The sequence below is a fragment of the Aquimarina rhabdastrellae genome, from assembly GCA_947387485.1.
Classification (GTDB): Bacteria; Bacteroidota; Bacteroidia; order Flavobacteriales; family Flavobacteriaceae; genus Aquimarina.
Map to the genome: position 1 here is coordinate 1,038,087 of CANDNT010000001.1, position 57,671 is coordinate 1,095,757.

The window sequence follows — 57,671 nt, forward strand, 5'->3', positions numbered from 1 at the left end:
GTAATCCTAATGCGCTTACTATAGTTTTTCCTGCTCCAGATCCCGAAATAATTAAGAAATGGCAATTGGCCACAGAAAAAGGACATTCTCATATTATCTGTATGCCTAATGTTACTTTTGAACAAATAGATAGTTTTATAGCTGATATCGAATATACTTTATGCGAAAGCGTATAACCATAAAAAAAGAGCTTCAAATAAATTTTGAAGCTCTTTTTCTTTTAGTTCGTGATCAATTTATCTCACTAACTTTTTATATTTAATACGTTTAGGCATAATATCTCCTCCTAATCGTTTCTTTTTACTTTCTTCATACTCAGAGAAACTTCCTTCAAAGAAATATACTTGAGAATCTCCTTCAAAAGCTAAGATATGTGTACAGATACGATCTAAGAACCAACGGTCATGCGAGATTACTACCGCACATCCTGCAAAATTCTCTAATCCTTCTTCTAGTGCTCTCAATGTATTTACATCAAGATCATTGGTAGGCTCATCCAGTAGTAATACGTTACCTTCTTCTTTAAGCGTCATAGCCAAGTGTAAGCGGTTACGTTCTCCTCCTGATAAAGTTGCTACTTTTTTGTTTTGCTCGCTTCCGCTAAAGTTAAATCGGCTTAAATACGCTCTAGAGTTTACTTGGCGTCCACCCATCATAATTAACTCTTGCTCATCAGAGAAGTTTTGCCAAATTGTTTTCTCTGGATCTATATTAGAATGAGTTTGATCAACATAAGCTATTTTTGCAGTTTCTCCTACATTAAAAGCGCCTTTGTCTGGAGTCTCTTCTCCCATTATCATTCTAAAGATAGTAGTTTTTCCTGCTCCGTTAGGTCCAATTACTCCTACTATCCCTGCTTGTGGAAGATTGAAGTTTAAATCTTCATATAATAACTTATCTCCATAAGCTTTACTCACTCCTGTAGCTTCAATCACGTTAGTTCCTAATCTAGGTCCATTAGGAATATAGATTTCAAGTTTTTCATCAAGTTGTTTTTGATCTTGATTCAATAACTTATCATAATTCTTTAAACGTGCTTTTTGTTTCGCCTGACGTCCTTTTGCACCTTGTTTTACCCACTCTAACTCTCGTTCAAGTGTTTTTTGACGTTTTGAAGCTGATTTACTTTCTTGTTCAAGACGTTTTGCTTTTTGATCTAGCCAAGAAGAATAATTTCCTTTCCACGGGATTCCTTCTCCTCTATCTAGTTCTAATATCCATCCAGCAATATTATCAAGGAAATAACGGTCGTGCGTTACTGCAATAACAGTTCCTTTATATTGTGCTAAGTGATGTTCTAACCAGTGTACAGATTCTGCATCAAGGTGGTTAGTAGGCTCATCAAGTAGTAATACGTCTGGTTCTTGTAATAACAATCTACACAATGCAACACGACGTTTCTCTCCTCCAGATAATACTCCAATTTTCTTATCGGCTTCTGGAGTACGTAATGCATCCATTGCTATTTCAAGCTTAGTATCAAGATCCCATGCTCCTAAAGCATCTATCTTATCTTGTAATACAGCTTGACGATCCATCAATTTTTGCATCTTATCTGCATCTTCATAATATTCTGGAAGACCAAATAAGTCATTGATTTTATTGTATTCGTCAAGAACAGCTACTGTTTCTGCTGCGCCTTCTTTTACTACTTCTAGTACTGTTTTTTCTGGATCTAATTGCGGTTCTTGTTCTAGATATCCTACTGTATATCCTTGTGAGAATACTACATCTCCTTGGTAATTTGTATCCACTCCTGCTATAATTTTAAGCAAGGTAGATTTACCAGATCCGTTAAGACCTAGAATTCCGATTTTGGCTCCATAAAAGAAGCTTAAATAAATATTTTTAAGTACTGGAGTATTGGCACTTTTAAAGGTTTTAGTCACCCCAGACATTGAAAATATAATCTTCTTATCGTCTGACATATTTGTATAGCTATATTGTTTAAATCTTATTTTTAAATTCTACCTTTCAAAGCATTAAATGCCCATGAAATTGTACAGAATCCTAATCCTGCTACCGTAAATCCAATGGTATAGTTAGGATATTTAAAAACTCCTAAAAGGATCAGCCCTGCTCCTAATATAAACATTAAAAAAGAAGCCCAAGCAAAAATTGCATTTTTATTCATTCCCATAAGTCGTTGTTTAGTATCTACATACTTTTTTAGCGACTACAAATATCGGCATTTTATCGACATTTAATAACTCTTATCGAATTTCTAATGTCATTATTATATTTTTTATTACAATTTTAACTTGTATTTACTTATAATTCTGTTAATAAATTTCTTTTTTATTAAAGCAAAAAAAGACTGCTTATTCAGCAGTCTCTTATTTATTATTGAGTTTGTAAAGTTTAGTTTACAGGTCCATTATCTACTCTTGATTCTAAGATTGATTCAACGCTATTAGGTATATTTTCTAGTAAATCATATCCTGTTAATCTTTCAATCTGATTAACACTAGTTCTATAACTACTCCATGAAGTACTAATTCCTTGATCATTAGGAATATTTACCGCTATAATTCTAGTCGAAGTATTTACTCTATTGATATCATTTGATCCATTAGGTAAAATAATAGCAACTTTCCAGAAAGAATCCGGTACAGTAATATTTCCTCCATCGATAGTATTTGCAAATCCATTACGTCCGCTTCCTCCTTGACCAGCTACTCCAGCAACAACATATACTTCATTTCCATCTTGAGCTAATGATCTTAAATAATCCTCTAGATTTTTCCAGCTTCTTTGATTATTATCTGGTGCTTGCGGAGCGATATTAGTCATATAATACGTATTTGCATTTGAACTACTACTACCATTACGATCTGCAGATGGACATAAATGACCTCTATCAAAACCTGATCTTGTATAATCACTTGTAGATGCTAAGAAAAAACTACTAGGTAATGCGGTATCTCTTTTAAAACAGTTACATCTTCTTGCCGATCCCATCCAAGCTGAACTTAAATGCCAGCTCACCCAATTTGCTGTACCTCTACTATTATTATAAGATAACGCGTAATCTGCTCTTGATAAATAATAATTATTTACAGAAGATCCTGCATTAGATGGATTTCCAAAAGCAATATTACTATCTCTTGATGCTACTCCTGTATTATCGTTATCTCCTCCAGAGTTTCCACCGCTTACTTCTATTTCTATGTTATCAAAATTAACTCTATTTGATCCCCCAGATAGTTTCTGAATTCCGAAACGAACACGACCTGTAGCATTTACATTAATTTTTACTGTATTTAATGCGGTTGAACTTGTTGTAATTGTATTTCCTACATATACCCAATCACCTCCATTAAAAGAAGCTATAAGTCTCCATGTAGAAGTACCATCACTACCATACTTAGCATGTCTCACTGTTACAGAAGATGCTCCGTTATCTAGATCAAAATCCATAATAGCATATCCCGAATTACGCATTCTTATTGCTTTTGATCCGTATCTGCGATCTCTGCTTGAAGTTCCTAATAAGGCGTCACTTAAATACCAATCTCCTGAATTCACCTGTATATAGCCTGCACTATAACTAGTTTTTGAATCTGTTTCAAAAGTTTCTGTAAATCCAGTTGCAATTTTTCCATCATGACTATGCTCATGTGGTCCTTCGTTATCATAATAAAATGTTGCAGCTTTTACCTCTCCTTCTATAGCTAGAGGTGTGCTTTCGATAAGTTGATAATCTGCATTATCATCGTTGTTACAGCTTACCATAAACATGGTAGCTCCTAGCAATAATGCTCCTAATTTAGTTTGTACTAATTTCATGTTGAGTTTAATTAAGTTTATTGTTCTGCCTCTATTAAAAACCTTGTTTTATGGTTTATTAATAATGACCGCGCAAATGTATTCTTTGCGTATATCCTCAACACTAGGTCAATGTTAGCTTAACGTTAAGAAAACGTTATCTAGTTTTCCTAATCATGTCCTCATTTTTAAATAAAAAAAGTGAGGTGTCCAATATTGAACACCTCACTTTTATCATTTTTTTTAGTTTATTTTCGATACTTATCATTCAATCCTATTCCGCTTTGAATCATAGGTATGATCTTCTTTAATCTATTTTGTTTAGTTGCTTCTCTTTTAGCCTCGCTTATATGCTCTGCATATTCTCTTTGTTTGTATGCTGTTAATTCCTTAAATTTTTCTTTTAAAACAACATCTTCATTTAATACTGTTTCTAATTCTGATGGAATTTCGAAAGCAACCTTTTTAACTGGTTTAATTTCTTTACCTGCTAATTGATTTTGTATTGCTTCGTCAACATATGCTTTTAATAGCTCTTGAGGTATTGCTTCTAAACTTTCAAACCTCCATTGTCTTAATGCTTTAGTTTTACCTTCTTGTGCATTAAGTAACATATTGGCTTCATCCTTTAATAATGCTCCATTATAAAACCATACCCCTACATATGATTTAAACGCACCTAATCCTATTACATTTTTACCATTTTTGGTAGTATATACAGGTACTCCCCATTTAACCGTTTCGGTCAAACCTGATGCCAAAGCGATAGATCTCAATACTTTTAAAGCTGTTGTCCATTGTGGTTTTGCTTCGATATAAGCGTCTACAGAGGTATGTTTTTCCATAATGAATATGCGTTTTATAGCGTTATATTAACATTCAAAGATGTGTTTGCTTTCCAATTTAAAGAAATTATTACAGTTTGTAATGTTTCATTATAAGTAAACTTTGCTTCAGTCCCGTCTACAGTTATTGTTTTAGGTGCAGTGGTTATATTATGCACAGTAAAAGCTATAGTTCTATCTTTTGTAGTATAAGTTTTACCTACTGTAGTATTAAATGTAAACTCTAATGCATTCGTTTTCGCTTTAGCTTTAAACTTTAATAATTCGTATGCTCTTTTTTCAAATGCTTGAGGAGTTGTTCCATTATCATCATAAACTTCACCCTCGCTTATAGCTACTGTATTATCATAATAATAATCGACATTCATCTCTTGTGTTTGATATACTGCTGTAGTTTGAATTGGTTTGATTGTAGGAATAAAAGCTCCTCCTTTTACAAATACTGGTATATGATCTTCTACAACAGCTACCGTTGCCTTTTTACCTCCAGAATATAACTTTCCTGTAAAGAAATCAAACCAATTATGTCCAGTAGGGAAATATACTTCTTGCGTTTTTACTCCAGGTGCTACTACAGGAGATACTAACAAATCTTCTCCCCATAAATATGTTTTTTTAACCTCATTAATACTAGCATTATCTTCTTCTTCAAAAAATACTGGTCGCATCAATGGCAATCCTGTTTGATTATTGTCAAATGCTAATGTATAGTTATACGGCAATAAGCTATATCGTAATTCAATTGCTTTTTTTGCCAATGCTTTAGTTTTATCGTCATGAAAAACTGGCTCTGGAGCAATTTCTTCTTGTGCATGTGGTCTAAAGATAGGTTGAAAAACACCATACTGTAACCATCTAGTATATAATTCTGGATCAAATTTTTCTCCTCCAGCAAATCCTCCTAGATCAGAATGCATATATCCCAATCCTTGCATTCCCATTTGTAATGCAATTTCGGTTTGTGCTTGCAATCCTTCCCAACTACGACTCACATCTCCTGACCAAGGTATCATACCAAAACGTTGCGATCCAGAATATCCTGCTCTCATTAAAATAAATGGTCGCTGTGTAGGGTACTCTTTTTGGTATCCTTCATGTAATAATCTTGCCCAATCATGTCCATAGATATTGTGTACTTCGTCTGCACTACCCTTTGCATGTTGTAACTTTGATGGGTGAACTTCTGGTTCTCCTAGATCTCCCCACCATCCAGATACTCCCATATCTGCATATTTTTTATATACATTCCAGAACCATTCTTTTCCTTCTGGATTATAAATATCTATAATACCTGTATTACCAAAATAGAAATCGTATGTATATGGATTTCCTACAGAGTCTTTTCCTAAAATTTGTTTAGCAGCAGCTTCTTTCCATTTTTTTGATGTAGTAAGTACAAATGGTTCAGTAATTAATACCGTCTTTACTCCTTCTGTTTTAAAATCATTAATCATTTTCTTAGGTGTAGGGAAAGAATCTTTTAAAAACTCTAAATTTCCCATTGTACCTTTGATATCTTTACCAAACCAGTAAATATCTAGAATAACGGCATCTAATGGTATTTCGTCTTTTTTAAATCGAGCGACTACATCTCGTGTTTCTTTTTCTGAATGATATCCAAAACGACTAGCAAAATTTCCTAAAGCCCAACGAGGTGGCAACGGTTGTTTTCCTGTTAGCGTTGTATATTGTCCTACTAGATCTTCCCAATCTTCTCCTGCTATTACTTGATATGTTTTTCTACCACTTATCGTTTCATAGCTTAGTGTATTATCTTTTTTACTATCTATATCTAGAAATCCTATAGGCGCATTATCAAAATGTACCGCATATTTCTTTGACGAATAAATTAATGGCATGGTATAGTTAAGCAATTCTGAGTGTGAACCATAACCGTAATGTGCTCTATTGTATAATTGTAATCGATATCCTCTACGGTTCATTCCTACAACTCGAGCTCCAGCTCCATATATTTTCTCAGTACCATCGAGATTAAAGTTTAATACTTCTGTACTATCTGTTTTTATATAACCTTCTTTTTCTGAGATTAATTCTTTTCCTTTATAAAAGTATTTAATGTTAAAAGGTGACTTTTTAATTTGTACGCTAATTCCTGTAGTTCCGTATACAATCACACTATCGTTTTCTTGTAAGGAAACTTCTTGCTGAGTTGGTTTTAATACAACAGCATGTGATTCTGAACTAAATTCTTCGCCTTTAGGCACAAAAGAAGTCTCTATTATTTTGTCAGAATACGGTTTAATAATATACATCCCGTCATCTTTGTATACTTCTAGATGTGTTTGTTTATCCGCAATTCCCTGAAATGGTCCTTCTGGTTGTTGCTTACACGAAAAAATGGTGGTGGTTATCGCTATTAACGATACGGTTTTTAGGAGGTTAATTTTTATCATAGTATCTCAATTATAATGTTGAGTTGACCTTAATGCTATTCTTGCATTTAGACCTACACAAATCTCAAATATAAATGAATCTGTTTAAGTGACTTTGCTTTAATACAGCTTTATGATGAGTTTTATTATTTTTTTAGTATTTCAAAGATTTAGTTACGGATTTATTAATTGTCTTTAGATTTAACATTAAAACACCCTCTTTTTAAACTGATATTTCTCATATTTAAATACTAAAATCTAAAGTATATTTATATCACACAGTTTTTTTATGTTATATCAAGAATCACAGCGTTTTACACAATGGTGGTTATGGTTAGTCTTAATTGCTATTGGTAGCTTACCTTTTATTGGTTTTTATCACGATTGGAACCAAGGTCAAAATCCTTTTCTCAATATAGAGTTACTTCTTTTTGCACTATGTACTTGGGGACTTGTTTGTTTATTCTTTATACTTAAATTAAAAACAACTATAAGTCACACGCATATCCATATACGTTTTGTTCCTTTTCTAACCAAAAACATTCCTCTTCATCACATTAAAAGTGCTCGAATTTTAAATTATGGCTTTGTTGGTGGTTGGGGAATTCGATACAGTACAACTCATGGTACGGTTTATAATACTTCTGGAAAAATTGGTTTAGCGCTTGTTCTACGTGATAACTCCAAACTTGTCATTGGTACGCAATGTCCAAAAGAACTTCAGCAAATTATCATGGCTATAGGATTACCTCAATAAGCAGATTGCTAATCTTTATAAAACTGCATTTTTAATTCTCTTCTCGACATTTTTTTGACTTACTTTTATTAATTTAAACCTCTCTCTTAATTCTTATTTCAATGGAAAAATTATCTCCTGAGGCGTTGTTAGAAATAGAACGTCAACTTAGTGCTCCAGATGGTGAAAACGGCATTAAAATAGCCGAAGAAATGCATCGAAGTAACATAGGCATGACTCGCGCTGCCTATCAAGCATTAAACATACAAAACGATATGCATATTCTTGAAATTGGTCATGGTAATTGTGCCCATTTAAAAGAAATCTTTGATAGTGCTTCTTCCTTAATCTATCATGGACTTGAAATTTCTAAAACGATGCATCTTCAAGCAAAACAGATCAATGCTGAATTTCATCAAAAAAACCAAGCTATTTTTTCGCTTTATGATGGATTAACTATCAAATTACCAGATGATTCTTTTCATGTTGCTTTTAGTGTAAACTCTATTTATTTCTGGAAAAAACCTATAGTTTTACTCAACGATATTTATCGTGTACTTAAACCTGGTGGACATCTAGCTATTGTATTTGCTTTAAAAGATTTTATGAAGCAACTCCCTTTTGTCAATGATCGTTTTTCATTATTTGATCATCAGGATATAACACAGCTAATTAAACAAACTCCTTTTGAAATAGCTACGCTAACGAATCATCAAGAACGTATACAAAGTAAACATGATGAATGGGTTAATCGTGAGTTTTGTGTAGCACTGCTAAAAAAATAACACCTTATGTTCACCATCAAACGTACTGATGCAACTCATCAAGACTTTATCGCCTTGGTTCATCTTCTAGATCAAGATTTGGCTATTAGAGATGGAGATGATCACGCTTTTTATGCTCAATACAATACTCTTGATACTATAAAGCACGTTGTTATTGCATATCAAGATACAATTCCTGTAGGTTGTGGTGCCATCAAACATTATGATAATACTATTATGGAAGTTAAACGTATGTTTACTGCTACTGCTTATCGCGGAAAAGGTATTGCTTCAAAAATATTAAACGAGCTAGAAATCTGGACTAAAGAACTATCTTATACTTCTTGTATATTAGAAACAGGTATCAAACAACCTGAAGCTATTGCTCTGTATAAAAAACAAGGATATGAAGTTATTCCTAATTATGGACAATATACAGGATTAGATACCAGTATTTGTTTTAAAAAAACACTCTAAAAATAAAGTAAAGAGCGAGATTTAAATTAAATCTCGCTCTTCTTATATCTAAATGTTTTCTTTACTAGAAATCTCTGTTTACATCCCAAGCTTCTAGATATTGTTGTACTCTTTGTACAAACTGTCCCCCTAAAGCTCCATTTACTACTCTATGGTCATAAGAGTGAGATAAGAACATTTTGTAACGTATACCTATAAAATCTCCTTCTGGTGTTTCTATCACAGCAGGCACTTTACGTATAGCTCCTAGCGCTAAAATCCCTACTTGGGGTTGATTGATAATCGGTGTTCCCATAATACTTCCAAATGTACCTACATTAGTTACCGTATATGTTCCACCTTGAATATCATCTGGTTTTAAAGCGTTATTACGCGCTCTAGTAGCAAGGTCATTAACAGCTTTTGTCATTCCCACTAGATTTAATTGATCTGCATTTTTGATTACAGGTACAATTAAGTTTCCGTCAGGTAATGCTGCTGCCATTCCTAAATTAATATTCTTTTTCTTGATGATTTTTCCTCCATCTTCTGATACAGAAATATTCATCATTGGGAAATCTTTAAGTGCCTTAGCTATAGCTTCCATAAAAATAGGAGTAAACGTAATATTCTCTCCTTCTCTCTTCATGAAATCTGCCTTAACTTTCTTACGCCAGTTCCAAATGTTTGTTACATCAGCTTCTATAAACGATTGTACATGAGCAGATGTTTGTACAGATGCTACCATATGGTGAGAAATAAGTTTCCCCATACGAGACATCTCTATAATTTCATCTTCACCAGAAGCTATTACAGGAGTTGCTTTTGCTACTTCTTTCTTAACTGGTGCTGGTTGTACTACTGGAGTAGCTACTGGTTTTGTTTCTTTTGCAACTGGTTGTGCCACTTTTCCAGCTTTCTTATCTTCTACGTATGTAAGAATATCATTCTTAGTTACACGTCCATCTTTACCGGTTCCTGCTAATCCTTCTAATTCTGCTAAAGATATTCCTTCTGTAGCTGCTATATTCTTAACTAATGGTGAATAGAATTTATTACTTTCAGAAAAATCTACTGCCGCTACAGTTTCTTTAACTTCTTCTATTTGAGATTCAATTGCTGCTACTTCTTGTGGTGCAGCTGCTTCTTCTACAACAGGTTCTTCTTGAGTAGCTACCTCTCCTTCTCCTTCAGTTTCTATGATAGCAATTGTTTGCCCTACTTGTACTACATCATCTACTTCAAAAAGTCTCTCTACCAATACACCTTCAACTTCACTTGGCACTTCACTATCCACTTTATCGGTGGCGATTTCTAATACTGCATCATCCATTTCGATAGTATCTCCTACTTCTTTTAACCAAGTAGTAATCGTTGCTTCTGCAACACTTTCGCCCATTTTAGGAAGCTTTAGTTCAAACTTTGCCATATCTTTAATTAAAAGTGTTATTAAGTTATATTTTTTGCGAATTTAATTAAAATTCGCCTTTCTTACTGTTTTTTTGTTATTAAAATTGTATTAAAGTGTAATTACCTCACCTTTTTCGTCGCTGTAATTACTCCCGATAACAAAGTTACAATGTTTCGGTTTAATTTTAAAAGTTGTTTGTTTACTAGCCAATTGCTGCATGATTCCTATAATCTCTCCATAACTTAAATAGTTATTATCCAGCACAATCTGTTTTGCTTCTTTTGACTTGTATACTAGATCTGATACATCTTTTAATTGCTGTATAGGATGCTGTAACACCTTTTCTAATCGAGTTGCTAACGATGCTTCATCTGTAATCACATAATAATGTGCTATTTTCTTTATTTTTTTCTTTACTGGCATTTTTGATTTTACAAAAGATACCATACGTATTCCTAAGTATATGAAAGAATCAAAGAGTTTGTTGCTTTTAAAATGTTTTTTATAAAACAATTGCATTGCTCCATAAAATCGTTCTAAGTATTCTTTATTTTTAGAAGTACTCTCTCCTTTATAATGAATTGCAGCCATATCACCTATATAATAATTATGATATCCTGCTTTAAGCATTTTATAGGATAAATCTATATCTTCTCCATACATAAAATAGGCTTCGTCAAAACCTTCCACTTCTTCATATTGAATTCTTTTACCAAACATAAAAGCGCCTACCAATACTTGAACATCTCCATTACCGTACATATGAATATGATCTGCATAATAACTTTTTACATTTCCTAAACGTACTCCAAACAAACGTCTAAAAGCCGTTAATGGTGATGGAATATTACGCTTACTTTCCGGTAAAAATTTTCCTGTACCATCTATTAATCGTATTCCTAATAATCCTGCATATGGTAAGTGTTCTATCTTTCGTATTAATTTTTCGAAAGTATCTTCGGCTACTACAGTATCTGGATTAAGTATACAAATATACTCTCCTTTTGCTTCTGCTACTGCTTGATTATTAGCTTTGGCAAAACCTACATTATCTGTATTAGCGATTAATTTGATCTCTGGAAAAATACTACGTACCATTTCACAACTGCCATCACTCGATGCATTATCCGCTACAATGATTTCGGCATCTAGATGTTGTATAGCAGCCTTAACACTCCATATACATTGTTCAAGAAAATATCGTACGTTGTAATTAAGGATTATAATGGATAGTTTCAGAATATTTTGGGTTTAAGAGGTATTGATAAATTAGTTTAGCTTTTTATTGCATTTTCAAACGGAATTCTATGTAAGATACTACGTCCTAAGGTTACTTCGTCTGCATATTCTAATTCGTCATTAACTCCTATACCTCTAGCAATCGTAGTAGTTTTTACATCAAATCCGTTTAATTGCTTGTAAATATAAAAATTTGTAGTATCACCTTCCATAGTTGCACTTAATGCAAAGATTAATTCTTTTACAGTACCTTCTTTTACCTTTTTTATCAATGCTTCTATGGTTAAATCATGAGGTCCTATACCGTCAAGCGGACTTATTTTACCACCTAAAACATGGTATAATCCTTTATAATGCCCCGTATTCTCTATCGCCATTACATCTCGTACGTCTTCTACAATACATACAATTTCTTTATTTCGAAGCGGATTACTACAGATTTCACATATTTCTACATCACTTATATTGTGACAACTTTTACAAAACTTAATTTCTGCTCTTAAATTGCCTAAAGCTGTTATTAATTGCAATGTTTGTGATTCTGGTTGTCTTAATAAATGTAAAACCAAACGCAAAGCTGTACGCTTACCGATCCCTGGGAGTTGAGACACTTCGTATACTGCGTTTTCTAGTAGTTTTGAAGAAAATTCCATAGCGCAAATTTAACATTTTCTAAACTATCTCTCTATAAAATCACATTTTATATCATGTACAATTTTTCAAAGTTTTTTAGGTATTTCTTGACTTTCTATACATTTCACTATTTTTACTTCAAAAGTTAGTATCATGTTAGCATCAATTTCTGAAGAGAATCAACTTATATTACTCATTATAGCTATTGCTATCCTCTTTGCACTTGTGCGATGGAATTCAAAACGCAATAAAAATAGGTTGTATAATCGTGACGAACGTAACTTTAGAAAAAACTATTATAATAAGTCAAAAAATAAAGATCGTAAACTGTAAGTTTTCTATTATATCGATCTACTACTATTAAAGATGAAAGTATATACCAAAACAGGAGATAAAGGAACCACTGCATTATTTGGTGGAACTCGAGTGCCTAAGCATCATATTCGTATAGATAGTTATGGAACTATTGACGAATTAAACTCATATATAGGACTGATACGTGATCAAGAGATCAATCCACATTATAAAGAAGTATTGATAGATATCCAACATAAACTCTTTACTATTGGAGCTATTCTAGCTACAGATCCAGAAAAAATGGTTTTAAAAAGTGGTAAAGAACGTCTTGATATCAAAAAAATAAAAGACTCGGATATTGAGTATTTAGAGCAAGAAATGGATACTATGGACACGAGTTTACCACCTATGACGCATTTTGTGCTACCAGGTGGGCATCAAACTGTGTCATTCTGTCATATAGCCCGCTGTGTATGCCGTAGAGCCGAACGTTTATCAACTGCCTTGTATGAAATTGAACCATTTGAAGATACCGCTTTGCAATATTTAAACCGACTATCTGACTACCTTTTTGTACTGGCACGGAAGTTGACATTTGATCTACAAGCTGATGAAGTAAAATGGGTTCCAGAAAGAAATTAACCTTAATTTTCTTAAGGATTTCTTAACATAAACCCTCACAAAATCACGTTCTTATAATTAATGATTAAATAATTGATTTTTTACTTGACTTTTTCAACTAAAAAATTATTTTTGCAAAAAATAAAACCAGTAAAGAAATGTATTGGACTTTAGAATTAGCATCTTATTTAAGTGATGCACCTTGGCCAGCAACTAAAGATGAGTTAATCGACTATGCAATTCGTACCGGAGCTCCGCTGGAGGTTGTAGAAAACCTACAGTCTATCGAGGATGAGGGAGATTCTTATGATTCCATAGAAGAGATTTGGCCTGATTATCCTACCGACGAAGATTATCTTTGGAACGAGGATGAATATTAATAATTTTTTTAAAATAATTGAAAGTCTCGAAAGAGGCTTTTTTTTTGCGTAATTTACCACGCATAAACACATATCCAGACTATGGGAATTTTAGATTCTGTATTAAAAATATTTGTTGGAGATAAATCCAAAAAAGATATTAAAGAAATTCAACCTAAAGTTGAATTAATTAAAAAAGCAGAGAAAGTACTTGAAGGGCTATCTCTAGATGAATTGCGTGCTAAAACTACTGAGTTTAAGCAAAAGATAAACGATGCTAGGCAAGATACGCAATCAAAAATTGAAGCATTAGTTCAAGAAGCTGAAACTACAGAGGATATTGATCGTAAAGAAGATATTTATAATCAGATCGATAAACTTAAAGATGAAGCTTATGAGATTACCGAAAAAGTACTTCATGAAATTCTTCCAGAGGCTTTTGCTGTTGTAAAAGAAACTGCTAAGCGTTTTGCAAAAAACGATCAAGTTACTGTTACAGCATCTGCATATGATCGTGAGTTATCAGGAGAGAAAGAATACGTTACTCTTGATGGTGAAAATGCTATCTGGGCAACTAGTTGGAATGCTGCTGGTAAAGAAGTAAAATGGGATATGATCCACTACGATGTACAGTTGATTGGTGGTATAGCCATGCATGAAGGTAAAATTGCCGAAATGCAAACTGGAGAAGGTAAAACGCTTGTAGCGACATTACCTGTATATCTTAATGCCTTAACGGGTAATGGTGTGCACCTTGTAACGGTTAATGATTACTTGGCACGTCGTGATAGTGAATGGATGGCTCCGTTATTCCAGTTTCACGGACTTACAGTAGATTGTATCGATAATCACAGACCTAATTCGCCAGAACGTCGTAACGCATATAATAGCGATATTACTTATGGTACAAACAATGAATTTGGTTTTGATTACCTACGTGATAATATGGCACACTCGCCAGATGATCTAGTACAAAAACCTCATAACTATGCTATTATTGATGAGGTAGATTCTGTACTTGTTGATGATGCACGTACTCCTTTAATTATTTCTGGACCTGTTCCTAAAGGAGATGTTCATGAGTTTACTTTATTGAAGCCAAAAATTGCTGATGTTGTAGAAAAACAACGTAAATACCTTATTGGAGTTTTAGCTGAAGCTAAAAAATTAATCAAAGAAGGTGATACCAAAGATGGTGGATTTAAATTATTACGTGTTTATAGAGGTATCCCTAAAAACAAAGCCTTAATCAAGTTTTTAAGTGAAGAAGGAATCAAACAGCTATTACAAAAGACTGAAAACTTCTATATGCAAGACAATAACCGCGAAATGCACAAAGTTGATGCGGAATTGTATTATGTAATTGAAGAAAAAAATAATCAAATCGACCTTACTGATAAAGGGGTTGAATACCTTTCTGGAAAAGAAGATCCTGATTTCTTTGTACTTCCTGAAATCGGAATCGAGATTGACAAAATTGAAAAACTCAACTTAAGTAAGGAAGAAGAAGCAGAAAAGAAAGAAGTCTTATTAAGAGACTACAGCATAAAGAGTGAACGTATCCATACATTACGCCAATTATTAAAGGCTTATTCATTGTTTGAAAAAGATGTAGAGTATGTTGTAATGGACAATAAAGTAAAAATCGTTGATGAGCAAACGGGACGTATCATGGATGGTCGTCGTTTCTCTGATGGTTTACACCAAGCACTTGAAGCCAAAGAAAATGTAAACATTGAGGATGCTACACAGACTTTTGCTACAGTAACATTACAAAATTATTTCCGTATGTATCGCAAGTTATCTGGTATGACCGGTACTGCTGTTACAGAAGCGGGAGAATTATGGGAAATCTATAAACTTGATGTTGTAGAGATTCCTACTAATAGACCTATCGCTCGTTTTGATAGAGATGATTTGGTTTATAAAACTAAACGTGAAAAATATAATGCAGTAATCGACGAGGTTACTAAGTTATCAAAATCTGGTCGTCCAGTTCTTATTGGTACTACTTCTGTAGAAATCTCAGAATTATTAAGCCGTATGCTTACTATTCGTAAAGTACCTCATAATGTACTGAATGCCAAATTGCATAAACAAGAAGCAGATATTGTTGCAGAAGCTGGTAATCCTGGTATTGTAACTATTGCTACCAATATGGCTGGTCGTGGTACCGATATTAAATTGAGTAAAGAAGTAAAAGATGCTGGTGGTTTAGCTATCATCGGTACAGAGCGTCATGATTCTCGTCGTGTAGATAGACAGTTACGTGGTCGTTCTGGTCGTCAAGGAGATCCAGGTAGTTCTCAATTCTACGTATCTCTTGAGGATAACTTAATGCGTTTATTCGGTTCTGAGCGTATCGCTAAGATGATGGATAGAATTGGACTTCAAGAAGGTGAAGTGATTCAACACTCTATGATTTCTAAATCTATCGAACGTGCACAGAAAAAAGTAGAAGAAAATAACTTTGGTGTTCGTAAACGTCTACTTGAGTATGATGATGTAATGAATGCACAACGTGAGGTAGTATACAAAAGACGTTATCATGCATTATTTGGAGAGCGTTTACGTGTAGATATCGCAAACATGATTTATGATACTGCCGAAGTTATTGCTGAATCTAACAAAAATGCGTTAGATTTTAAAAACTTCGAATTTGAATTGATTCGTTACTTCTCTATCAGTAGTCCTATTACTGCTGCAGAATTTGAGAAGAAAGATCCACAGACAATTGCTGGTATCGTATATAAAGCTGCTTATGAGCATTATCAAGATAAAATGAAGCGTAATGCAGAAACTGCTTTCCCTGTAATTAAACACGTATATGAGAATCCTGAGAGTAATTTTGAACGTATACTAGTTCCTTTTACAGATGGTATCAAATCATTAAATGTTGCTACAAATCTTCAAAAAGCATATGAAACTGAAGGTAAACAATTGATTACTGATTTTGAAAAGAATATTTCGTTAGCTATTATCGATGATGCTTGGAAGACTCATTTACGTAAAATGGATGAGTTAAAGCAAAGTGTACAGCTTGCTGTTCATGAGCAAAAAGATCCTTTATTAATTTATAAGTTTGAAGCTTTTGAATTATTTAAAGCGATGATAGAAGAGGTAAACAAAGAGATCATTTCTTTCTTATTTAAAGGAGAATTACCTACTGCACCTCAGCAAAACATAGCCGAAGCTCGTCAAGAAGCTCCTAAAGAAGCGCTTGAAACTTCAAAAGAAGAAGTTTTAAATATGGATGAGCGCGCTGCTCAAGCTAGAGCTGCTGGTCAAACAACACAACAGCAACAACCACGAGTAACTGAAACTATCACAAGAGAACAACCTAAAATAGGTCGTAATGATAAGGTTACTATCAAAAATGTAAGAAATGGTGAAAACAAAACTGTGAAGTTTAAACAAGCTATTCCTTTACTTGAGAGTGGTGAGTGGGTATTGATCCAAAACTAAAAAACACTTAATAATTGAATATAGAAAAAGCGAAGTAAGATTACTTCGCTTTTTTATTATAATGCTATTTAAAAGCTAACGTATCCTTATTTCAGTGGTATAAAAAAACCGTCTTATAGACGGTTTTTTTAATTATATTTTAGTTGAATTGAAAAGCTATTACATGTTTCTTCTGTACTGTCCTCCTACTTCAAATAATGCGCTTGTAATTTGACCTAAAGAACATTTTTTACATACTTCCATTAAGGCTTCAAAGATATTTTCATTATGAATAGCCTTGTGTTGTAAGTCTTTTAGTAACTCTTTGGTTTCATCTGCATAAGACTTGTGTAATTCTTCAAGAGTATTAATTTGGAATTGTTTCTCTTCTTCTGTTGCACGAATTACCTCTGCTGGTGTTACAGTAGGTGATCCTTCACTACTCAAGAATGTATTTACACCTATAATAGGGAATTCTCCTGTATGTTTTAATGTTTCGTAGTATAGACTTTCTTCTTGAATTTTACTACGCTGGTACATTGTTTCCATTGCACCTAATACTCCACCTCTTTCGGTAATACGATCAAACTCTGCTAATACTGCTTCTTCAACAAGATCTGTTAATTCTTCAATAATAAATGATCCTTGAATTGGATTTTCGTTTTTAGCCAATCCTAATTCTTTATTGATAATTAACTGTATTGCCATTGCTCTACGTACACTAGCCTCTGTAGGTGTTGTAATCGCCTCGTCATAAGCGTTTGTATGTAAAGAATTACAGTTATCATAGATTGCATATAACGCCTGAAGTGTTGTACGGATATCATTAAAATCAATCTCCTGTGCATGTAATGAACGTCCTGAAGTTTGAATGTGATATTTCAACATTTGCGCTCTAGGATTTGCTCCGTATTTATGTTTTAAAGCTTTCGCCCAAATCTTACGAGCAACACGACCAATTACAGCATATTCTGGATCAATTCCGTTTGAGAAGAAGAAGGATAAGTTAGGACCAAATTTATTGATATCCATCCCTCTACTTAAATAATATTCTACATATGTAAATCCATTAGCAAGAGTTAATGCCAATTGCGTGATAGGATTTGCTCCTGCCTCAGCAATATGATATCCTGAAATAGACACAGAATAGAAGTTACGTACATTCTTTTCTATAAAGTACTCTTGTACATCTCCCATTAATCGCAATGCAAATTCTGTAGAGAAAATACAGGTATTTTGAGCTTGATCTTCTTTAAGGATATCTGCTTGTACAGTACCACGAACAGAACTCAATGTTTTTGTTTTTATTTCTTGATAAACGTCTGTAGGTAACACTTGATCTCCTGTTACTCCTAAAAGCATTAATCCTAATCCATCATTACCTTCTGGTAATTCTCCATTATAACGCGGACGTTCTGTACCTTTTTCTTTGTAAATCGCAGCTATCTTAGCTTCAATCGCTGCTTCTAATCCATGTTCTTTGATATACAATTCACATTGCTGATCGATAGCAGCATTCATAAAGAATCCTAATAACATAGGGGCAGGCCCATTAATCGTCATACTCACCGATGTCAAAGCATGAGCCAAGTTAAATCCTGAATATAACTTTTTTGCATCATCAAGGCAGCAAATCGATACTCCTGCATTACCAATTTTACCATATATATCTGGTCTATGATCTGGATCATTACCATATAATGTTACAGAGTCAAACGCCGTTGATAAACGTTTTGCTGGCATTCCTAAACTTACATAATGGAAACGTCTATTAGTACGTTCTGGTCCTCCTTCTCCTGCAAACATACGTGTAGGATCTTCTCCTGTACGCTTAAACGGATATAACCCTGATGCATAAGGGAACTCTCCTGGTACATTTTCTTGTAAACTCCATTTTAAAACATCTCCCCATGCTTTATATTTTGGTAAAGCTACTTTAGGAATTTGTGTATGTGATAACGACTCTGTATGTGTTTCAATTTTAATCTCTTTATCACGTACTTTAAACGTATAAATTGGATTCTTGTATTTTTCAACTTTAGCATCCCATCCTGTGATAATTTCCCAGTTATAAGGATCCAAATCCATTTTTACACGATCAAATTCTTTTAATAATAAAGCAACGAATTCTTTATTTTCTTCTGTCGTTGTTATAGTTTCTTCATTAATTCCAGATTTTATCAATTCTGGAACTTGCCCTACTACAGATTCTATGGTTTTATAGATTCCATATAATTTTTGAGCTACTTGTTCTTGTGTTAAAGCTTTACTATCGTATGCTCTATTGTTCTCTGAAATCTCTGATAAATAACGTGTACGTGCTGGTGGTATCACAAATATTTTTTCAGACATTTCTTTAGAGATATGAAATTCTGATTTTAAATCAGCATCTGTTTTTTCTTCAATCTTATCCATGATAGACTTATACAACGTATTCATCCCTGGATCATTGAATTGTGATGCTATAGTACCATATACGGGTAAGGTTTCTGGATCATCATGCCATAAGTTATGATTACGCTGGTATTGCTTTTTTACATCTCTTAATGCATCTAGAGCTCCTCTTTTATCAAACTTGTTGATCGCTACCAAATCTGCAAAATCAAGCATATCGATTTTCTCTAATTGTGTCGCTGCTCCAAATTCTGGAGTCATCACATATAGCGATACATCAGAATGTTCTAAGATTTCTGTATCTGATTGCCCAATTCCTGATGTTTCTAATATAATCAAATCATATTCTGCTGCTTTTAATACCTCAACAGCTTCAGATACGTATTTTGATAATGCCAAATTAGATTGTCGTGTAGCAAGCGAACGCATGTATACACGCTTGTTGTTAATTGCATTCATACGAATACGATCTCCTAATAAAGCTCCTCCAGTTTTTCTTTTAGAAGGATCTACAGAAATTAATCCTATAGTCTTTTCAGGGAAATCGATTAAGAAACGACGTACTAGCTCATCTACTAACGAAGACTTACCTGCTCCACCAGTACCCGTGATTCCTAATACTGGAGTTTTTGAAGTCTTATTTTTCTCATGAATTTGAGCTAATGTCTCTTTTGCTACTTCAGGAAAGTTTTCTGCTGCAGAAATCACACGTGCAATAGCTCCTATTTCTTTAGACGCTAAATGTGCTGCTTCACCATTTAATGCATCTCCGATTGCATAATCAGATTGCATTACCAAGTCATTAATCATTCCTTGAAGTCCCATTTCGCGACCATCATCTGGAGAATAGATACGTGTGATACCATAATCCATTAATTCTTTGATCTCTTCTGGAAGGATTACTCCTCCTCCTCCACCAAAGATTTTTATATGTCCTGCTCCTTTTTCTTGAAGCAAATCATACATATATTTAAAATATTCGTTATGTCCTCCTTGATAAGAAGTCATCGCGATAGCATTTGCATCTTCTTGGATAGCACAATTCACAACTTCTTCTACACTGCGATCGTGTCCTAAATGAATCACTTCTACTCCTGTAGATTGAATGATTCTACGCATGATATTAATAGCGGCATCGTGTCCGTCAAACAACGAAGCGGCTGTTACAATTCTTACTTTATGTTTAGGGGTATATGGTGCTATTTGTTCCATCTATATTCAAAAAATATTTTAAGTGCTGCTAATTTACGAAATACGCATTAAAAACGATTATTTTTTTAGAATTATATAATTCGTTTCATTATATATATACTTTCATTAAATATAATCAAACATTATTTTTTTTCAATTAACACATTTTTAACTGTAACATTTTACCTAAATGTTAATCTAACATTAAAAGAAACTTTCATATTACGGGAAAACAATATATTGTCAACATAAATTAAATTTTTAACTAAAATGATATCAACATCATCTAAAAAATGGGCTATTTTCTTGTCCTCTTTAATGCTACTTACTGTAGGTGTTACAGATATGCAAGCACAACGAAGAAAGAAGAAAAAATCTAAAAAAGGAAAGACAGAACAAGTAGACACAGAGAAAAAGAGTAAAGAAAAGTCTATCGATGAGCTTACTAAAAAAAGTGAGAAAATCGAAGGTCTTTTTACCATTTATAGAGATTCTATCAGCGGAACTACCCAATTATTAATTAAAGAAGATCAATTAAATAAAGACTTTATTTATTTCAGTCAAATTGCTGATGGGGTTCTTGATGCTGGATCTTTTAGAGGATCATATCGTGGTGCTAAAGTTTTTAGAATAGAAAAGCACTATAACAAATTAGAGTTTAAAACACAGAACACTTCTTTTTACTTTGATAAAAACAATGCACTTTCTAAGTCTGCCGAAGCTAATATTAGTGAAGGTATCATGGCTAGTTTAAAAATAGAAACTCATGATAAAGACAAAGGATTATACTTAATTAAATCTGATGATTTATTTATCAAAGAAACTTTTGATCAAATCAAAAATCCTAGTTTCCCAGGGCAATCTCCATTTGCATTTAAATTAGGTTCTTTGAGTAAGGATAAAACCAAAATTGGTCGTATCAAAAATTATCCAGAAAACACTAATATCACCAGTCACTATGTATATTCAAAAGGTTCTGTATTAAACGGAGGTTCTGATGCAGTTACTGATGGTCGTAATGTAACGATCAAAGTTGATCACGTATTGATTGAAATGCCTGAGAATAGCTACCAAGCACGTTTTGACGATCCTAGAATTGGGTATTTCCTTACAGGAGTTACAGATATGACTTCTGCTAGTCATACACCTTATAGAGATCTAATTCACCGCTGGCACTTAGAGAAAAAAGATCCTAATGCTGCGATATCAGAGCCTGTACAGCCTATAGAATGGTGGATAGAAAATACTACTCCAGTAGAGTTTAGAGAAACTATTAAAGAAGCTGTTCTAGAATGGAATGTAGCTTTTGAAAAAGCAGGATTTAAAAATGCTATGGTTGTAAAAGTACAACCAGATGATGCTGATTGGGATGCTGGAGATATTCGTTATAATGTATTGCGCTGGACTTCTTCTCCTAATCCTCCTTTTGGTGGATATGGTCCTAGTTTTGTAAACCCTAGAACTGGTCAAATTTTAGGAGCAGATATTATGCTAGAGTTTGTTTTTCATACAAATCGTGTGAAATATGACAATATCTTTAACCTAGCGGCTGCTAGTGAAACACAAAGCCAATTACCGATTACAACTAAACCTAACGAAACAGTATATTGTTCTTATGGACACCGTATGCAAGAAAACACTTTGTTTGGTCAAGCTGCATTAATGGCAATGGGAGCTAGTGATCTTGAAATGAAAGGTATGAAACGTCAAGCTATGAAAGAATTAATCATGCACGAAGTTGGTCATACTTTAGGTTTAAACCACAATATGAAAGCAAGTCAATTGTTTTCTCCTGAAGAGTTAAATACTCCTGAAAAAATTAAAGACAAGTGCCTTACTGGTTCTGTAATGGATTATACAGCTATCAATGTTGCTAATGATCCTGCTAAGCAAGGGCCATATTATTCTACTGCTGTAGGACCTTATGATGTATGGGCTATTGAGTTTGGATACACTCCTGTTAAGTCTGATGCAGAACTTAATGCTATTGCAGATCAATCTACACGTCCGGAGTTAATTTTTGGTAATGACGCAGATGATATGAGAGCTCCAGGTAAAGCTATTGACCCTAGAGTAATGATTGGTGATATGTCAAACGATCAAATCACATATTCTGTTAATCGTATGGATTTAGTAAATTCTATGATGAAAAATCTTAAAGAGAAATCTACTCATAAAGGAGAGTCTTATCAAGAATTACGTCAGTCATACTATATCTTAGGTCGTCAATATGCTACTGCTAGTAATGTTATTTCTAGATTTATTGGTGGGGTTTATGTAGATCGTAGTATGGTAGGGCAAAGCGAAACGTTAAAGCCTTTTACTCCTGTAAGTCGTGAAGATCAAAAAAGAGCAATGAACGCTTTAGCTAAATATGTTTTTGCTCCTGATGCTTATAAAATGCCTAATGATTTATTTAATTATTTAGCATTACAACGTAGAGGATATAACTTCTTTGGTGGACCAGAAGATCCAAAAATCCATAACCAAATTTTAGGATACCAAAAAGAAGTATTGAACCATATCTTACACCATAATACATTACAACGTATTTCTGACTCAGAATTATACGGAAACGAATATACCTTATCACAGTTTATGACTGATCTTAATAATGCTGTATTTAAGGCAGATGCTGTAGGATCAATCAATACTTTTAGACAAAACTTACAACTGGAATACACTAAGCGTTTAATCGCTATCGCTAAGCATACGAAAGGATCTAAATATACGTATGCAGCAAAGTCTATGGCATTGTATAACTTAAAGAAAATCCGCAATTCTATTGCTAATGGAAGCGGAAACCAGTTAACACGTGCCCATAGAGATCATATCAAGACTTTAATTGATAACACAATTAAAGAGATCAAATAAGGGGATTTATTTGAACTACTGATAGGATGCCCCATATACAAATTGTATATGGGGTTATTTTTTATATTAAATACTCTCAAATAAAGCATCAATTTCTTGTTTTATTGGAGTTTCATGACTTTCTTTATTTTCTTTTCTATTTAACTTAGCTGTTATTTGTTCTTTAATAACAAGGCTTTCTCTATATTCTTTAGCTTCTGCATCTTTAATAAATTCTATCTTTCCATAATTTTCTCTTACAACTTTTTCTATCTCATCTAATGAAATATTAAAATATTCTCTTCTTAAATTTACATGATTAAGCCTCTTATTATTAAACACCTTATGTAATTTATTTTCAAGCTCAGGAGCATTTTCTGAATAAATCATAGCATGAACATCAAACTTAAATGGAACAGAGGCGTCTCCTAATTCATTTACTCTATCCATCGGTTCTAACCTTCTTGTCATTCCTATCTTGTATACATTTTCTCCAAAAGAACCTATATTCGAAATCACATAAACATGCCCCGATTTAGTTTGTTGCGCCATAGATAAAGCTCTTTTATTTTTATCTTCAGCTTCTTGCAATTTTATTAGCAACTCTTTTAGTTGCTCTTCATATTTAAGTTTGTCTTCTTCTGAAGATTTCAAAATTTCATTTCTAGCTTTTTCCATCGCTTGTTGAAGCATCTTTTCTTCTTTTATAGCTTCTTTTTGAGCTTTTTCAAAATCTCTACGAGCTTTTTCTTCTTCCCGAATCTGCTCTCTTATTCGTTTTTGCTCATCCTTTTCTTCTTGTTTCTTTAATGCATATCCATATGTTAGCATTAATTCGTCTATTTTTAATGAAAGAAAGCTTGCTTGAATATGTATATCTTGTGAAACATTTAATTTGTTTATAGCTTCAAAAACCTTTCTTATCCTTTTTTCATATTGTTCAACATTATTCCATTTGACTTTTGCTATAAGAGTATCACATTCTCCATTAAATGCTCGAAGAGTTAATTTTATAGCCCTTTTTGTCATTACTTCACCTTGTTTCTGACTATTACCTACAGTCCAATTAGTTTTACAAACAACTGCTTTTCCTAGATAAATTAAATCTTTTTGTTTTTCCTTATTTTCTTTAATGCTGTCTTTATAGTCTTCTGACGTATCTAAATCGAAATGTGGTTCATAAAATCCATATTCTGCTATTTCTAAAGTATCTTTTAGTAACTCATTATCTTTCTTTAATTCTTGATAAAGTTTCTCTGCAGATAAATACTTTTCTTTTAAGTCTGTAAACTCTCTTTTTAGTTCAGCAATTCTTTTTTCAGATTCTTCTTTTTCTATATTGAAAGTATTTATTTTCTCTGCTATTTCTTTATCTACATCTATAATTCCTTTATATTTTTCGGTATATTCATCTATAATATTCTTTAACTCTTTATTCTTTTTAGATTTATCCAATACTATTTTTATTAGTATTCCAATAGCGATAAAACTGCTTATAATTATTATTGCCGTGATCATTATTTATTTCTGTATTATTATTTAATTTCAGGCAAATAAAAAGAATACTACTCTAAGGTTTTTACGGTTTTACCGCATAAAGTATTGTTAAATTAATCAGTGTTTATGGTTTTCCGTAAGGTAATTTATAACAGTTTTTGTAAGACTTATATTTTGGACAGATAGCCTATAAAATTGATTATTAAATACAATTCAATATTTAATACTATAGGTTTTTTATTTTATATTAATCATTAAAAAGTTAATTAAGAACATATGGATAGTCAACATCAGTTTTTTAAGATCATATATACGACATATACATCTATAGCTGGTTCAAAAATTCCAGATACTATTATACGAACTGTTGCTGCACAAGTAGCTCATTATTATCACAATCAATATTATCGATTTAGAAAATCACATCCTAAATCTAAAGCGCGTTATTCTTCTTTTGATATAAATGATTTAAAACATCCTATCACTTATGAAATTATAATCACTTTACTCAAAAAGCATACTGGTAAAGAATACCTTAACTATGCTAGTATATTATTAGAGCTATCTATACCTGCATTAAAAAAATTTGAAGACGATCGTATGGCTTTCTATGATATGTTTTGATTAATAAAAACTTTTACCCATGATTTTTCTTTGATCTCATTGAAAAGTTCTTCTTCTTTAAATACTATCTTTTGTATCCTATTTTTATAATTTTCAGTTAGAAAACGTTTTTCTCCTACTCTATTTTTCATTATTCGCGTTAATTGTTCTTCATCATGGGTAATGAAATAGATATTTTGTAATACATATTCTTTTACCTCTAAACAATTTATCAATTCTTCTAGCTGTTTTATGTTTATAGTGTTAGGTAGTTGATATATCAATACATCTGAAAAAGAATCTTGTAACTCTTTTTCTAATAAACTCATTATTTTAGTATACGATACAAGTTCTCCTTTCTCTACAACTTCTGCTATTTCTTTACCATCACTCGTATTCACTCTTAAATGTTTTTTAATGAGTTTTCTTATTCCGATTTTTTTTAAATTATGGGTAGTACTTATTTTTTCTGCTATTGCTTCCTCATTGCCGAAAATTTGTATACTTATATATGCTTTTTTCATGTATTTCTAACTGGTTTAAATCTTTATAAAACATTCATTAACACACCATTTTATTGTTTTCTTCCCACAAATCTAATAACAGCTCCTACTCCATTATGAAAAGTTCCTTCTTTAAGTGTTACTTCTTCTTCTAATGTAATGATATCATAAGCTTTAAAATCTCTTAGTATCTCTTCTTTTGAATAGAGCTGTGTTATATCTTTTGGCCCTCCTACTGCAGGGTTTTTGGCATTATAACTCAAGTGTTTTTTACTAAATGCCTCAAAAATGATAATGCCTCCTGGTTTTAGATAACTATTAAGTTTGGTATGAAACTTACTTTTATCAGCTGCCAAAAAATGAGCATAAATTAACCCTATAGCATCAAATGATGCTGGTTTAAACGTTAAATCTGCCAAATCTGCTACTTGGTATGTTATCTCTACCTTATGCTCTTTTGCTAATTCAAATGCTTTGTCTTTTCCTGTTTCGCTTATATCAAGAGAAGTCACTTCCCATCCTTGTGTTGCTGCATAGACTCCATTACGCCCTTCTCCATCTGCTGGCATAAGGATTTTCCCTGAAGGAAACTGTGCTAACCATTTTTCAAAAAACACATTAGGTTGTTTTCCGTATGCAAAACTAGACTGCTTATAGCGTTCGTTCCATTTTTGATGCCATATGCTATTTTTATTTACTTCACTCATTATCTTATCTTTTAATAAATTAAAATCTTAATGTTCTTGATGTAAACAAAAGTAGTAGCTGTTATCTTCTTTATAGTAGGACAATTTTTAAGTTTTACAGTACTTAATTAAAGTTCTTTCTGAAGTCTTCTGGAGAATAGTTCGTATGTTTTTTAAAGAATCTAATAAAATACGAGACATCTTCATATCCCAAATGATGTGCTATTTGATTGATTTTATTCGTTGTTGCAAGAAGATATCTTTTGGCTTCAAGTATGATATATTCATTAATAACATCAGAACATGTTTTTCCAAGCATTTTCTTAGTCATACTATTGAGTTGGTATGGTGTCATATGCATCAATGCTGCATACTGCTTTACTTGTTTTTTTGTAGTACTCTGTGTTTCTATTAATTGTAATAGTTTTTCTAATCGTTCTCGATCGTATGATTTTTCTTTTTCTTGTGTATCTTCTTTTATTCTAAGTAGTTCAATAAATAACAATTTTAAATTGGCTTTGATTGCTGTTGTATATGCTTTTGGTTTTTGGGTAAATTCTAGATAAATAGCTTCTAACTTAGCTTTAATGTTTTGAAATGGTATTTTTTCTAATTCATATAAATTAGTCACAGTTACTGATTGTAATATAGTTTGTATTAAAGGATAGTTTGCTGCAAAGAATTCTTTTTTGAAATGCAACATATATCCTTTACTATTAGCGTCGAGTGAAATTTGATGTACTTGCCCTGGTTTTATAATATAAAAGTCTTGTGCGCATATCTTATAGGATTTAAGATCTATCTCATGTACACCTGTTGCTTGTTCTAACAATAAAAGATAATAGTAATCATGCCTATGCAGTTTTTGAGTCATGGGTTGTCCTTGCAATAAGGATTCGACTTTATCTATATTGAAATAAGACTCTTCATCTACTTGATTGGATGTTATAAGTTGTCGTATTTCAATTTTTTTCATGATTTCTTAAAAATTTTCAAGATATGGTATAACTTTTTCTTCTAATAACTGAATTAATTCTTTTTGGTAATACTTAAATCGATCTGGAATATTAAGCACCTTTATCTTAAAATCATATTTTTCTTTAGTTTGAGAATTGATTAATTTCTTATGTCTTTTTTCCATTACTAAAATTAAATCAGCCCATTTTACTAATTCTTCAGTTAAAGGATTTGTACCTTCTTTATGGCATATTTTTAAATTAGTTCCTGCTGAATCAAATAGAAATTGATCAACATATCTAGATGAGAAATAATCATCTGCAGTTTTAGAGCGTTGCTTATTGGCTGAGCAAATAAATAATATATTGTTCATTCTTTTATATCAATTGCAATCCATATCCTATAATACTTCCTCCTAATATGATCCATAACGGACTTACTTTTTTATATCCAAAGCTTATTACTATACTCAAAAGCATTAGTATTATAGCTCTCCAGTCAAAAATCATCTGGTATCCCAATTTTAAACTCACAGCAATCATAATACCTACTGCTCCTGCATTAACAGCTTCTAAGAAATGACTCAACAACTTTGACTTTCGCAAAAGCGGTATAAGTTTCACTAATAATCCAACTAAGAAAAAAGAAGGTAAAAACATCCCTAACGAAGCCCATAAAGCTCCAGATATACCATTGAGCTGATACCCTATAAAAGTTGATGTTGTTAATACTGGTCCTGGCGTAAATTGCCCCATTGCTATAGCATCTAAAAGCTGATTTTTAGTAAGCCATCCTAAGTTTTCTACCAATTCTGCATCGATATAAGCTATTAAAACATATCCACTCCCAAAAAGAATCAATGCTATTTTAAGAAAATAAAAGAAAATCGAAGTACTACTCTGTATACTTATCGGTTTTAATAACCATAACAAAGGTGTAAAAAATACTACTGTCTTATTTTGTTGTTGCAGCATAAGCCATAGCATGCCTAATAATCCACTACCTATAATAAGCATAAACTCATCTATACCTAATAAAGATAATCCTGTAACTATAATTCCGATTATTATAAGTTGCCATGTTTTAAAGGCTTTTTTTCCTAGTTTATAAGAGGCATTACAAATAATCCCTATCACAGCTGGTTTGATCCCATAAAAAAATGGAGCAATGGCTGGTACTGTTCCATAATGACTATAAACCATCGCCAATAATAACGTAAAAAATACTGCTGGGGTGATAAATGCTAATCCCCCGATCCATAATCCTGCCCAGCCTGCTCTTACATAACCACAATGCATAGTCATTTGTGTTGAATTAGGTCCAGGAACAAGGTTTGTAGCTCCGATCATGTCTAGGAAATATTGCCGTGTCATCCACTGTCGTTTAGTAACGACCTCATCTTCCATCATTGCGATATGTGCTGCAGGTCCGCCAAAAGCAATACATCCTAATTTAAAAAACAATGTAAAGACTTCTTTTAATGGGGTCATAATCTTATCAATAATATTTACAGTAAATTATCTTTTATAATCCCAAAAACTCTATTGTCTGGATTATCACTATCCTTTTTATCCGGAATCAACTTAAAATTATTCTTTTGTAATATACGTATCGAAGCTTCGTTTTTATAACTGGTATAGGCTTCTATCACTTCTAATTGTAATGTTTTAAATCCATAGTTTATTACTGTAGCAATAGCCTCGGTCATGATTCCTTGATTGTAAAATTGCGGACTTAAATCATACCCTATTTCGGCTTGTTTGCGATCTTCAGAAAAATTCCATAAGCAGATAGATCCTATCATCTCTGGATTATCTTTTAGGTTAATACTCCAATAAATATTAGCCTTATCAACATAGCCTTGATCTATTTTGGATATGAATTGTACAGCTTCTTCGATAGATTTTGTTTGTCCTCTTTTTACATATTGATTTACAATTGTATCAGATCTTAAAAACAAAACTGCATTTGCATCATCTTTTGTGGGTTTTCTTAATAATAACCTTGCTGTTTGTAATTGTGGAAAATCAGTTTCTTTTGTCATTTTTTGATTGTTATTTTTTAGTTTTTCGAATTGAAATATTGTGTTTTACTTATACTAAATACGTTAACTGGAATTCCGTCATAGGACGCCAAATGTTTTTCTAGAGACATCCCATTTTTAATAGCTACACGCTCACTTCCTATATTATCTATATGTACTACAGAAATCAACGATTCGCTAAAATTGTGTTCAAAAGCATATTCTTTACATTTCTTTGCTGCTTCTGATGCGTAACCTTTACCCCAAAATTGTGGCAATATCGAATAACCTATTTCTAAACGTTCTTCTCCCTCTACTGTTTGTACTAATAAGCCACATTGCCCTACAAAAGCATTAGTTTCTTTATCAATTAGCACATTCATTCCTCCTAAGTCATTTTCATATCGATGAAATACTTTATTAAACCATAACTGACATAATTCTCTTGCACTCTTATTTGGGTCTAATCCCAAAAACACAGCTACATTTTCTTTTTCGAATAAGTGTTGCCAAGTTTCAAAATCTTCTTTTTTTAATACTCTAAAAGTTAATCGTGCTGTTTCTTCTCCTGTTAAAATGTATTTCATTTTCTCCTATTATATAGCTTTCAATATACATTTCTTATAGTTACTTTTCAAATACACTACTAGATATTTATTACTTCTTTTTAAACCATCGCATACACTTCTTTAATATCTTATTAAACATTTTTAAATCTTTATTTATAAGCTCTTTTTCTCTTGAAGAAACTTTACTTTTAAAAGATTCCAACGAAGGTTTTAGGATAGCCATATCCTTTTTAATAGCATCTTTTTCCCATTGACTTGTTCCCTGCTTTAATTCTTCTATCAATTTTGAGAATTGAATATTTATTTGTTCACCTTGAGTGGAGTTATTCCATATTTCTTTTAGCTCTTCCCATGGTTCTTTGTTTATCTGTTCTGTCATCTTATTTTATTTTTTGAGTTATACAATGGAGCAGTATTTTCTTTATTCGTTTCATCTTTACCGCTACGTGATTTTCTGTTAATCCTGTAATCTCACCTATTTCTTTATACTTCAATCCTTCTAAACTGAGTATTACAATAGCGCGTTCTTCTTCTTTTAATAAAGCTATACATGCTCTAAGCGCAGTTATCTTTAATTCTTCTTCTAGAGCTATATTATCTGCTTTAGGTATAAACTCTATAGCCTCTAATTGCGTGGTTTTTGAGTTTTTTTTACCAAATCGTGTATTGGCTCTACCACACACATTCAAGGCTATACTATATATCCATGTATTGATTTTGGATTTCCCTTTAAACGTTGGTAACGCTTTCCATAATTGATATACAACTTCTTGAAAAAGATCCTGAGGTTCTATGGGATTAACTGCATATATCTTACATATCCTATAAATACTCCCTTTGTTTTCTTCGAGTATCTGTTCAAAATTAATTTTTGAGTGCTTTTGCATCTTTTATCTGCTTTCATTCATATATGTTAGTGACAACGGTTATGAAAATATGACAAGAATTCTGATTTATTTTTTATTTCACCTATTTTTTATGAAGATATTTTGCACTCTTGTACGATATAGCTGCCTTTTATCGATTTCTTTATATTTTGAATAGTGTTATTTTTATTTGTTAGCACGAAAAAACAGTATTTTTGTTTTATAAACTAAAACCTCATACTATGAAAAGATTTCTTATGCTTTTATTGGTTATCACAATGTCTAGCTGTGCCGAATTACAACAGATTGCAGAAAACTTACCGCAACAAACTGGTGGCTTTGGATTGAGTAATGTTGATATCGGTAATGGTTTGCGAGAAGCTTTGGATAAAGGTATTGATAAACAAGTAACCAAGTTGACACAAAAAGATGGTTTCTTTAAAAATCAACTGGTCAAAATTGCTTTACCAGAAGAATTACAAAAAGTTGATAAAGCGCTACGTGATATTGGTTTAAGTAGTCTTGCAGATGAAGGTTTAAAAGTACTTAATCGTGCTGCCGAGGATGCTGTAAAAGAAGCAACTCCTATCTTTGTAGATGCTGTAAAAGGAATCACATTTGCCGATGCAAAAAATATCTTATTAGGTAGTGATGATGCAGCTACTCAATATTTATCAGGTAGAACGCGTACGGCTCTTTACGGAAAGTTTAGCCCAGTTATTAACACTTCTCTAGCTAGAGTTGGTGCTACAGAAGTATGGTCGAATATTATTACTAAATACAATACTATACCTTTTACTAAAAAAGTTAATCCTGATTTAACAGATTATGTTACAGGACAAGCACTAGAAGGGGTTTACAAAATGATTGCTGTAGAAGAAAACGAAATTCGTAATAAAATTGGAGCTCGTACTACAGATCTATTACGTAAAGTATTTGCTTTACAAGATGGGCGATAATAAGTCTGTAACTTAACTAAAAACAAAAACAGTATTCTATTAATTAGAATGCTGTTTTTGTTTTTATACCTTTTTACCTTCTATCTTTTCAAAAAAGGCTTTGCGATATGTATTCCCTATTGGCAGTTCATTATCATGTATCCAAACTGAGGTATTTTCTATCTTATCTATCACATCTAGTGCTATAATAAAAGATTTATGTATTTGAATAAATCTCGTCTCTGGTAATTCTTCTTTGAGTTGTTTTAAGGTTTTATATATAATGATCTGTTCGTTTTTGAGATGTACTGCCAGGTAGTTTTTTAATCCTTCTATATATAATATATCTGATACAAATACTTTTACATAATTGTGTTTACCATCTGTTTTAAAGAAAAAATATGCCTCACTAGCTTCTTTTGTTTCCACGGCCACCTTTTCATCTTCTTTAGGTTGCAATTTTAGACATGCTTGATAAAATCGATCAAAAGCTATTGGTTTTACCAAATAATCTACAGCACTAAGTTCAAACCCGTCAATTGCATATTGGGGATATGCTGTTGTAAAAATAATCTTTGTATTAGTTTTTAATAATTTAGATAATTGTAAACCTGTTAATTCTGGCATTTGGATATCTAGAAAAACCACATCTATCTCAGTATTGTCTACTATTTTTAATACTTCTAATGGATTTGTATATGTTGCTATACATTCCATAAAAGGTATTTTTGTAATATACCGTTCTAAAATTCGTATTGCTGGTGGTTCGTCATCTATAATGACACATCTTATTGTTTTATTCATAACGGTATTTTTAAATAGGCTTTAAAATGTGTTTCAGTTTCTTCATTATGCATCGTATAGTTGTCTTTATACATTAGCGTTAATCGCTTTTGTATATTATTCATTCCTATACCTTTTTCCATATATTTCTCTGAGGTATTCTTTTTATTATAGGTTTCTATTTCTAGAAAAGTATCCTTTATTTTAATGTGTATATTAGCTGGATCATTATGATTGTTAATCACTCCATGTTTAAATACATTTTCTACAAAATGAATCATTAATAACGAAGGTACTTGTTGTATGGTAACGTCTCCTTGTATTTGAAAATCTACAGCAAATTGATCTTCAAATCTTTTTTTATAAAAGTAAATATAGTCTTGTAAAAATTTAAGCTCTTTTGCTAATGGTAAAACATCATGCTGAGTTTCATATGTCACATATTGCAGTAACTGTGAAAGCTTCATTACTCCTTCTGCAGTTTCTGGTTGTGTATCAAATAATTCTTCATAAAAACTATTTAATGTATTCAATAAAAAATGAGGTTCTATTTGGGATTTCAATACGTTTAATGCTGCTTTTTTATGTTCAATCTCTAATTGATGGATTTTATTTCTTGTCTTTAACGTTTTAAAATATAAAAAGACTAAGCTACTATACAAACATGCTCTAAGAGTATAATATATCCCATCAAACAAATACCTTCTACTAAATTCTTCACTATCGATATAATAATTATGAGCTCCAGTTAAATTATATAGTAGTACTTCATCTAATACATATCGTATTCCCATAAACAGGATTAATAGAACCAGAAACCCTCCTGCGTATTGTACAAACTTTTTGGTATACAAATATCGAGGAGCAAATATCTTATAATTAAGCGTATAGATAACGCCATAAAATACTAGATTAAAAGATATTCCCATCAAATAATACGGATATTTAAATTGAAGGGGAGCATATTTATTTTCAGTTACATAATTCCATCCCATATCCATAATGATCAGTATTAGGATAAGGATAATATTATACTTTAATTCTTTATTCAGTTTCATTATAAAATATCTTAGACTAAGTAAATATAGTGGGTTTAATCAGGGCTCTTTACTTTTTAGGACAAACCTATCGTTTCTTAGGACAACTCACCACTTTACTACAACAAAAAAATACATCCACAATCTCGTAGCATTTGTCCGCTAATCATTAACGTTTATATAATCTGTAAAAACGATACTGCTATTCGCTTTACTATTGCTTCATATTAAAAAACCACTATTATGAAACAATTACTTTACTTAACTATAGTATTTCTATTTACCTCGACATATGCACAACAATTAGATTCTAAAGATACTAGTACAGATTTAGAAATCCTTCTAGTAGGTACTTTTCATTTTCAAAATTATCATCCCGAAAATAACCAAGATGTAGCTCAAACAGATGTTCTTGATGTTTTATCTCCTAAAATTCAAAAAGAATTAGCCTATATCACTGATCAAATTGCAGCCTTTGCTCCTGATAAGATTTTCTTTGAATACCCATTCGCTAAACAAGCTCGCTTAGATTCAATTTATAATTCTTTTGATCAAAATTACACTATCGAAAAACACAGAAGCGAAGATTACCAATTGGCTTTTCGTACAGCAAAAAAACTAAATCATCAAAAAATTTACGGCTGTGATTATCGAGATGCTCAATTTCCTTTTAAAGAGATGATTAGTGAAATGAAAAAGGCTAATCAAAATAAACTTATAGATCAATTTATGGGTGAACTTAAATCTTGGGAAAATGAATATAATGCTATGATTAGACAACATCAATCTTTAAAACATGCATTGTTATACCTCAACAATGATGAAAATCGTAATCGAGATGTAAATTTTTATTCAAACCTAGCTATACAAGGCGGAACTACAGACCAAATTTCGGGAGTAACTATAGCTTCAGAATGGTACCGTCGTAACTTAATGATGTGGTCTTATATCCAGAAACGTATTGAAACTGGTAAAGACAAAAAAATCATGATCCTTCTTGGTTCAAGCCATATCGCTATCCTAAAACAATTTATTAACCTCAATCCTAAATGGAAAACTGTAGCATTAAAAACTCTTTTAGATAATTAATCCTCTTTACTTATGAAACTATTATATCGTCTTTGCATTTTTATATGTTGTTCACAATCGCTGTTTGCTCAAGAATACCTCATTACAGGTGCCGTTACTGGTACAACTAGATCTCCACTAGAAGAAGTGTTATTAACTGCTTTTGATGCTCAATCAAATACGTATTTAAAACATACCTATAGTGATGCTTCTGGAACATATAGCTTTACATTTTCTGATACTAATCCTGTGTATATCAAAGCTGATGCTTTAGGGTTTAAAAGTTATAAAAGCGACCATCTAGTTCCAGGTCAAGATATTCCGCATCTCATCACATTAGCGCCATTAGAAGAAGAACTAGATGAGATTGTTATATTACAAAAGAAAAAAATCGTTTCGCTTAAAGGTGACAAACTTATTTATGATGTTGAACAATCTGGAATAGGTGATGGTAATTCTGGACTAGAAGTAATTAGTAAAATGCCAGGAATACGTCTTGATAAGGATGAGAATATCGTTTTTAGAGGTACACCAAATATGCAGGTAATGATAAACGGAAAGCGTTCTTTGCTAAAAGGTGAGCAACTCACTCAGTTTTTAAAAAGTATCGGTGGCGAAAATATCAAATCTATCGAAATCATTGCCAATCCGTCTGCTCGTTATGATGCCGAAGGTGTTGCTGGAGTTATAGATATTAAATTAAAAAAATCATACCAACAAGGACTTACCGGAAACATCAATACCTCTCTTGGTTATGGTGAGTTTCATAAAGGTTCTATTGGTGTAAATCTATACCAGCATACTAAAAAATGGAGTTTTAATGCTAGTGCAAAATACGGCAATTTCAATTCTGTTAACCATAGAGAAATCCTTCAAGATATACATGACGGTGAAAACACAACACATCTGGATCAATCTAATGATTGGTTTCCTAAATCTTCTAACACAACTTTTTCTTTAGGTACAGAATATACTATAAACGATAATAGTGCTATAGGTTCTTCATGGAATTATAATAATTATATCAGTGACGAAACTACCGAAGGTAGAACCAATGAGTTTGTCAATCAAGAATTTATAAGATATACTACTTTGGATATTGAAGGAGATATTAGAAATCACGACATCACAGGTAATTTGTATTATAATTTTACATCAGATAGTCTGGATACCGAACTGAACGTGCAATTGAATTATGCACATTATAATAATAGTAAATCACGAACTACACTTAATCGTTATTTTAATGCTATCGATAATATTACTTATCAAAATGATTTTGAGCTGTTCCAAAATAACCCTGCCAAATATGATATTTTTACTTCTCAAATAGATTATAAAAAGAATTTCTTAAAAAAATTCACCTTAGAACTAGGTGCAAAATACAGCTATGTACATAATGATTATGATAATCAATATCAGATCTTAGCCGATGATCCTAGTAATATGATTGATATCCCTAATAATCATTTGCTATATTCCGAATCTATTGGAGCTGCTTATGGTATCTTATCATGGAATACCGACCGATGGAATATTCAAGGTGGTTTACGATCTGAGTATATCGATTATAAAACGACATCGATTACAGGAGGTTTGACAGCTACAGATAATTATATTGCTTTTTTCCCTTCTTTAAGTATCAGTCATAGTCTTGATAAACACAGTTTTCAAGCCTCTTATAGTAGACGTATAAACCGACCTCGATATTTAGACCTTAATCCATTTTATGAATATATAGATACTTATAATGTGTCTTTGGGGAATCCTAATTTACAGCCACAGTTTTCTAATGCATTTCAATTAACTTATATCTATAATCAAACAACATCGATTTCTGGGTATGCTAATTTTTCTAATGACGTCATTTATAATGTAATTCGCTATGATCAAGAACTAGACATTACTACTATTTTTCAAGACAACATTGCAAGTTCTGTAACAACAGGAGCTTCTTTTTCTACAACTGTGGATCTTTTTGCTTGGTGGAATATCAATCTTAATGCTAATGCTTATTATAATCGTATTACTTCAGAAATTCCTAGTTTAACTTTTGATAATAAAGGTTATGGGGGAAATGCTGGAATAACCAATACACATAAACTTAAAAACGATTGGACGCTTTCTTGGGATACTTTTTATGATATTGGTGGTGTTTATGGTAATTATGATACACGTCCTTCTTATGACCTCTCGTTAAGCCTAAAAAAATGGTTCTTAGATAAAAAACTCAAAGTACAATTTAAGGCTAATAATGTGCTTAATCGTAGTTTCTTTCGCTCTTCAATTACTCAAAACAACGCAACAACGCATTGGGTTAATAAATGGGAAGCACGTAGATTCTATCTTACTGCTACTTATAATTTTGGATCAGGAAAAAAGAAGAGAGTAAAACAAGGTAATCTTAATGATGAAATAAATCGACTGTAAAGACTGCATAAAGTCTTGCATATATTTAATTACAAGATAAGTCTATTTTATTTTTGCAATATAATATTCATCAATAAAAAATATAACATGAAATTAATTGTAGCAAATGACACAAATCTAAAAGCAGTAATCAACGACAGGATTTACAAAACCTTAATCATTCCAGAAGGACAAACAATCAAAATTGATACAGATATTTCTCCTAACATAGGAGCTTCTCAAGCTGTAACTTTATTTTTTGAGTGCGGTGCAAAAATTGCTTTTGAAGGTAACGGAAAGTTATTATGGCATGGTTTTATTCAAACCGAATTACCTTTTCAGCACATTTTTGATATCACCGCTTCTAATCATCCAGAAACTACTTTACATGGTATTATAAAAAATCCTGAAATCCATATCGAATGGTTTGGTGGTAAAAGCTTACAACGAGGTAACACCATTATCGACTCTACTCAAGCATTTAAAGCTGCTTTAGAATTAGGTAAAGCAGTAATGATAAGTCCCGAAGAATATAACGTAAGTAAACGATTTGTTGACGGAAAAGTGGTTCAGTTAAATACTGGATATTATTATATCAATGATACCTTAACAGTCCCTAGCGGTGTACAAATCAAAGGATATGGACCAACGAGAACTTTTTTAACCGATAGTAGCTCTGGAGGTTTAGACTATATGCTGTATTTTAGAAAAGATAATTCAGAAGGCGCTCCTTTTGGGAATTATATCAAAATTAATGAATTAACCATTGCTGGAAAAGGTTCAAATTCTGGAGAGCCGAGTTCTTGGACTACTGAAACTTTAATATCAGCTATAGAATGTACTTATGCTATTCATTTTGACAATTGTAGATTTCAAGGAGGTAAAAACTTAATCCGATTAGAACGCTGTTTTGGTAATGTTAGTATCACTAATAGTCACTTAACTCTGGCTAGCCAAAGTATCTTGAATTTAATTTCTTGTCATGGTTTTAAAATGGATCATTGTCGCGTAGAGGCATGTAAAAACTTAGTTCCAGATACGCCATCTGCGGCTATTACGATTGGTACTGGAGGTAATCCTATTATCTTCTCTAATACGTTTTTTCAATTTAATTCGGGTTATGCTATCTGGTCTAATACAGCTAATCAAATCAATATCCAAGGTTGTTATTTTGAAGATAATTTCCATCATACCAGTAGAGCTGGTACAGATGAAAACGGAAATGCTATAACTGATAAAAATCCTATAGGAGCCCATGTATTATTAAAAAATACTTCTCAAGCTAATATTCTTGGTAACTTATTTGCTCAAACGCGACCTAATGGACTTGAAAATTCTACTAATCCTCCTCAAAACTACGCGTTTAGAATATTAAGTGAGGAAAAAGATATCTTATTGGATGTTAGAGGGAATAGAATTATAAACGCTAAACACTCTCCTGGTGCTATAGGAACTATGCAACCTTATATTCTAGGAGGAAATAAACGTATCAAAGGAGTTGGTTTACCATCTGCCGATGACAAAACTATTCTTGATTATCGTCAAGAATTAGAAACGTATATTCACGATAGCAATTATATTGATTTAGATCCTGAAAATTAATACTTGTTTTTATAAGCTTCTAAAATAACTAAACGCTTTTGTCAATCGAGATCCATACCAAGAGAAATATTCTCCGTCTACTAATTGGATATCAATTGATGGAAGCGTTTGCTTTATTTCTTCGATATGCATTTCTTTAAAAGGATATGGCTCCGACGATAATAAAATGGTATCTACTGCTCTTTCTTTTAAATCTTCTAAGGTTATCACGGGATATCGTTCTTGATCCTTAAAAACGTTCTCAAATCTATTAATCGTTAATAGATGATCTATAAAAGTAGTATTACCAGCTACCATCCACGGATTTCTCCAGATACAATAGGCTACTCTTTTTATAGGTCGTTGTGTTATCGATTTTGTAAAATCTTGATATTCGCTTATAATTTTATTCTTGATAACAGTTGCTTGCTGTTCTCGATCAAAAAGAAGTCCGTATTGCGTTATCAATGTAATGGCATCATCAATAGTATACATATCAGATACGTGAACTGTAAAATCTTTTTCTAGTTGTGTTACAATCTCCCTAGTATTCTCTTCTTTGTTACATAAAATAATATCAGGTTGTAATGCTTGTATACGATCGTATTTAACTTCTTTGGTCCCTCCTACTATTTTTTTTGCTTTTCTTAAATGTTCCGGGTGCACACAAAACTTAGTAATTCCTACTAATTCTTCTTCTAATCCTAAATCTACTAGTAATTCGGTTTGTGATGGTACCAAAGAAACAATCCTTTTGGGGATTTGTGCTAGTTTAATCTTTCTATGTAATTGATCTTCTAAATACATTTACTATTACATTACAACAAACTTATAAAACACTCAAAATTAATAACTTAAACTATGGTTTTTCCGCATTTTTTTTATTAAATTTAAGTAATCATAAACATATAAAACATTATTACTATGGAAACACTTTTACTTAAAATTTTACCAATAGCTATTATTAGCTTTATTGTCTTCAGTATTATTAGAGGTTTAATTGGGTATGCAAAATACGTTTTAAATTCATACAACCATTAAACTAATATTCTGTAAAAAGAATAAGGGATTTGAAGTTAGATTTCAAATCCCTTATTTTTTTATATTAATGCTGCCATTTGTTCTTGTAGCTCTTTTGCTTTGTCCACTGCTGCTTCGGCAAAATCTTTATCGTTAGAAGCATATAAAATCCCTCTAGAAGAGTTGATTAATAATCCTATCTGGTCATTTAATCCATATTTACATACTTCGGCTAGACTTCCGCCTTGAGCGCCTACTCCTGGAACTAATAAGAAACTATCTGGTATTATTTTTCTAATATCGCCTATGTATTCTGCTTTGGTCGCTCCTACTACATACATCAATTGCGAAGCATTTTCCCATGTTTTTGAAGTTTTTAAAACTTCTTTATACAATTCTTCACCATTTACAGTTTGCGTCTGAAAATCAAAAGCACCTTGATTAGACGTTAAGGCCAATAAAATGGTATGCTTATCTTTAAAAGCTAAGAATGGTTCTACAGAATCTTTACCCATATAAGGTGCTACTGTAACCGAATCAAATGCCAAATCTTCAAAAAAAGCTTTGGCATACATACTACTGGTATTTCCTATATCTCCGCGTTTTGCATCTGCAATAGTAAAGATCTCAGGATACTTTGTATTAAGGTACTGTATCGTCTTTTCTAACGATTTCCATCCTTTGATACCATAAGCCTCATAAAAAGCGGTATTAGGTTTATACGCTACAGCGAGATGATGTGTTGCATCGATAATAGCTTTATTGAACTCAAAAATAGGGTCTTCGCATGCCAATAAGTGCTTAGGAATCTTATTAAGATCCACATCTAAACCTATACATAAGAAAGATTTTTTCTTTTTGATTTGTTCAACAAGGTGTTGTGTTGTCATAATAGTGTGTGTTATCGTATCACTTATTCTTTTCCATCTACATAATCTTGTAAATAGGCATAACGCTCGGTTAATTTCCCATCTTTGGTCATGCGAGCACGCTCTAAAATTCCGTTTGCATCTCCATCAAAAAATGCTGGAATCACATGATTTAAAAACATTTCTCCAAAACCTTCACTTGCATCCTTAGGTAATTCGCAAGGCAAATTATCTACCGCCATTACTACAATTGCTTTTGGATCTTTATAATCGATTTCGCTTTCTGTTACTGGATCATATCCATAAATAGGATCTGCAATAGTAGAAGGACGTATAGTACACGCTACTGGCCCATCAATATCACAAGATACATCTGCTACAATCTTAATATTAAAAGTATCAGATTTAGCATCTTCTCTAGTAAAAATATACGGTGCTCCATCTCCATAAAAGTGACCTGCGATATAATAATCTGTTACCGCTGCAAAACGCATAAAATCACTTTCGTAAGCCTCTGGATTATTATAAAAATCTTTTTTATCGATCACCTGTCCATCTTTGCGCTTATTGTATTCTAGCACATCGATATTCACATATACAGGCTCATCAAAAGTTTGTGTCAAATACTCCTCTACCGTTACTTCTTTTATTTTAAGGTGATCCAAGATTTCTTTTGCTCCTTGTCCTACTTTACCTTTACCTGTTAATACAATCCTGATATTAGGTAAATTAAGTTTATCTAACTCTTGCTCCATTGCAGCTTTATCTACAAGAGATTCTGCTTTAGGTAATGAAAAAATGCCTTCTTTAAGCCCTAATGCTCTAAATCCATTATAAGCTCCCACAATACCTGCATAACGTCCAAAACCGATTAAACGCATTCCTTTTTCATTGACAATCACTTCGTGGTCGTATAATTCGATATTTTTTTCTAAAATAGCACGAAGTAAATCACGATTATATGGTTGTTTTTTGATGGTATGCGAAAAGAAGAAGTATTTTTTATTAGGAATCAATGCCGAAATTGGCACTTCTTTTACTCCTAATAATACTTCGCTATCGGCTATCGTATCAACCACCTCAAAACCAGCATCTTTATACTCTTGATCTGTAAAAACTCTAATAGGAGAAGTTTCTACTTTAATTGATGTATCAGGAAATTGTTTAGTTATATTTTGTAAGCCTTCTGGCGAAAAAACAACACGACGATCTGGCGGTGTTTTACGTTCTTGTATTATGGCGAAAGTTGTCATTTAGATTTTGGTATATATTTTGTTTTAAAAAATGAGGTAAAGATATAATAAATATGATTATCTTTGCCGACCAATTCTTACTGAAAGATTGGAATTATCATGACAACTTGGGGTCGACTGGTTTTGACAGCGAGATTAATAGAATGGTAAGCACGTCGAGCGCTGAGATACAGCTCGTAAATATCATATTTCAACTTTTTTAAACGGCGAGAATAACTACGCTCTAGCTGCATAATCCGAATCATAGTAGGATAGTGCCTCGGTCTACAAGGTAGACAAGCAGAATACCTCCCAACAGCCTTGGTTTACGGCGATTGACATAGAGGTATCGTAAAAGTAAACATAGAAATCACAGTGTCTTGATGTGATTTTGAAACCTTAATGAGACTAAGCTCTAGGTTGGCTGTTTTTGGTCGCTCCTAAGGTCGAAAATTTAAACAAAAACTAAGCGTGTAGAAAGCTGTTTTGTTACTTGTTTGGACGAGGGTTCGAATCCCTCCGACTCCACAAGAATATAAGTAAACCCTTGATTTATCGAGGGTTTTTGTTTTTAAGGGGAAAGAATAGGGGAATATAATTTTACATCATTAGTTAATTTAATAGTATATTTTATTTAGTTTTAGGTTTATAATATCTAATCTATCATTAAATCATGAAACTATATACATATTGCAAACATTGTAAAGAAGAAATAAATGTTACCACTAAAGCTTCCGATAGAGGAAGTCTACAAATGAAACACGGAGATCACCTTGATTTGAAATGCGAAGAATGTAACGGCATGAATAATAAACATGTTAATGATATCAAAGCCGAAATAAAATACTCTTCTTTATTTGTTGCTTTAGGCATTAGTATTCTCGTTACTTTAATTTTATGGTTTTTTATTGGTGCAATTAGTACTCTATCCTTAAGTATACCTCTCTTGTATTGGAAAATTCAATCTGATACTATTCATAAGTTTAATTCTTATATGGTACGTAGAAAACCTATCTAATTCTTATAGAATTTCTTATTTAAAAAATATAATTAATATATAAAGGAGAATAATCTGAGATTACTCTCCTTTATATATTGATAGTAATTATGCATATTTAACTACCATATCTTTAAATAGACATGTCCTTTTTCGTCAGCTTCTATTTTGACACGAAAAGCCCCTAGAGAGTTTAATACATGTATAGCTTCAAAACTTTTTTCATGTTTATTATAACATCGTATATGATCGTCTCTTCTATCTATAATAATTCCTCCAGAATGGTATGCTGTAGTGTTTTCTAAAATTGTTGTAATAAGTTCGGTTTTGTTTTTTAATTTGTTCATTGCTCTAGATTTAAGGTTTGTATATCGTATAGAGCAATTTTCACTCCTCAATTTTTTTTAACTTAAAAATAGAAGTAAAACAGTGCAGTTTTTTAACATAAAAACAAAGTTAATCATCTCTATATCAAAAGCTATTATCTTAATATGTTAAATTTCTGTAGTTGCAGTTTTTTTTTAGTTTTTAGGTATATTTTCAATCTTTTTCTCCTCTTTTATTTTTGTTTTCAAGTGGTATTATTCACTAAATAAGACCATCATTAAATCATCACTTAGTCTTACTAAAAACAGTATAAAATTGTACCCTTAACATGACCTTTCTAACATTATCTCATCTATTATAGATAAAGTTCTTTTGTGAACTCTATTATGTTTCACATACTAAAAAGTGTTCTGAATAAAAAAACATCTTTTTACCCTAAAAAACACAAAACACTGATAATCAAATATTTTTAACATCAAAAAGCATATATAAGTCAAAAAAAGGATTATATTTGCATATATTACTCCACTATCCTTATTCTAATTATTCCGCGTATAGCATTGATATTTGCTATCATTTTGATGTGCCGTCATTACCTAAGCATGACACATAGTAACCCCCTTATATTCACCCCCATTTACGGGTGCCTATCGATATAGTTGATATATTATATAGGATAGGCATCTTTTTTTTGATCTAAAATTAACTGTTATATCACATCTATATCTAATATAAAATAAGTCAAAAGCTATTTTTGTGTCCTTAATTCTGGTATAATCTAAAATATAAAAAGGAGTTTAGTTACTTTGGCATACTCAGTGAACCAAACAAGCTCAATGACTAGTGCAATTCAAAATGTAAAGTACTGAATGTAAAATATAAAAGTGTTATAGTTGTTGAGTTTATTCGTTAATGAGTCTTTGAGTTTGTCAGTTTATGATTAAAAATAATTCATACAACTTTTGTGATTGCCCCTATAAACATTAAAGGATTGTTTTAATTACGTGGGATAACTCTTGAGTTTATTTAAGATCGACCTTCGATTCGATATACTACTTTTATTATTTCCTTATCTCGACTTTTTTATAACATCGATGAAAGCTTTCTTATGTATTTACGACATAGCTATTAAAGGTTATAGTTATAAAAAACAAAACCCACCCTTATGACTAAGGATGGGAAAAAAATTGCTATGAAAAAGAAAAATTATCACTAAATGCGCTAGTGATTTTTCAAATATACACAAATTTACTTAATTAAAAGTTAATCCCCTTTAATGCTTAGTAAAATTTGGTATTTTATTTATGAAAACATGTCTTTTACCTTCTCAAAAAATGATTTATCACTACTTTCTGGCTTAGGTTGGAAGTGATCATCTTGTGACATTTTCTGGAAGAATTCTTTTTGTTCTCTACTTAATGTACGAGGTGTCCATACATTTACATGCACTAATAAATCTCCCTTACCATATCCATTGATATTAGGAATTCCTTTACCTCTTAATCTTAAAATTTTACCACTTTGAACTCCTTCTTCAATCTTGATACGTACCTTACCTGTCACCGTATCAATCTCTCTTGAGGTACCTAAAGCAGCTTCAGAGAAACTTATATATAAATCGTAGTGAAGATTATCTCCTTCACGTTGTAAATCATTGTGTTTAACTTCTTCTATCGCAACTAATAAATCTCCTGCTATACCATTTCCTGGTGCTTCATTTCCTTTACCAGAAACTTTTAACTGCATTCCGTCTTCTACACCTGCAGGGATTTTAATACTTACAGTTTCTTCTTCTATTTTTAACCCTTGAGCATCTGCTCCAGCTGGTTTATGATCTATAGATTGCCCTGCTCCACCACAAACATTACATGGTGCAGAAGTTTGCATTCTACCTAAAATCGTATTGGTTATACGAGTTACTTGTCCTGATCCATTACATGTACTACATGTTTTATATGTTGTCCCTGGTGCTTGAATCTTACGTTTTACTTTAATCTTCTTTTCTACACCATTTGCAATTTCTTCAAGAGTAAGCTTTACACGAATACGTAGGTTACTCCCTTTGGCACGACGTTGTCTTCCGCTTCCACCGAATCCTCCGAAGCCACCAAAACCGCCTCCGCCAAATATATCACCAAATTGACTGAAGATATCATCCATATTCATACCTCCACCACCAAATCCGCCTCCTTCAAAGGCTTGGTGACCAAATTGATCGTAGCGTGCTTTTTTATCTGGATCACTTAGTACTTCATAGGCTTCTGCTGCTTTCTTAAAATTCTCTTCGGCTTCTTTATCTCCAGGGTTTTTATCTGGGTGAAATTGTACCGCTTTTTTACGGTATGCCTTTTTAATTTCGGCAGCACTTGCACCTTTACTAATACCTAATATGTCGTAAAAATCTTCTTTCATCTGTTGAAACTATTTGTGGATTGGGCATTTCTTTAATATTATATAGTATTGCCTATATCCATTTTAGCATATATAAATACGTTTATATGTTATTGTCCTGTTACTACTTTAGGAAAACGTATTACTTTATCGCCTAATTTATATCCTTTTTCTATAACATCTACAATTTTACCTTTAAGGTCTTCTGTAGGTGCCGGAATTTGAGTTATTGCTTCGTGATCATCTGCATTAAAAGTATCTCCTGCTGCAACTTCTACTTGAGTTAATCCTTTTCCTTTTAAAGTTTCTTTTAACTTATTATGAATTAAATCAACTCCTTCTTTTAACGCTTTGTCTTCAGATTTTTCTAATTCTTTTTGCGCTCTGTCAAAATCATCTAATACTGGTAATAAAGAAACCATTACTTCTTGATTGGCAGTTTTAAATAATTCTATACGCTCTTTTGAAGTTCTACGCTTATAGTTTTCAAACTCTGCAAACAATCTCAAGAACTTATCTTTCTCTTTTTGCAATTCTTCTTTTAATTGCTCTTCTGCACTTACTTCTTCTTGTACTTGTTCATTAGTAGTTTCTTCTACAGCCGTATCTACAGTTTCTTCTACTTGTTGGTCTTTTATATCTTCTACAGTTTTATCTTTCTTACTCATTATTTTGTAGCAATATTTAATACTAGTGTCACTTTCTGGTCTGCAAAAGTACTGCCATTTCTCTTATAATGTCATAATGTCATCACAATATTTTAATAATTTTTTAAGATTTGACATTAGTTTATCAGCTACTTTTGTCCCGTAAAGATTAAAATTAACTATACTTATGAAATTTAAAATTTTTGGTACACTAGCTATCACTGCTCTACTTTTTGCTACTTCTTGTAAAGAAGAAAAGAAAAATGAAGTTACAACTACTGAGTCTAAAGAGGTAAAAGAAGCTCCTGTTACTGCGGTCAACTTTAATGTTGATGCTGCAAATAGTACATTAGCATGGGTAGGAAGCAAGCCTACTGGTAAACATGAAGGTACTATTAAATTAAAGTCTGGTGTTCTTAATGTAAAAGAAGGTACATTAGAAGGTGGATCTTTTGTTGTTGACATGAACTCTATTGTAGTGACTGATATCGAAGGTGAAGATAAAGAGCATCTTGAAGCTCACCTTAAAGGTTTAGAAAAAGATGGTGAAGATCACTTTTTTAATGTAACTAAATTCCCTACTGCTGCTTTTGAAATCACTGGTGTTACTACTGCTAATGGAGTAAGTACAGTACAAGGAAACCTTACTATTAAAGGAATCTCTAAAAATATTTCTTTCCCTGCTACTTTTGCGACTACAGCTGAAGGTGCTTCTTTAACAAGTGAAGTATTTACTATTAACAGAACAGAGTGGAATGTAAACTATGCTTCTAAATCTGTTTTTGAAGACTTAGGCGATCGTTTTATCAACGATGATATCGAAATCAAAATAGACCTTAAAGCAACTAAATAATTAGTGCTTCAATTTATATAGAAACAAAACACCTCTTAATGAGGTGTTTTTTTATACCTTTTTGATTACATAAGTCACAATTCCCCATATGATCAATTCATTATCTTCTGTTACTTTTATAGGTTTATAGTTATCATTTTCTGGCATCAAATACACACAGTCTTTTTGAACATCTAATCGCTTTACTGTAAATTCTCCATCTATAAAACATACTGCTATTTTGCCATGTTGTGCTTCTTTACTTTTATCAACAACCAATAAATCTCCGTTTGACAATCCTGCATTAATCATAGAATCTCCTCTTACACGTGCAAAAAAAGTAGCTTCTACATTATCAATCAATTCACGATCTAAGCTAATTCTAGGTTGTCTAAAGTCTTCTGCTGGTGATGGAAATCCTGCCGATACCCCTTCTTCTACCAAAATGAATTCTTGATTTTCTGAACGCTCTACCGAGTATAGTTCTAACGCTTTTCTATCACTCTCTTTCATTACAATTTACTTCTATAATTTCGCTCAACTTTGTGGTATATTGTGGTGACAAATGTTCTTGTCTCATTTTCCATGTTCTTTCCAGATCTTGACTTGCTATTTTTATTTTATGTGCGCCAAATTTATCATTTAACCCATCCATTATTTTCATTAAGGATTCATGTTTGGGATCTTCGTTTGCAAATAATTGTACTTGCTTTGTTGTTGTCAGTCCTGTAAGTACTACACCTGCTCTTTTATAATGTATATTGGCTTTAAAAATTTCTTTTAATCCTTTTACTACAGCATTTACAATCACCAAGGTTGAATCTGTAGGGTAAGGCATAGCTACCATTGTTCCTGCTCTATATTGTTCTTTTGAGCTGTCATGTCTATTACTACGTAAAAACACATATGCATGCGTACAGGCTGATTTTTGCTTTCGCAATTTCTCGGCACAGCTATATGCAAAGGTTACAATTCGTTCTTTTACTTCTTCATATTCTTTATAAGTATATTCAAAACTTCGTGTTGTAGCTATCGCTTTTTTATCTCGTGTATCATCATCTAGGGTCATTGTAGCTTCTCCTTTAAGGTCTTTTTGTAAACGCAATCCTATAACCGACATGTTTTTTTTCACCCATGATTCACTCAATTGTGTAAACTCGTATGCAGTTCCTATACCTAAATCAGACAATCGTTTATGATGTCCTCTTCCTATCCCCCATACCTCTGCTATAGGCATCCATTTTAATGTTTTGACTCTACGTTCTTCTGTATCAATCACAAAAACACCTTTTGTTTTTTGCTGAAACTTTTTGGCTACATGATTCGCGACTTTGGACAATGCTTTGGTAGGAGCTACACCTACACTAACAGGAATATTGGTATATTGAAATATAGTTTTCTTTATTTGATGTGCATAGGTTTCTATATCAACTGGTAAATTTTCTAATAACAAAAAAGCTTCGTCTATACTATACACTTCAACTTCTGGAGCAAACTGCTTTAAAACTTCCATTACTCTAGAGCTCATATCGCCATATAACGAATAATTAGAAGAGAATACTTTTATCTGTTTCTCTTTAAATATCTTTTTAAATTTAAATGCTGGCGCTCCCATAGGTATACCTAACAGCTTTGCTTCAGCACTTCTAGAAATTACGCAACCATCATTATTAGACAATACCACTACAGGTTTTGTCCTTAAATCTGGTCTAAAAGCTCTTTCGCAAGACACATAAAAGCTATTACAATCTATGATTGCATACATATTTCTTTTGTTTTCCTTAATCTATAAAATACGTCAAAAAAATCAGTTATCAAAGATTACTCTTCAATTCTTCATCTATCTCTTTTAATGTCTTTGACTTTATATATAATTGTTTGAGATGTTTAGGACTACCTATAATTTGAGATCCATAAATGCCTGTATGTCCAGAAAATAAATAGGCTACAATACAGGCTATAGCGATATAAGCTCCTCCTTCTGCCCCAAAGAGTTCTATTCCCATAAATGTACACGCTATAGGTGTATTGGTAGCGCCAGAGAAGACCGCTACAAATCCCATTCCTGCCAATAATGCTACTGGTAATGGAACAAACCATATTAAGGCATTACCCAAAGTTGCTCCTACATAAAACAAAGGTGTTACTTCTCCTCCTTTAAAACCGGCTCCTAACGTAAAAGAAGTAAATAGTATTTTTAATAAAAAGTCATAAGAATTTAAGTCTTCGCTAAAAGCAGCTACAATTGTAGGTACTCCTAATCCTATATATTTTGTTGTTCCTATAGCCCATACTGCCAAAGCAACTACTATACCGCCTAAAAAAGGTCTTAATGGTGGATATGCTATTTTCGTTTTAAACAACTTTCCCCAGAAGTGTGTCATTTTGGAAAATATAATTGCTCCAATACCAAAAATTGCTCCTGCAAAAATAGTCCAAAAGAAATTTACTGGGGTCATCTCTGGTACAAACGGAATACTATACGTAGTATGTGTTACATGCCAAGCGTGGCAACTATAATCTGCTATAATGGCAGTAAATACACTAGGTAAGATTGCTTCGTATCGCATACGTCCTAAAACGAGTACCTCTAATGCGAAAATCATTCCGGCCAACGGTGTCCCAAATACAGAAGCAAACCCTGCGCTAACTCCCATTACAATTAGGATTTTTCGGTCTTCGTTATTTAATTTTAATAGTGTAGTAAATTGATCTGCAATTGCTCCTCCCATTTGTACAGCAGAGCCTTCTCTTCCCGCTGATCCACCAAATAAATGTGTAATTACTGTTCCTATCCATATCCAAGGAGCCATTTTAAACGGAATCACTTTTTGAGGTTCGTGATATTCTTCGATCAACTGGTTATTTCCTTTAACAACATCTTTTCCCCAGTAATGATACAATGCACCTACAACAAATCCTCCTATAGGCAATAACCAAATAATCCACAAATTAGTTTCTCTTACTTGTGTAGCCCACTCTAACGAAACTAATAATAATGCAGATGCCGATCCTGCCAATGCTCCTACTATAATAGATAGTATAAGCCATTTAATCGCGTAAAATAAAATTGGAATTTGTTCTAAGGACGTAAAATAATTCTTGATAGCTTGTTTGTTCATTTCCTCTCTACTATAAGCTACACTATAAAGTGTAGCACATGTTTACTACATTTTATAGACGTCATCAGCTTTTTATAAAGCGGTTCCAGGCAGACATCATTGCCTTTATGAATGGCAAATGTATCACTTTTACTTTAATCTTTAAGATATTTTATTTCATTTGATTTATTAAAATTCTGCAAACATAAAAAATCCCCAACGTGTCAATTGGGGATTTTTCTTAACTAATTAAAACAATAACCAAATGTCTTGATATAATTTGGCTGTGGTTTCCCACATTTATCTATGAAAACAAACTTATCTATCTATATTTTTAATCGATTTCTATTAAACGTTTAGGTTGTACTTTTGCTTCTTCTTTTTTTGGTAATGTTATTTCTAATATTCCACTTTCAAAAGAAGCTTCAATTTTTGTCGTCTCAATCGTTTCTGGTAAATTAAATACGCGTTTAAATGATGCATATGAAAATTCTTTGCGAGAGTATTTTTTTACAACCTCTTCTTTTTCTTCTTTTTTAACTGAAGCTACAGTTAATTGATCATTATCTAATTCGATATTAATATCTGCTCTTGTTAATCCTGGTATAGCCAGTGCTATTTCAAAATTATGTTCTGTTTCGGCAATATTTACAGCAGGAGTATTTAAACCTATTTTTGGTCCTTGTGTTGTTCCGCCTAACCAATCTGTTTGAAATAATTCGTCGAATGAAAATGGTAATCTATTTGTTCTTTTTATAGTGTTCATATCTATTTTTTATAATGTTAATTTCAATTTTTGTTACACTTGTTACATAGCAATTTCAATTCCATTACAAAAAACAAGACATTTTGACATAAAATACAATTCAATAAATGACTTTTTGTCATTCTTATCATAAGAACACTGTCAAAAACGTACAAAAAAAGCTTTATGATCATTTCATAAAGCTTTACTTATAATATTGATTTTTCTTTTTATACCATATCTTATTTGAAAGTACCTTGTAGCAAAATTGAAGATTTGCGAAGTTTTACAAAAAAAATAGAAGCATCGCAGAAGCTACAGTGATATTTTATGATAAAGTAAAATGCAGAAATAATAATTTTAATGCAGTATGGGTATTAATTATAGAATCTCGTAAAAATGGAGATTAATTCTTGAGGTGGTATCAATTTATTAGGATATTGATGCATCACTTCAAGCACTGTATCTATTGCTTCTGCTCTTAATCCCATTTTTAATCCTGTTTCTTTAATTTTATAGATTTCTTGTTGTGAAGTTTCTTGGTCCACATTCATCAATAATATTAATCGATGAAATTGTAAGATTCGTTGAGATTCTGATTTAATAGGTATCGCTTCTTTTCCGTTTAACGAAATCTGATCCAATTCTATCTTACTTATGCCCAATTGAGAGGCTATCGCTAGAATAAAATCATATTCTTCGGTTTTAATTTTCCCATCAGACATAGCAAATTGCAACAGTTCTGATAACAGGCTCAGTTTTTCTTCTTTACTGTACATAGAATAAGTTTTTGTTCAATGATTAGGGGGACACTAAAATTAAAAAAAATCCTGACTTTTGCTATATAAATACACAAAAACTGCGCCTTTTTAATTTTAAATCTTCATTATTTTTTATTTAGCTTGTAGAGCTTTACCTTTGTCGCCATGGGATTGACAAATAATGACATTTTTAAGAAACTTCGCGTAGCTCATAAATTACGTGATGAAGATATTGTAAAAATCTGTGCTTTAGTTGATTTTAAAGTTACTAAAAGTGAACTAGGTGCACTTTTTAGAAATGAAAATCATCCAAAATATATGGAATGTGGAGATCAGATTTTACGAAATTTCCTCAATGGTTTGATCATTCATTTAAGAGGTCCAATGCCTGAAAAAAAGGATAAAAATACTCCTAAAAAATAACACTCAGCACCTTGTTTCTAACATTCAGCTAGTTAACATTTTTATACTCAAAAATAATTGCTTAATTTAAAGGTAGATTCCTGTTTAATAATCTCATTTAATTAAGCTATTATTTATGTTGACTAAAACTGAAAAGCAATTATTTCGTTCGGAACTTTTTAGACATCTTGACGGAATTACAGTTGCTCCTATAGCATATATTTTACATCATAAAGAACTTACTTCGTATATTCTCGAACAAAACGAAGTATTGATTACACAGTTATCTTCTCACTTTAATACTAATGAAGGATATCTTAATGTAGCGCTCCGTGTAATGGCTTCTCAAGGTTGGATTAACTATACTCCTACGTCAAATGGAGATATACTTATACAATGTAATGCTGTAAGTAAAATAGCTTTTGATCATTTTTATTTATATAAAGGTGTTGTAGATTTATTAGATTTTTCGGGAAAGTATCATCCTAGAAAATTTGAGATTGCACCTTTTCAAAAACTGGAACAATTATTTAAACAATATCACGATGATTTTGATTTAACCATTTCTTCTGATGCAACTATTGCTACTATTCAACATCAAATACTTAAACATATAGAAGGTATTTTGGTAGGGCCTACTGTAGTACGTTTAGGTATGGGTGGTATGTTTCATAAATATTTTATGGAAGCTTCTTTTAGCCCAGAAGAATATCATAAACATCCTGAATGTTTTTCTGTAATCTTAGATTTTTTAAGCTCATTAGGATGGTTTGTTAAACTTAATGGTAATTATTCTTTTACAGATAAAGGCTTATTTTTTGCCAAAAGAGCTTCTGCTTATGGTGTTACTGTTTCTTATATTCCTATGTTTAGAAAATTAGATGAGTTACTTTTTGGTAACCCTAACGCCTTATGGCAACATAATGGTAGTGAAGAAATTCATGTAGATAGAGAAATGAATGTTTGGGGAAGCGGTGGTGCTCATATCGCTTATTTTAAAAAAATAGACGAGATTATTATTCATATTTTTAATCAACCTATAGCAGAGCAACCTAAAGGTATTCTCGACATGGGTTGTGGTAACGGAGCATTCCTTATACATCTTTTTGATGTTATTGCTACGCAAACTTTAAGAGGTAAACATCTAGAAGAGCATCCGTTATTTTTAGTAGGAGCCGACTATAATAAAGCGGCATTAAAAGTAACTCGTGCTAATTTAGTTCAAGCCGATATATGGGCAAAAGTTATCTGGGGAGATATTAGTAATCCTGAGCAATTACATCAAGATTTAAAAGAAAACTATAATATTGCTCTAAGCGACTTATTATCTGTACGTACCTTCCTTGATCATAATAGAATATGGGATACTCCAAAATTGCAATTGGATCAACCTAGTATATCAACTGGAGCTTTTGCTTATCGAGGGAGTCGTCTATCTCATGATGATGTGGAACGTAATTTAAAAGATCATTTTTCAAAATGGGTTCCTTATATTTCTGCTTATGGTTTGATCGTAATTGAACTACATACTATTGCTCCAGAAATCACTGCTCAACATATAGGACAAACTGCAGCTACAGCTTATGATGCTACTCATGGTTTCTCTGATCAATATATTGTAGAGGTAGCTTCTTTTCTTAAAGTTATTCAAGAAGTTGGTTTATATAGTGATCCAAATTATTTCTATAAATTTCCTAACTCAGAACTAGCCACTGTAAGTATCCATTATTTATTAGGTGCATCTTAAAAATAATAATTCCTGACATTTCTTGTAAAATATCAGGAATCATACAACATAACTCATCACTAAGTTATTATTAATTCTATTCTTGAACAATGCGGACAGGTATTTGATAAGCTATCATTGAATTTTTTTCTGAAGTTTTAACTTTCTGATAATTCAATCTATTTTTAATATACCCCTCTACTTGAACACTTTCTGATTCTACAGATAATACTACAATCTCATTATCTTTATTTAAGGTAAACGTTACCTGCGCTTTGATGTCTTCTTCTATCTTAAAAGAAGGATCTTTTAATAAAACTCCGATTTCGTCAGAGAGTTTACGGTCTGTTTTTTTTACTGGTGTATTGGCTGCTGAGACTAAGCTAGCACATAAGAAAAATGCTGCCATTACAATTACACTTACTCTTTTCATTATTATGTTGTTTAAAATTGATTTACATTTATAAGACCTTGAGTAAGCTTTTTTTGTTACATCACAAATTACTGTTTAACAGTAATTTAATAATCATTAAACCATAATTTTGTTCTATAAAAAACATCGCAACTATATATAAAATCAAGAGTTTAACCAATTTATTCTTATGTTATAATTTATTTTCATTATTAAAACATTAACACCTTAAAATCAGTATTTTATAATATTTCTAACTCTTTTTTATTTTCAATTAAGACTAGTCTCTGTGCTTATATGCATTTATTTAACTTGTATCTTTAATTAAACCACACATTGTAATCGTTCATGTCTACTTAAGATACTACAGAAAGCTTAAAACGCATCGTATAATCTTTCTGATTGTCTTTTATAATACTATATAATTGTGTAACGCTATTTCAGGACATGACACCATAAAAAAAGAAGCTTGATGTAGATCAAGCTTCTTTCTTATATTCTTGTATATTGCTCAATAATCTTTTTATGTTCTGGATATTGCACTGCTAATTCTTCTCTATTTGCCAATTCAAAATCTGCAAAATCAAATCCAGGAGCTACAGTACATCCTACAAAAGTATAAGCATCTTCATTTTTTACACTTGACGCAAACCAACATCCTGCTGGAACAACCAATTGCGGGAACTCTCCTTCTTCAAGATTCTTTCCTACACTATATCTAGCATATACTCCATCTTGATCTATCACATGTACGTATAAAGACGCACCTTCGTAATGATGCCATATTTCATCTTGTTTGATGCGATGAAAAGCAGAAAAATTTTCTGAGGTTAATAAAAAATAAATAGCCGTACTATAATTACGATCTCCAGAGAAATCTCCTATTAGAGCCTCTTTTTTAATTGTTGCTTCACTACGATAAGTTTCTTTATAAAAACCTCCTTCTGGATGAGGCAGCATGTCTAATTTCTTTACAATTTTTTCTATTCTTTGATTATTCATGATGATAGATTAGGTTAAGAAAAAAGGCTGTTTGATAAATCAAACAGCCTTTAATTATTTTATAAGCTTTTTAAAGTTATGCTAATACTGCTTGAACTTTATCTGCTGCTTCTTGGAATTCTACTGCACTTTGTACATCTAATCCACTGTTATCGATCAATTCTTTTGCGATATCAGCGTTTGTTCCTTGTAAACGTACAATAATAGGCACTTTGATATCGTCTCCCATGTTTTTGTATGCATCAACAACTCCTTGAGCTACACGGTCACAACGTACAATACCACCAAAGATATTAATTAAGATAGCTTTTACGTTTTCATCTTTTAAGATTAATCTAAATGCTTCTTCTACACGCTTAGCATCAGCAGTACCACCTACATCCAAAAAGTTAGCTGGTTCTCCACCTGCTTGCTTAATTAAATCCATAGTAGCCATTGCTAATCCAGCTCCGTTTACCATACATCCTACGTTTCCGTCAAGATCAACATAGTTAAGACCAACAGCTTTTGCTTCAACCTCAACTGGGCTTTCTTCACGAATATCACGCATTTCTGCATAATCTTTATGACGGTATAATGCGTTGTCATCTAAAGTAACTTTAGCATCAACAGCCATAATTTTATTATCACTAGTTTTTAAAACTGGGTTGATTTCAAATAATGAAGAATCAGACTTTACATAAGCAGTATATAATGCATAAACGAATTTTGTCATTTCTTTAAATGCAGTTCCGCTTAACCCAAGGTTAAATGCTATACGACGTGCTTGGAAAGGTAGTAATCCAGCTGAAGGATCTACCTCTTCTGTAAAGATTAAGTGTGGAGTTTCTTCTGCTACCGTTTCGATATCCATTCCTCCTTCTGTAGAGTACATGATCATATTACGTCCCGTTGCACGGTTTAATAATACTGACATGTAGAACTCATCTGGTTCACTTTCACCAGGATAATATACATCTTCTGCTACTAATACTTGGTGTACCTTTTTACCTTCAGCCGAAGTTTGAGGAGTTACTAAGTTCATTCCAATGATTTGTCCTGCTATTTCTTCAACTTCTTGAATGTTTTTAGCAAGCTTAACACCTCCACCTTTTCCACGACCACCAGCATGTACTTGTGCTTTAATCACATGCCACTCAGTTCCAGTTTCAGAAGTTAATTGTTTTGCGGCATCTACCGCTTCTTTTGCATTGTGAGCAACTATACCACGTTGAATACGTACGCCAAAGCTGCTTAATATTTCTTTACCCTGATATTCGTGTAAATTCATAATGTTCTTATTTGCCTTTTAATAGGAGTCCCAAAAATAGGAAATGTGATTTTATTGTGCTAATCTTTTTGACGTAAAAAAATAGAATTCCTAAACGGTAATTTCATAAATTCTTCTTATTCTTCTCTGTTTTAAATAAATCTACTGATTTTGTAGATTTTTTAACTCAGAGTTGATCTTGGATTGAATTATTATTAATACTTTCGTAAGCTTTAATAATTAATATCATGGAAAACGCAAATTTATTAGCTATTGCTCAGGAGTTTGGAAGTCCAGTCTACGTCTATGATGCTTCCAAAATTGTTTCACAATACAACCGCTTAACTCAAGCATTTAAACAGGTGAAACAGGTAAAGCTTAACTATGCAGTTAAGGCTTTATCGAATGTAGCAATCCTTAAGTTAATGAATTCGCTTGGTGCCGGATTAGATACAGTTTCTATCCAAGAGGTTCGTTTAGGGCTTGCTGCGGGGGTGTCACCCTCTAATATCATTTTTACACCTAATGGTGTTTCTCTAGAAGAAATTGAAGAAGTTTCTGCTATGGGTGTTCAAATTAATATTGATAACTTATCTATACTGGAACAGTTTGGAGCTAAATATCCTTCTACTCCTGTATGTATTCGTATCAATCCTCATGTTATGGCTGGAGGTAATAGTAATATCTCTGTAGGTCATATCGATAGTAAATTTGGTATATCTATTCATCAAATTCCTCATATTTTAAGAATTGTTGAGAATACAGAAATGACTATCAATGGAGTACATATGCACACAGGTAGTGATATACTCGATATTGATGTATTTTTATATGCTAGCGAAATCTTATTTGATACGGCAAAGCATTTTAAAGATTTAGATTTTATTGATTTTGGTAGCGGTTTTAAAGTACCTTATAAAGAAGGGGATATCGAAACTAATATCGAAGAATTTGGAGAAAAGCTTTCAAAACGCTTTAACGATTTTTGTAAAGAGTATGGTAAAGATATTACTTTAGGTTTTGAACCTGGTAAA

Annotated in this window: 54 protein-coding genes, 1 other RNA gene and 1 riboswitch (2 of these 56 cut by a window edge); of the genes, 20 read left to right on the forward strand and 35 right to left on the reverse strand. The window is 32.2% G+C overall.

The window, feature by feature from the left end; translation table 11 throughout:
- A protein-coding gene (locus ACYEKI_RS04195) for a histidine decarboxylase (RefSeq protein ID WP_459209910.1) crosses the window boundary here: on the forward strand, positions 1-176 show its 3' portion. Its footprint begins 949 nt before the window's first position; the window shows 176 of its 1,125 coding nt (coding positions 950-1,125); its start codon lies beyond the left edge, outside the window; it ends in the stop codon at positions 174-176.
- A 60-nt stretch (positions 177-236) separates the two neighbouring features.
- Here ACYEKI_RS04195 and ettA read toward each other — a convergent pair whose 3' ends face one another.
- The 5 genes from ettA to ACYEKI_RS04220 all read right to left on the reverse strand — a co-directional run bounded on the left by ettA (position 237) and on the right by ACYEKI_RS04220 (position 7,027).
- Positions 237-1,928 (reverse strand): energy-dependent translational throttle protein EttA, encoded by a 1,692-nt coding sequence (gene ettA / locus ACYEKI_RS04200; protein WP_459209911.1) that lies wholly within the window; start codon positions 1,926-1,928, stop codon positions 237-239.
- 32 nt (positions 1,929-1,960) lie between these two features.
- Positions 1,961-2,140 (reverse strand): CAL67264 family membrane protein, encoded by a 180-nt coding sequence (locus ACYEKI_RS04205; protein WP_459209912.1) that lies wholly within the window; start codon positions 2,138-2,140, stop codon positions 1,961-1,963.
- A gap of 221 nt (positions 2,141-2,361) precedes the next feature.
- Positions 2,362-3,789, reverse strand: coding sequence for a DNA/RNA non-specific endonuclease (locus ACYEKI_RS04210; protein WP_459209913.1), 1,428 nt, complete (start codon positions 3,787-3,789; stop codon positions 2,362-2,364).
- 227 nt (positions 3,790-4,016) lie between these two features.
- Positions 4,017-4,613, reverse strand: a complete 597-nt coding sequence (locus ACYEKI_RS04215; RefSeq protein ID WP_459209914.1) for a YdeI/OmpD-associated family protein — start codon at positions 4,611-4,613, stop codon at positions 4,017-4,019.
- A gap of 14 nt (positions 4,614-4,627) precedes the next feature.
- A complete protein-coding gene (locus tag ACYEKI_RS04220; protein WP_459209915.1) occupies positions 4,628-7,027 on the reverse strand; it encodes a glycoside hydrolase family 31 protein in 2,400 nt (799 codons plus the stop codon).
- A 268-nt stretch (positions 7,028-7,295) separates the two neighbouring features.
- Between ACYEKI_RS04220 and ACYEKI_RS04225 the strand changes: the two genes are divergently transcribed.
- The 3 genes from ACYEKI_RS04225 to ACYEKI_RS04235 all read left to right on the forward strand — a co-directional run bounded on the left by ACYEKI_RS04225 (position 7,296) and on the right by ACYEKI_RS04235 (position 8,983).
- Positions 7,296-7,763, forward strand: a complete 468-nt coding sequence (locus ACYEKI_RS04225; protein WP_459209916.1) for a hypothetical protein — start codon at positions 7,296-7,298, stop codon at positions 7,761-7,763.
- Between the two features lie 101 nt (positions 7,764-7,864).
- A complete protein-coding gene (locus ACYEKI_RS04230) occupies positions 7,865-8,527 on the forward strand; it encodes a class I SAM-dependent methyltransferase (protein ID WP_459209917.1) in 663 nt (220 codons plus the stop codon).
- Positions 8,528-8,533: 6 nt separating this feature from the next.
- The gene (locus tag ACYEKI_RS04235) at positions 8,534-8,983 is read left to right on the forward strand and encodes a GNAT family N-acetyltransferase (protein WP_459209918.1); all 450 of its coding nucleotides are present in this window, start codon (positions 8,534-8,536) and stop codon (positions 8,981-8,983) included.
- 64 nt (positions 8,984-9,047) lie between these two features.
- Here ACYEKI_RS04235 and ACYEKI_RS04240 read toward each other — a convergent pair whose 3' ends face one another.
- From ACYEKI_RS04240 to recR, 3 genes are all read right to left on the reverse strand, one after another.
- Positions 9,048-10,391 carry a dihydrolipoamide acetyltransferase family protein gene (locus ACYEKI_RS04240; RefSeq protein ID WP_459209919.1) on the reverse strand — a complete coding sequence of 448 codons (1,344 nt, stop codon included), beginning with the start codon at positions 10,389-10,391 and terminating at the stop codon, positions 9,048-9,050.
- A gap of 90 nt (positions 10,392-10,481) precedes the next feature.
- Positions 10,482-11,615 carry a glycosyltransferase family 2 protein gene (locus ACYEKI_RS04245; RefSeq protein ID WP_459209989.1) on the reverse strand — a complete coding sequence of 378 codons (1,134 nt, stop codon included), beginning with the start codon at positions 11,613-11,615 and terminating at the stop codon, positions 10,482-10,484.
- Between the two features lie 32 nt (positions 11,616-11,647).
- Positions 11,648-12,265, reverse strand: a complete 618-nt coding sequence (recR, locus tag ACYEKI_RS04250; protein ID WP_459209920.1) for a recombination mediator RecR — start codon at positions 12,263-12,265, stop codon at positions 11,648-11,650.
- A 133-nt stretch (positions 12,266-12,398) separates the two neighbouring features.
- On the opposite strand from recR, the gene ACYEKI_RS04255 reads away from it, so the two are divergent.
- From ACYEKI_RS04255 to secA, 4 genes are all read left to right on the forward strand, one after another.
- Positions 12,399-12,578 (forward strand): hypothetical protein, encoded by a 180-nt coding sequence (locus ACYEKI_RS04255; protein ID WP_459209921.1) that lies wholly within the window; start codon positions 12,399-12,401, stop codon positions 12,576-12,578.
- A gap of 33 nt (positions 12,579-12,611) precedes the next feature.
- Positions 12,612-13,184: a cob(I)yrinic acid a,c-diamide adenosyltransferase gene (locus tag ACYEKI_RS04260; RefSeq protein ID WP_459209922.1), complete on the forward strand. Its 573-nt coding sequence runs from the start codon at positions 12,612-12,614 to the stop codon at positions 13,182-13,184.
- 137 nt (positions 13,185-13,321) lie between these two features.
- A complete protein-coding gene (locus ACYEKI_RS04265; protein ID WP_006989959.1) occupies positions 13,322-13,543 on the forward strand; it encodes a DUF2795 domain-containing protein in 222 nt (73 codons plus the stop codon).
- Positions 13,544-13,624: 81 nt separating this feature from the next.
- A complete protein-coding gene (secA, locus tag ACYEKI_RS04270; protein WP_459209923.1) occupies positions 13,625-16,987 on the forward strand; it encodes a preprotein translocase subunit SecA in 3,363 nt (1,120 codons plus the stop codon).
- A gap of 159 nt (positions 16,988-17,146) precedes the next feature.
- On the opposite strand, the gene ACYEKI_RS04275 is transcribed toward secA, so the two are convergent.
- Entirely contained in the window at positions 17,147-20,572 is a 3,426-nt protein-coding gene (locus ACYEKI_RS04275; protein ID WP_459209924.1) for a methylmalonyl-CoA mutase family protein, read from the reverse strand.
- 249 nt (positions 20,573-20,821) lie between these two features.
- Here ACYEKI_RS04275 and ACYEKI_RS04280 point away from each other — a divergent pair, with 249 nt between their 5' ends.
- On the forward strand, positions 20,822-23,425 hold the full coding sequence (locus ACYEKI_RS04280; RefSeq protein WP_459209925.1) for a zinc-dependent metalloprotease: 2,604 nt from the start codon (positions 20,822-20,824) through the stop codon (positions 23,423-23,425).
- A 66-nt stretch (positions 23,426-23,491) separates the two neighbouring features.
- On the opposite strand, the gene ACYEKI_RS04285 is transcribed toward ACYEKI_RS04280, so the two are convergent.
- Positions 23,492-24,859 carry a DUF4041 domain-containing protein gene (locus ACYEKI_RS04285; protein ID WP_459209926.1) on the reverse strand — a complete coding sequence of 456 codons (1,368 nt, stop codon included), beginning with the start codon at positions 24,857-24,859 and terminating at the stop codon, positions 23,492-23,494.
- A gap of 318 nt (positions 24,860-25,177) precedes the next feature.
- Here ACYEKI_RS04285 and ACYEKI_RS04290 point away from each other — a divergent pair, with 318 nt between their 5' ends.
- Positions 25,178-25,525 carry a hypothetical protein gene (locus ACYEKI_RS04290; RefSeq protein ID WP_459209927.1) on the forward strand — a complete coding sequence of 116 codons (348 nt, stop codon included), beginning with the start codon at positions 25,178-25,180 and terminating at the stop codon, positions 25,523-25,525.
- Here the strand turns inward: ACYEKI_RS04290 and ACYEKI_RS04295 are convergent.
- The 9 genes from ACYEKI_RS04295 to ACYEKI_RS04335 all read right to left on the reverse strand — a co-directional run bounded on the left by ACYEKI_RS04295 (position 25,510) and on the right by ACYEKI_RS04335 (position 31,129).
- Positions 25,510-26,028, reverse strand: coding sequence for a nucleoside monophosphate kinase (locus tag ACYEKI_RS04295; RefSeq protein ID WP_459209928.1), 519 nt, complete (start codon positions 26,026-26,028; stop codon positions 25,510-25,512). The genes ACYEKI_RS04290 and ACYEKI_RS04295 overlap by 16 nt on opposite strands.
- A 50-nt stretch (positions 26,029-26,078) precedes the next feature.
- Complete coding sequence (locus tag ACYEKI_RS04300) at positions 26,079-26,714, reverse strand: class I SAM-dependent methyltransferase (protein ID WP_459209929.1); 636 nt, start codon at positions 26,712-26,714, stop codon at positions 26,079-26,081.
- A gap of 103 nt (positions 26,715-26,817) precedes the next feature.
- Positions 26,818-27,669: a helix-turn-helix domain-containing protein gene (locus ACYEKI_RS04305; RefSeq protein WP_459209930.1), complete on the reverse strand. Its 852-nt coding sequence runs from the start codon at positions 27,667-27,669 to the stop codon at positions 26,818-26,820.
- A gap of 6 nt (positions 27,670-27,675) precedes the next feature.
- On the reverse strand, positions 27,676-28,023 hold the full coding sequence (locus tag ACYEKI_RS04310; RefSeq protein WP_459209931.1) for an arsenate reductase/protein-tyrosine-phosphatase family protein: 348 nt from the start codon (positions 28,021-28,023) through the stop codon (positions 27,676-27,678).
- 4 nt (positions 28,024-28,027) lie between these two features.
- The gene (chrA, locus tag ACYEKI_RS04315) at positions 28,028-29,140 is read right to left on the reverse strand and encodes a chromate efflux transporter (protein WP_459209932.1); all 1,113 of its coding nucleotides are present in this window, start codon (positions 29,138-29,140) and stop codon (positions 28,028-28,030) included.
- A gap of 17 nt (positions 29,141-29,157) precedes the next feature.
- Positions 29,158-29,694, reverse strand: coding sequence for a GNAT family N-acetyltransferase (locus tag ACYEKI_RS04320; RefSeq protein ID WP_459209933.1), 537 nt, complete (start codon positions 29,692-29,694; stop codon positions 29,158-29,160).
- A gap of 17 nt (positions 29,695-29,711) precedes the next feature.
- Positions 29,712-30,260 (reverse strand): GNAT family N-acetyltransferase, encoded by a 549-nt coding sequence (locus tag ACYEKI_RS04325; RefSeq protein ID WP_459209934.1) that lies wholly within the window; start codon positions 30,258-30,260, stop codon positions 29,712-29,714.
- 70 nt (positions 30,261-30,330) lie between these two features.
- Positions 30,331-30,621 (reverse strand): hypothetical protein, encoded by a 291-nt coding sequence (locus ACYEKI_RS04330; RefSeq protein WP_459209935.1) that lies wholly within the window; start codon positions 30,619-30,621, stop codon positions 30,331-30,333.
- Position 30,622: 1 nt separating this feature from the next.
- Positions 30,623-31,129, reverse strand: a complete 507-nt coding sequence (locus tag ACYEKI_RS04335) for an RNA polymerase sigma factor (RefSeq protein ID WP_459209936.1) — start codon at positions 31,127-31,129, stop codon at positions 30,623-30,625.
- Between the two features lie 221 nt (positions 31,130-31,350).
- Here ACYEKI_RS04335 and ACYEKI_RS04340 point away from each other — a divergent pair, with 221 nt between their 5' ends.
- Positions 31,351-32,067: a DUF4197 domain-containing protein gene (locus ACYEKI_RS04340; protein WP_459209937.1), complete on the forward strand. Its 717-nt coding sequence runs from the start codon at positions 31,351-31,353 to the stop codon at positions 32,065-32,067.
- Between the two features lie 63 nt (positions 32,068-32,130).
- Here the strand turns inward: ACYEKI_RS04340 and ACYEKI_RS04345 are convergent, their stop codons facing one another.
- Positions 32,131-32,850: a LytR/AlgR family response regulator transcription factor gene (locus tag ACYEKI_RS04345; RefSeq protein WP_459209938.1), complete on the reverse strand. Its 720-nt coding sequence runs from the start codon at positions 32,848-32,850 to the stop codon at positions 32,131-32,133.
- Positions 32,847-33,887 (reverse strand): sensor histidine kinase, encoded by a 1,041-nt coding sequence (locus ACYEKI_RS04350; protein ID WP_459209939.1) that lies wholly within the window; start codon positions 33,885-33,887, stop codon positions 32,847-32,849. The genes ACYEKI_RS04345 and ACYEKI_RS04350 overlap by 4 nt, the downstream gene beginning before the upstream one ends.
- A gap of 222 nt (positions 33,888-34,109) precedes the next feature.
- Here ACYEKI_RS04350 and ACYEKI_RS04355 point away from each other — a divergent pair, with 222 nt between their 5' ends.
- From ACYEKI_RS04355 to ACYEKI_RS04365, 3 genes are all read left to right on the forward strand, one after another.
- A complete protein-coding gene (locus tag ACYEKI_RS04355; RefSeq protein WP_459209940.1) occupies positions 34,110-34,955 on the forward strand; it encodes a DUF5694 domain-containing protein in 846 nt (281 codons plus the stop codon).
- Between the two features lie 12 nt (positions 34,956-34,967).
- Positions 34,968-37,364 (forward strand): TonB-dependent receptor domain-containing protein, encoded by a 2,397-nt coding sequence (locus tag ACYEKI_RS04360; RefSeq protein WP_459209941.1) that lies wholly within the window; start codon positions 34,968-34,970, stop codon positions 37,362-37,364.
- 87 nt (positions 37,365-37,451) lie between these two features.
- Positions 37,452-38,945, forward strand: a complete 1,494-nt coding sequence (locus ACYEKI_RS04365) for a right-handed parallel beta-helix repeat-containing protein (RefSeq protein ID WP_459209942.1) — start codon at positions 37,452-37,454, stop codon at positions 38,943-38,945.
- A gap of 9 nt (positions 38,946-38,954) precedes the next feature.
- Here the strand turns inward: ACYEKI_RS04365 and ACYEKI_RS04370 are convergent, their stop codons facing one another.
- From ACYEKI_RS04370 to ACYEKI_RS04380, 3 genes are all read right to left on the reverse strand, one after another.
- Positions 38,955-39,731, reverse strand: coding sequence for a helical backbone metal receptor (locus tag ACYEKI_RS04370; protein ID WP_459209943.1), 777 nt, complete (start codon positions 39,729-39,731; stop codon positions 38,955-38,957).
- Positions 39,732-40,024: 293 nt separating this feature from the next.
- Complete coding sequence (gene pyrF, locus ACYEKI_RS04375) at positions 40,025-40,834, reverse strand: orotidine-5'-phosphate decarboxylase (protein ID WP_459209944.1); 810 nt, start codon at positions 40,832-40,834, stop codon at positions 40,025-40,027.
- A 23-nt stretch (positions 40,835-40,857) separates the two neighbouring features.
- Positions 40,858-42,066: an NAD(P)-dependent oxidoreductase gene (locus ACYEKI_RS04380; RefSeq protein WP_459209945.1), complete on the reverse strand. Its 1,209-nt coding sequence runs from the start codon at positions 42,064-42,066 to the stop codon at positions 40,858-40,860.
- A 109-nt stretch (positions 42,067-42,175) separates the two neighbouring features.
- On the opposite strand from ACYEKI_RS04380, the gene ssrA reads away from it, so the two are divergent.
- Both ssrA and ACYEKI_RS04390 read left to right on the forward strand, forming a co-directional pair.
- Positions 42,176-42,576, forward strand: a transfer-messenger RNA (tmRNA) gene (gene ssrA, locus ACYEKI_RS04385).
- 142 nt (positions 42,577-42,718) lie between these two features.
- Entirely contained in the window at positions 42,719-43,063 is a 345-nt protein-coding gene (locus ACYEKI_RS04390; protein WP_459209946.1) for a hypothetical protein, read from the forward strand.
- Positions 43,064-43,164: 101 nt separating this feature from the next.
- Here the strand turns inward: ACYEKI_RS04390 and ACYEKI_RS04395 are convergent, their stop codons facing one another.
- The 3 genes from ACYEKI_RS04395 to ACYEKI_RS04405 all read right to left on the reverse strand — a co-directional run bounded on the left by ACYEKI_RS04395 (position 43,165) and on the right by ACYEKI_RS04405 (position 46,428).
- The gene (locus ACYEKI_RS04395) at positions 43,165-43,389 is read right to left on the reverse strand and encodes a hypothetical protein (RefSeq protein WP_459209947.1); all 225 of its coding nucleotides are present in this window, start codon (positions 43,387-43,389) and stop codon (positions 43,165-43,167) included.
- Between the two features lie 1,282 nt (positions 43,390-44,671).
- A complete protein-coding gene (gene dnaJ, locus ACYEKI_RS04400) occupies positions 44,672-45,781 on the reverse strand; it encodes a molecular chaperone DnaJ (protein ID WP_459209948.1) in 1,110 nt (369 codons plus the stop codon).
- 89 nt (positions 45,782-45,870) lie between these two features.
- Positions 45,871-46,428, reverse strand: coding sequence for a nucleotide exchange factor GrpE (locus ACYEKI_RS04405; RefSeq protein WP_459209949.1), 558 nt, complete (start codon positions 46,426-46,428; stop codon positions 45,871-45,873).
- A 166-nt stretch (positions 46,429-46,594) separates the two neighbouring features.
- Here ACYEKI_RS04405 and ACYEKI_RS04410 point away from each other — a divergent pair, with 166 nt between their 5' ends.
- Positions 46,595-47,260 carry a YceI family protein gene (locus tag ACYEKI_RS04410; protein WP_459209950.1) on the forward strand — a complete coding sequence of 222 codons (666 nt, stop codon included), beginning with the start codon at positions 46,595-46,597 and terminating at the stop codon, positions 47,258-47,260.
- Between the two features lie 51 nt (positions 47,261-47,311).
- Here the strand turns inward: ACYEKI_RS04410 and ACYEKI_RS04415 are convergent, their stop codons facing one another.
- The 5 genes from ACYEKI_RS04415 to ACYEKI_RS04435 form a co-directional block, all read right to left on the reverse strand.
- The gene (locus tag ACYEKI_RS04415; RefSeq protein WP_459209951.1) at positions 47,312-47,752 is read right to left on the reverse strand and encodes a LexA family protein; all 441 of its coding nucleotides are present in this window, start codon (positions 47,750-47,752) and stop codon (positions 47,312-47,314) included.
- A complete protein-coding gene (locus tag ACYEKI_RS04420; RefSeq protein WP_459209952.1) occupies positions 47,739-49,004 on the reverse strand; it encodes a Y-family DNA polymerase in 1,266 nt (421 codons plus the stop codon). Before ACYEKI_RS04420 ends, ACYEKI_RS04415 begins: the two co-directional genes overlap by 14 nt.
- Before the next feature lie 49 nt (positions 49,005-49,053).
- Positions 49,054-50,361: a voltage-gated chloride channel family protein gene (locus tag ACYEKI_RS04425; protein WP_459209953.1), complete on the reverse strand. Its 1,308-nt coding sequence runs from the start codon at positions 50,359-50,361 to the stop codon at positions 49,054-49,056.
- Positions 50,362-50,409: 48 nt separating this feature from the next.
- A riboswitch (Fluoride riboswitch) is annotated at positions 50,410-50,474 on the reverse strand.
- Positions 50,475-50,674: 200 nt separating this feature from the next.
- Positions 50,675-51,106, reverse strand: coding sequence for an Hsp20/alpha crystallin family protein (locus ACYEKI_RS04430; RefSeq protein WP_459209954.1), 432 nt, complete (start codon positions 51,104-51,106; stop codon positions 50,675-50,677).
- A gap of 356 nt (positions 51,107-51,462) precedes the next feature.
- The gene (locus ACYEKI_RS04435) at positions 51,463-51,864 is read right to left on the reverse strand and encodes a TerB family tellurite resistance protein (RefSeq protein WP_459209955.1); all 402 of its coding nucleotides are present in this window, start codon (positions 51,862-51,864) and stop codon (positions 51,463-51,465) included.
- A gap of 147 nt (positions 51,865-52,011) precedes the next feature.
- On the opposite strand from ACYEKI_RS04435, the gene ACYEKI_RS04440 reads away from it, so the two are divergent.
- Together ACYEKI_RS04440 and ACYEKI_RS04445 are read left to right on the forward strand one after the other, a co-directional pair.
- Entirely contained in the window at positions 52,012-52,269 is a 258-nt protein-coding gene (locus ACYEKI_RS04440; protein WP_459209956.1) for a DUF1456 family protein, read from the forward strand.
- Positions 52,270-52,384: 115 nt separating this feature from the next.
- Positions 52,385-53,995, forward strand: coding sequence for a class I SAM-dependent methyltransferase (locus ACYEKI_RS04445; protein ID WP_459209957.1), 1,611 nt, complete (start codon positions 52,385-52,387; stop codon positions 53,993-53,995).
- 76 nt (positions 53,996-54,071) lie between these two features.
- Here ACYEKI_RS04445 and ACYEKI_RS04450 read toward each other — a convergent pair whose 3' ends face one another.
- The 3 genes from ACYEKI_RS04450 to sucC form a co-directional block, all read right to left on the reverse strand.
- Positions 54,072-54,407 (reverse strand): hypothetical protein, encoded by a 336-nt coding sequence (locus ACYEKI_RS04450; protein WP_459209958.1) that lies wholly within the window; start codon positions 54,405-54,407, stop codon positions 54,072-54,074.
- Positions 54,408-54,878: 471 nt separating this feature from the next.
- Positions 54,879-55,388, reverse strand: a complete 510-nt coding sequence (locus tag ACYEKI_RS04455; protein WP_459209959.1) for a cupin domain-containing protein — start codon at positions 55,386-55,388, stop codon at positions 54,879-54,881.
- Between the two features lie 76 nt (positions 55,389-55,464).
- The gene (sucC, locus tag ACYEKI_RS04460) at positions 55,465-56,658 is read right to left on the reverse strand and encodes an ADP-forming succinate--CoA ligase subunit beta (protein WP_459209960.1); all 1,194 of its coding nucleotides are present in this window, start codon (positions 56,656-56,658) and stop codon (positions 55,465-55,467) included.
- Positions 56,659-56,885: 227 nt separating this feature from the next.
- Here sucC and lysA point away from each other — a divergent pair, with 227 nt between their 5' ends.
- Positions 56,886-57,671, forward strand: the 5' portion of a protein-coding gene (gene lysA, locus ACYEKI_RS04465) for a diaminopimelate decarboxylase (RefSeq protein ID WP_459209961.1). It continues 450 nt past the right edge of the window; the window shows 786 of its 1,236 coding nt (coding positions 1-786); the start codon lies at positions 56,886-56,888; the stop codon falls past the right edge of the window.

What these genes read in the sequence shown, in the direction of transcription:
- ettA (WP_459209911.1), bottom strand. Translation starts at nt 1,928, where the DNA reads ATGTCAGACGATAAGAAGATTATATTTTCAATGTCTGGGGTGACTAAA.
- ACYEKI_RS04205 (WP_459209912.1), bottom strand. Translation starts at nt 2,140, where the DNA reads ATGGGAATGAATAAAAATGCAATTTTTGCTTGGGCTTCTTTTTTAATG.
- ACYEKI_RS04210 (WP_459209913.1), bottom strand. Translation starts at nt 3,789, where the DNA reads ATGAAATTAGTACAAACTAAATTAGGAGCATTATTGCTAGGAGCTACC.
- ACYEKI_RS04215 (WP_459209914.1), bottom strand. Translation starts at nt 4,613, where the DNA reads ATGGAAAAACATACCTCTGTAGACGCTTATATCGAAGCAAAACCACAA.
- ACYEKI_RS04220 (WP_459209915.1), bottom strand. Translation starts at nt 7,027, where the DNA reads ATGATAAAAATTAACCTCCTAAAAACCGTATCGTTAATAGCGATAACC.
- ACYEKI_RS04225 (WP_459209916.1), top strand. Translation starts at nt 7,296, where the DNA reads ATGTTATATCAAGAATCACAGCGTTTTACACAATGGTGGTTATGGTTA.
- ACYEKI_RS04230 (WP_459209917.1), top strand. Translation starts at nt 7,865, where the DNA reads ATGGAAAAATTATCTCCTGAGGCGTTGTTAGAAATAGAACGTCAACTT.
- ACYEKI_RS04235 (WP_459209918.1), top strand. Translation starts at nt 8,534, where the DNA reads ATGTTCACCATCAAACGTACTGATGCAACTCATCAAGACTTTATCGCC.
- ACYEKI_RS04240 (WP_459209919.1), bottom strand. Translation starts at nt 10,391, where the DNA reads ATGGCAAAGTTTGAACTAAAGCTTCCTAAAATGGGCGAAAGTGTTGCA.
- recR (WP_459209920.1), bottom strand. Translation starts at nt 12,265, where the DNA reads ATGGAATTTTCTTCAAAACTACTAGAAAACGCAGTATACGAAGTGTCT.
- ACYEKI_RS04255 (WP_459209921.1), top strand. Translation starts at nt 12,399, where the DNA reads ATGTTAGCATCAATTTCTGAAGAGAATCAACTTATATTACTCATTATA.
- ACYEKI_RS04260 (WP_459209922.1), top strand. Translation starts at nt 12,612, where the DNA reads ATGAAAGTATATACCAAAACAGGAGATAAAGGAACCACTGCATTATTT.
- ACYEKI_RS04265 (WP_006989959.1), top strand. Translation starts at nt 13,322, where the DNA reads ATGTATTGGACTTTAGAATTAGCATCTTATTTAAGTGATGCACCTTGG.
- secA (WP_459209923.1), top strand. Translation starts at nt 13,625, where the DNA reads ATGGGAATTTTAGATTCTGTATTAAAAATATTTGTTGGAGATAAATCC.
- ACYEKI_RS04275 (WP_459209924.1), bottom strand. Translation starts at nt 20,572, where the DNA reads ATGGAACAAATAGCACCATATACCCCTAAACATAAAGTAAGAATTGTA.
- ACYEKI_RS04280 (WP_459209925.1), top strand. Translation starts at nt 20,822, where the DNA reads ATGATATCAACATCATCTAAAAAATGGGCTATTTTCTTGTCCTCTTTA.
- ACYEKI_RS04290 (WP_459209927.1), top strand. Translation starts at nt 25,178, where the DNA reads ATGGATAGTCAACATCAGTTTTTTAAGATCATATATACGACATATACA.
- ACYEKI_RS04295 (WP_459209928.1), bottom strand. Translation starts at nt 26,028, where the DNA reads ATGAAAAAAGCATATATAAGTATACAAATTTTCGGCAATGAGGAAGCA.
- ACYEKI_RS04300 (WP_459209929.1), bottom strand. Translation starts at nt 26,714, where the DNA reads ATGAGTGAAGTAAATAAAAATAGCATATGGCATCAAAAATGGAACGAA.
- ACYEKI_RS04305 (WP_459209930.1), bottom strand. Translation starts at nt 27,669, where the DNA reads ATGAAAAAAATTGAAATACGACAACTTATAACATCCAATCAAGTAGAT.
- ACYEKI_RS04310 (WP_459209931.1), bottom strand. Translation starts at nt 28,023, where the DNA reads ATGAACAATATATTATTTATTTGCTCAGCCAATAAGCAACGCTCTAAA.
- chrA (WP_459209932.1), bottom strand. Translation starts at nt 29,140, where the DNA reads ATGACCCCATTAAAAGAAGTCTTTACATTGTTTTTTAAATTAGGATGT.
- ACYEKI_RS04320 (WP_459209933.1), bottom strand. Translation starts at nt 29,694, where the DNA reads ATGACAAAAGAAACTGATTTTCCACAATTACAAACAGCAAGGTTATTA.
- ACYEKI_RS04325 (WP_459209934.1), bottom strand. Translation starts at nt 30,260, where the DNA reads ATGAAATACATTTTAACAGGAGAAGAAACAGCACGATTAACTTTTAGA.
- ACYEKI_RS04330 (WP_459209935.1), bottom strand. Translation starts at nt 30,621, where the DNA reads ATGACAGAACAGATAAACAAAGAACCATGGGAAGAGCTAAAAGAAATA.
- ACYEKI_RS04335 (WP_459209936.1), bottom strand. Translation starts at nt 31,129, where the DNA reads ATGCAAAAGCACTCAAAAATTAATTTTGAACAGATACTCGAAGAAAAC.
- ACYEKI_RS04340 (WP_459209937.1), top strand. Translation starts at nt 31,351, where the DNA reads ATGAAAAGATTTCTTATGCTTTTATTGGTTATCACAATGTCTAGCTGT.
- ACYEKI_RS04345 (WP_459209938.1), bottom strand. Translation starts at nt 32,850, where the DNA reads ATGAATAAAACAATAAGATGTGTCATTATAGATGACGAACCACCAGCA.
- ACYEKI_RS04350 (WP_459209939.1), bottom strand. Translation starts at nt 33,887, where the DNA reads ATGAAACTGAATAAAGAATTAAAGTATAATATTATCCTTATCCTAATA.
- ACYEKI_RS04355 (WP_459209940.1), top strand. Translation starts at nt 34,110, where the DNA reads ATGAAACAATTACTTTACTTAACTATAGTATTTCTATTTACCTCGACA.
- ACYEKI_RS04360 (WP_459209941.1), top strand. Translation starts at nt 34,968, where the DNA reads ATGAAACTATTATATCGTCTTTGCATTTTTATATGTTGTTCACAATCG.
- ACYEKI_RS04365 (WP_459209942.1), top strand. Translation starts at nt 37,452, where the DNA reads ATGAAATTAATTGTAGCAAATGACACAAATCTAAAAGCAGTAATCAAC.
- ACYEKI_RS04370 (WP_459209943.1), bottom strand. Translation starts at nt 39,731, where the DNA reads ATGTATTTAGAAGATCAATTACATAGAAAGATTAAACTAGCACAAATC.
- pyrF (WP_459209944.1), bottom strand. Translation starts at nt 40,834, where the DNA reads ATGACAACACAACACCTTGTTGAACAAATCAAAAAGAAAAAATCTTTC.
- ACYEKI_RS04380 (WP_459209945.1), bottom strand. Translation starts at nt 42,066, where the DNA reads ATGACAACTTTCGCCATAATACAAGAACGTAAAACACCGCCAGATCGT.
- ACYEKI_RS04390 (WP_459209946.1), top strand. Translation starts at nt 42,719, where the DNA reads ATGAAACTATATACATATTGCAAACATTGTAAAGAAGAAATAAATGTT.
- ACYEKI_RS04395 (WP_459209947.1), bottom strand. Translation starts at nt 43,389, where the DNA reads ATGAACAAATTAAAAAACAAAACCGAACTTATTACAACAATTTTAGAA.
- dnaJ (WP_459209948.1), bottom strand. Translation starts at nt 45,781, where the DNA reads ATGAAAGAAGATTTTTACGACATATTAGGTATTAGTAAAGGTGCAAGT.
- ACYEKI_RS04405 (WP_459209949.1), bottom strand. Translation starts at nt 46,428, where the DNA reads ATGAGTAAGAAAGATAAAACTGTAGAAGATATAAAAGACCAACAAGTA.
- ACYEKI_RS04410 (WP_459209950.1), top strand. Translation starts at nt 46,595, where the DNA reads ATGAAATTTAAAATTTTTGGTACACTAGCTATCACTGCTCTACTTTTT.
- ACYEKI_RS04415 (WP_459209951.1), bottom strand. Translation starts at nt 47,752, where the DNA reads ATGAAAGAGAGTGATAGAAAAGCGTTAGAACTATACTCGGTAGAGCGT.
- ACYEKI_RS04420 (WP_459209952.1), bottom strand. Translation starts at nt 49,004, where the DNA reads ATGTATGCAATCATAGATTGTAATAGCTTTTATGTGTCTTGCGAAAGA.
- ACYEKI_RS04425 (WP_459209953.1), bottom strand. Translation starts at nt 50,361, where the DNA reads ATGAACAAACAAGCTATCAAGAATTATTTTACGTCCTTAGAACAAATT.
- ACYEKI_RS04430 (WP_459209954.1), bottom strand. Translation starts at nt 51,106, where the DNA reads ATGAACACTATAAAAAGAACAAATAGATTACCATTTTCATTCGACGAA.
- ACYEKI_RS04435 (WP_459209955.1), bottom strand. Translation starts at nt 51,864, where the DNA reads ATGTACAGTAAAGAAGAAAAACTGAGCCTGTTATCAGAACTGTTGCAA.
- ACYEKI_RS04440 (WP_459209956.1), top strand. Translation starts at nt 52,012, where the DNA reads ATGGGATTGACAAATAATGACATTTTTAAGAAACTTCGCGTAGCTCAT.
- ACYEKI_RS04445 (WP_459209957.1), top strand. Translation starts at nt 52,385, where the DNA reads ATGTTGACTAAAACTGAAAAGCAATTATTTCGTTCGGAACTTTTTAGA.
- ACYEKI_RS04450 (WP_459209958.1), bottom strand. Translation starts at nt 54,407, where the DNA reads ATGAAAAGAGTAAGTGTAATTGTAATGGCAGCATTTTTCTTATGTGCT.
- ACYEKI_RS04455 (WP_459209959.1), bottom strand. Translation starts at nt 55,388, where the DNA reads ATGAATAATCAAAGAATAGAAAAAATTGTAAAGAAATTAGACATGCTG.
- sucC (WP_459209960.1), bottom strand. Translation starts at nt 56,658, where the DNA reads ATGAATTTACACGAATATCAGGGTAAAGAAATATTAAGCAGCTTTGGC.